At 71.6% G+C, this 57,671-nt stretch carries 45 protein-coding genes and 1 riboswitch (2 of these 46 cut by a window edge); of the genes, 31 read left to right on the forward strand and 14 right to left on the reverse strand.

Annotation, left to right across the window (positions count from 1 at the left end):
- A protein-coding gene (locus ACWC0C_RS03425) for a ribonuclease HII (protein WP_450861251.1) crosses the window boundary here: on the forward strand, nucleotides 1-512 show its 3' portion. The gene continues 190 nt to the left of window position 1, outside the view; the window shows 512 of its 702 coding nt (coding positions 191-702); its start codon lies off the left edge, out of view; its stop codon occupies nucleotides 510-512.
- A 68-nt stretch (nucleotides 513-580) separates the two neighbouring features.
- On the forward strand, nucleotides 581-1,213 hold the full coding sequence (locus ACWC0C_RS03430; protein ID WP_450861252.1) for a hypothetical protein: 633 nt from the start codon (nucleotides 581-583) through the stop codon (nucleotides 1,211-1,213).
- Nucleotides 1,214-1,660: 447 nt separating this feature from the next.
- On the opposite strand, the gene ACWC0C_RS03435 is transcribed toward ACWC0C_RS03430, so the two are convergent.
- Both ACWC0C_RS03435 and ACWC0C_RS03440 read right to left on the reverse strand, forming a co-directional pair.
- Entirely contained in the window at nucleotides 1,661-2,281 is a 621-nt protein-coding gene (locus ACWC0C_RS03435) for a hypothetical protein (RefSeq protein ID WP_450861253.1), read from the reverse strand.
- A gap of 265 nt (nucleotides 2,282-2,546) precedes the next feature.
- Nucleotides 2,547-4,712, reverse strand: a complete 2,166-nt coding sequence (locus ACWC0C_RS03440) for a RecQ family ATP-dependent DNA helicase (protein ID WP_450861254.1) — start codon at nucleotides 4,710-4,712, stop codon at nucleotides 2,547-2,549.
- A 142-nt stretch (nucleotides 4,713-4,854) separates the two neighbouring features.
- On the opposite strand from ACWC0C_RS03440, the gene ACWC0C_RS03445 reads away from it, so the two are divergent.
- The 7 genes from ACWC0C_RS03445 to ACWC0C_RS03475 all read left to right on the forward strand — a co-directional run bounded on the left by ACWC0C_RS03445 (nucleotide 4,855) and on the right by ACWC0C_RS03475 (nucleotide 16,809).
- On the forward strand, nucleotides 4,855-6,453 hold the full coding sequence (locus ACWC0C_RS03445; RefSeq protein ID WP_450861255.1) for a DUF4192 family protein: 1,599 nt from the start codon (nucleotides 4,855-4,857) through the stop codon (nucleotides 6,451-6,453).
- Nucleotides 6,454-7,235: 782 nt separating this feature from the next.
- Nucleotides 7,236-9,149, forward strand: a complete 1,914-nt coding sequence (locus ACWC0C_RS03450; protein ID WP_450861711.1) for a glycogen debranching N-terminal domain-containing protein — start codon at nucleotides 7,236-7,238, stop codon at nucleotides 9,147-9,149.
- A gap of 131 nt (nucleotides 9,150-9,280) precedes the next feature.
- Nucleotides 9,281-10,039: an NUDIX hydrolase gene (locus ACWC0C_RS03455; protein ID WP_449200424.1), complete on the forward strand. Its 759-nt coding sequence runs from the start codon at nucleotides 9,281-9,283 to the stop codon at nucleotides 10,037-10,039.
- 165 nt (nucleotides 10,040-10,204) lie between these two features.
- A complete protein-coding gene (locus ACWC0C_RS03460; protein ID WP_450861256.1) occupies nucleotides 10,205-12,775 on the forward strand; it encodes an ATP-binding cassette domain-containing protein in 2,571 nt (856 codons plus the stop codon).
- A 162-nt stretch (nucleotides 12,776-12,937) separates the two neighbouring features.
- A complete protein-coding gene (locus tag ACWC0C_RS03465) occupies nucleotides 12,938-13,825 on the forward strand; it encodes a FadR/GntR family transcriptional regulator (protein ID WP_450861258.1) in 888 nt (295 codons plus the stop codon).
- A gap of 436 nt (nucleotides 13,826-14,261) precedes the next feature.
- On the forward strand, nucleotides 14,262-15,809 hold the full coding sequence (locus tag ACWC0C_RS03470) for an RNA polymerase sigma factor (protein ID WP_450861259.1): 1,548 nt from the start codon (nucleotides 14,262-14,264) through the stop codon (nucleotides 15,807-15,809).
- A 121-nt stretch (nucleotides 15,810-15,930) separates the two neighbouring features.
- On the forward strand, nucleotides 15,931-16,809 hold the full coding sequence (locus tag ACWC0C_RS03475; RefSeq protein WP_450861260.1) for a serine protease: 879 nt from the start codon (nucleotides 15,931-15,933) through the stop codon (nucleotides 16,807-16,809).
- Nucleotides 16,810-16,889: 80 nt separating this feature from the next.
- Here ACWC0C_RS03475 and ACWC0C_RS03480 read toward each other — a convergent pair whose 3' ends face one another.
- Complete coding sequence (locus tag ACWC0C_RS03480; RefSeq protein WP_449200429.1) at nucleotides 16,890-17,120, reverse strand: DUF7455 domain-containing protein; 231 nt, start codon at nucleotides 17,118-17,120, stop codon at nucleotides 16,890-16,892.
- Between the two features lie 440 nt (nucleotides 17,121-17,560).
- Between ACWC0C_RS03480 and ACWC0C_RS03485 the strand changes: the two genes are divergently transcribed.
- The 6 genes from ACWC0C_RS03485 to ACWC0C_RS03510 all read left to right on the forward strand — a co-directional run bounded on the left by ACWC0C_RS03485 (nucleotide 17,561) and on the right by ACWC0C_RS03510 (nucleotide 24,991).
- Entirely contained in the window at nucleotides 17,561-19,684 is a 2,124-nt protein-coding gene (locus ACWC0C_RS03485) for a DNA gyrase/topoisomerase IV subunit B (protein WP_450861262.1), read from the forward strand.
- A 744-nt stretch (nucleotides 19,685-20,428) separates the two neighbouring features.
- Nucleotides 20,429-20,950 carry a DUF1453 domain-containing protein gene (locus ACWC0C_RS03490; RefSeq protein ID WP_450861264.1) on the forward strand — a complete coding sequence of 174 codons (522 nt, stop codon included), beginning with the start codon at nucleotides 20,429-20,431 and terminating at the stop codon, nucleotides 20,948-20,950.
- Nucleotides 20,947-22,098, forward strand: coding sequence for a sensor histidine kinase (locus ACWC0C_RS03495; RefSeq protein WP_449200432.1), 1,152 nt, complete (start codon nucleotides 20,947-20,949; stop codon nucleotides 22,096-22,098). Before ACWC0C_RS03490 ends, ACWC0C_RS03495 begins: the two co-directional genes overlap by 4 nt.
- Nucleotides 22,095-22,784, forward strand: a complete 690-nt coding sequence (locus ACWC0C_RS03500; RefSeq protein WP_450861266.1) for a response regulator transcription factor — start codon at nucleotides 22,095-22,097, stop codon at nucleotides 22,782-22,784. Before ACWC0C_RS03495 ends, ACWC0C_RS03500 begins: the two co-directional genes overlap by 4 nt.
- A 162-nt stretch (nucleotides 22,785-22,946) precedes the next feature.
- The gene (locus ACWC0C_RS03505) at nucleotides 22,947-23,402 is read left to right on the forward strand and encodes a DUF485 domain-containing protein (protein ID WP_450861268.1); all 456 of its coding nucleotides are present in this window, start codon (nucleotides 22,947-22,949) and stop codon (nucleotides 23,400-23,402) included.
- Nucleotides 23,399-24,991, forward strand: a complete 1,593-nt coding sequence (locus ACWC0C_RS03510; protein ID WP_450861270.1) for a solute symporter family protein — start codon at nucleotides 23,399-23,401, stop codon at nucleotides 24,989-24,991. The genes ACWC0C_RS03505 and ACWC0C_RS03510 overlap by 4 nt, the downstream gene beginning before the upstream one ends.
- Before the next feature lie 16 nt (nucleotides 24,992-25,007).
- Here ACWC0C_RS03510 and ACWC0C_RS03515 read toward each other — a convergent pair whose 3' ends face one another.
- Nucleotides 25,008-25,700, reverse strand: a complete 693-nt coding sequence (locus ACWC0C_RS03515) for a response regulator (protein ID WP_450861272.1) — start codon at nucleotides 25,698-25,700, stop codon at nucleotides 25,008-25,010.
- Nucleotides 25,701-25,858: 158 nt separating this feature from the next.
- Between ACWC0C_RS03515 and ACWC0C_RS03520 the strand changes: the two genes are divergently transcribed.
- The 3 genes from ACWC0C_RS03520 to ACWC0C_RS03530 all read left to right on the forward strand — a co-directional run bounded on the left by ACWC0C_RS03520 (nucleotide 25,859) and on the right by ACWC0C_RS03530 (nucleotide 28,673).
- A complete protein-coding gene (locus ACWC0C_RS03520; RefSeq protein ID WP_450861273.1) occupies nucleotides 25,859-26,674 on the forward strand; it encodes an ABC transporter ATP-binding protein in 816 nt (271 codons plus the stop codon).
- A complete protein-coding gene (locus ACWC0C_RS03525) occupies nucleotides 26,664-27,542 on the forward strand; it encodes an ABC transporter permease (protein ID WP_450861274.1) in 879 nt (292 codons plus the stop codon). Before ACWC0C_RS03520 ends, ACWC0C_RS03525 begins: the two co-directional genes overlap by 11 nt.
- 72 nt (nucleotides 27,543-27,614) lie before the next feature.
- The gene (locus ACWC0C_RS03530; protein WP_450861276.1) at nucleotides 27,615-28,673 is read left to right on the forward strand and encodes an ABC transporter substrate-binding protein; all 1,059 of its coding nucleotides are present in this window, start codon (nucleotides 27,615-27,617) and stop codon (nucleotides 28,671-28,673) included.
- A gap of 13 nt (nucleotides 28,674-28,686) precedes the next feature.
- On the opposite strand, the gene ACWC0C_RS03535 is transcribed toward ACWC0C_RS03530, so the two are convergent.
- The 4 genes from ACWC0C_RS03535 to ACWC0C_RS03550 all read right to left on the reverse strand — a co-directional run bounded on the left by ACWC0C_RS03535 (nucleotide 28,687) and on the right by ACWC0C_RS03550 (nucleotide 33,460).
- The gene (locus tag ACWC0C_RS03535) at nucleotides 28,687-29,367 is read right to left on the reverse strand and encodes a response regulator (RefSeq protein WP_449200440.1); all 681 of its coding nucleotides are present in this window, start codon (nucleotides 29,365-29,367) and stop codon (nucleotides 28,687-28,689) included.
- On the reverse strand, nucleotides 29,364-31,043 hold the full coding sequence (locus tag ACWC0C_RS03540; protein WP_450861278.1) for an ATP-binding protein: 1,680 nt from the start codon (nucleotides 31,041-31,043) through the stop codon (nucleotides 29,364-29,366). The genes ACWC0C_RS03535 and ACWC0C_RS03540 overlap by 4 nt, the downstream gene beginning before the upstream one ends.
- Nucleotides 31,044-31,128: 85 nt before the next feature.
- Nucleotides 31,129-32,070: a sucrase ferredoxin gene (locus ACWC0C_RS03545; RefSeq protein ID WP_449200442.1), complete on the reverse strand. Its 942-nt coding sequence runs from the start codon at nucleotides 32,068-32,070 to the stop codon at nucleotides 31,129-31,131.
- A gap of 133 nt (nucleotides 32,071-32,203) precedes the next feature.
- A complete protein-coding gene (locus tag ACWC0C_RS03550; RefSeq protein WP_450861280.1) occupies nucleotides 32,204-33,460 on the reverse strand; it encodes a citrate synthase in 1,257 nt (418 codons plus the stop codon).
- A 113-nt stretch (nucleotides 33,461-33,573) separates the two neighbouring features.
- On the opposite strand from ACWC0C_RS03550, the gene ACWC0C_RS03555 reads away from it, so the two are divergent.
- Entirely contained in the window at nucleotides 33,574-34,740 is a 1,167-nt protein-coding gene (locus ACWC0C_RS03555; RefSeq protein ID WP_450861282.1) for a citrate synthase, read from the forward strand.
- 97 nt (nucleotides 34,741-34,837) lie between these two features.
- Entirely contained in the window at nucleotides 34,838-35,905 is a 1,068-nt protein-coding gene (locus ACWC0C_RS03560) for a CobW family GTP-binding protein (protein ID WP_450861283.1), read from the forward strand.
- On the opposite strand, the gene ACWC0C_RS03565 is transcribed toward ACWC0C_RS03560, so the two are convergent.
- Nucleotides 35,902-38,361, reverse strand: a complete 2,460-nt coding sequence (locus ACWC0C_RS03565) for a DNA gyrase/topoisomerase IV subunit A (RefSeq protein ID WP_449200446.1) — start codon at nucleotides 38,359-38,361, stop codon at nucleotides 35,902-35,904. The two genes, ACWC0C_RS03560 and ACWC0C_RS03565, sit on opposite strands and share 4 nt — an antisense overlap.
- A 255-nt stretch (nucleotides 38,362-38,616) precedes the next feature.
- Here ACWC0C_RS03565 and ACWC0C_RS03570 point away from each other — a divergent pair, with 255 nt between their 5' ends.
- From ACWC0C_RS03570 to ACWC0C_RS03585, 4 genes are all read left to right on the forward strand, one after another.
- Nucleotides 38,617-40,011, forward strand: coding sequence for a M16 family metallopeptidase (locus ACWC0C_RS03570; protein ID WP_450861285.1), 1,395 nt, complete (start codon nucleotides 38,617-38,619; stop codon nucleotides 40,009-40,011).
- Complete coding sequence (locus ACWC0C_RS03575; protein ID WP_449200448.1) at nucleotides 40,008-41,396, forward strand: M16 family metallopeptidase; 1,389 nt, start codon at nucleotides 40,008-40,010, stop codon at nucleotides 41,394-41,396. Before ACWC0C_RS03570 ends, ACWC0C_RS03575 begins: the two co-directional genes overlap by 4 nt.
- 250 nt (nucleotides 41,397-41,646) lie before the next feature.
- Nucleotides 41,647-41,807: riboswitch (cyclic di-AMP (ydaO/yuaA leader) on the forward strand.
- Between the two features lie 12 nt (nucleotides 41,808-41,819).
- Nucleotides 41,820-42,575, forward strand: a complete 756-nt coding sequence (locus ACWC0C_RS03580) for a M23 family metallopeptidase (RefSeq protein WP_450861287.1) — start codon at nucleotides 41,820-41,822, stop codon at nucleotides 42,573-42,575.
- Between the two features lie 199 nt (nucleotides 42,576-42,774).
- The gene (locus ACWC0C_RS03585; protein WP_450861289.1) at nucleotides 42,775-43,461 is read left to right on the forward strand and encodes a GntR family transcriptional regulator; all 687 of its coding nucleotides are present in this window, start codon (nucleotides 42,775-42,777) and stop codon (nucleotides 43,459-43,461) included.
- Nucleotides 43,462-43,611: 150 nt separating this feature from the next.
- Here ACWC0C_RS03585 and ACWC0C_RS03590 read toward each other — a convergent pair whose 3' ends face one another.
- A complete protein-coding gene (locus ACWC0C_RS03590) occupies nucleotides 43,612-43,893 on the reverse strand; it encodes an HPr family phosphocarrier protein (protein WP_450861290.1) in 282 nt (93 codons plus the stop codon).
- A gap of 176 nt (nucleotides 43,894-44,069) precedes the next feature.
- On the opposite strand from ACWC0C_RS03590, the gene ACWC0C_RS03595 reads away from it, so the two are divergent.
- The 4 genes from ACWC0C_RS03595 (at nucleotide 44,070) to ACWC0C_RS03610 (ending at nucleotide 49,530) form a co-directional block, all read left to right on the forward strand.
- Nucleotides 44,070-46,886 (forward strand): bifunctional acetate--CoA ligase family protein/GNAT family N-acetyltransferase, encoded by a 2,817-nt coding sequence (locus tag ACWC0C_RS03595; RefSeq protein ID WP_450861292.1) that lies wholly within the window; start codon nucleotides 44,070-44,072, stop codon nucleotides 46,884-46,886.
- Between the two features lie 157 nt (nucleotides 46,887-47,043).
- Entirely contained in the window at nucleotides 47,044-47,640 is a 597-nt protein-coding gene (locus ACWC0C_RS03600) for a DUF5998 family protein (RefSeq protein WP_449200453.1), read from the forward strand.
- Complete coding sequence (locus tag ACWC0C_RS03605; protein WP_449200454.1) at nucleotides 47,640-48,836, forward strand: alkaline phosphatase family protein; 1,197 nt, start codon at nucleotides 47,640-47,642, stop codon at nucleotides 48,834-48,836. The genes ACWC0C_RS03600 and ACWC0C_RS03605 overlap by 1 nt, the downstream gene beginning before the upstream one ends.
- Before the next feature lie 43 nt (nucleotides 48,837-48,879).
- Nucleotides 48,880-49,530 carry a thymidine kinase gene (locus ACWC0C_RS03610; RefSeq protein WP_449200455.1) on the forward strand — a complete coding sequence of 217 codons (651 nt, stop codon included), beginning with the start codon at nucleotides 48,880-48,882 and terminating at the stop codon, nucleotides 49,528-49,530.
- Between the two features lie 140 nt (nucleotides 49,531-49,670).
- Here the strand turns inward: ACWC0C_RS03610 and ACWC0C_RS03615 are convergent, their stop codons facing one another.
- Nucleotides 49,671-50,462, reverse strand: a complete 792-nt coding sequence (locus tag ACWC0C_RS03615; protein WP_449200456.1) for a VOC family protein — start codon at nucleotides 50,460-50,462, stop codon at nucleotides 49,671-49,673.
- Between the two features lie 321 nt (nucleotides 50,463-50,783).
- Between ACWC0C_RS03615 and ACWC0C_RS03620 the strand changes: the two genes are divergently transcribed.
- Nucleotides 50,784-51,635, forward strand: a complete 852-nt coding sequence (locus ACWC0C_RS03620) for a sulfurtransferase (RefSeq protein ID WP_450861295.1) — start codon at nucleotides 50,784-50,786, stop codon at nucleotides 51,633-51,635.
- Nucleotides 51,636-51,750: 115 nt separating this feature from the next.
- On the opposite strand, the gene sepH is transcribed toward ACWC0C_RS03620, so the two are convergent.
- Nucleotides 51,751-52,791, reverse strand: coding sequence for a septation protein SepH (gene sepH, locus ACWC0C_RS03625; protein WP_449200458.1), 1,041 nt, complete (start codon nucleotides 52,789-52,791; stop codon nucleotides 51,751-51,753).
- A gap of 481 nt (nucleotides 52,792-53,272) precedes the next feature.
- Between sepH and ACWC0C_RS03630 the strand changes: the two genes are divergently transcribed.
- On the forward strand, nucleotides 53,273-54,007 hold the full coding sequence (locus ACWC0C_RS03630; protein ID WP_450861297.1) for a hypothetical protein: 735 nt from the start codon (nucleotides 53,273-53,275) through the stop codon (nucleotides 54,005-54,007).
- Here ACWC0C_RS03630 and ACWC0C_RS03635 read toward each other — a convergent pair.
- Together ACWC0C_RS03635 and ACWC0C_RS03640 are read right to left on the reverse strand one after the other, a co-directional pair.
- Complete coding sequence (locus ACWC0C_RS03635; protein WP_450861298.1) at nucleotides 53,931-55,250, reverse strand: D-arabinono-1,4-lactone oxidase; 1,320 nt, start codon at nucleotides 55,248-55,250, stop codon at nucleotides 53,931-53,933. The genes ACWC0C_RS03630 and ACWC0C_RS03635 overlap by 77 nt on opposite strands.
- On the reverse strand, nucleotides 55,210-56,448 hold the full coding sequence (locus ACWC0C_RS03640) for an MFS transporter (protein WP_449200461.1): 1,239 nt from the start codon (nucleotides 56,446-56,448) through the stop codon (nucleotides 55,210-55,212). Before ACWC0C_RS03640 ends, ACWC0C_RS03635 begins: the two co-directional genes overlap by 41 nt.
- Nucleotides 56,449-56,619: 171 nt before the next feature.
- Here ACWC0C_RS03640 and ACWC0C_RS03645 point away from each other — a divergent pair, with 171 nt between their 5' ends.
- On the forward strand, nucleotides 56,620-57,671 hold the 5' portion of the coding sequence (locus ACWC0C_RS03645) for a ferrochelatase (protein WP_450861300.1). Its footprint extends 76 nt past the window's final position; only the first 1,052 of its 1,128 coding nucleotides appear in the window; its start codon is at nucleotides 56,620-56,622; the stop codon falls past the right edge of the window.

Raw genomic sequence — 57,671 nt, forward strand, 5'->3', positions numbered from 1 at the left:
GGCGCACGGAGCTGGCCGAGATCCTTCAGGTGTGGGTGACGGCCTATGCGCTGGGGCATTCCTCCCCCGAGGAGATCGACGGCCTGGGGATGACGGCCGCCCTGCGGCTGGCGGCGGTCCGCGCCCTGGACGCCCTGCCGGTCCGCCCCGACGCCGTCATTCTCGACGGGAAGCACGACTACCTCGGCGCTCCCTGGAAGGTGCGCACGGTGATCAAGGGCGACCGGTCGTGTGTGGCCGTCGCGGCGGCGTCGGTGATAGCCAAGGTTCAGCGCGACAAAATGATGGCCGAACTGGGTGTCGACCATGCAGACTTCGGATTCGCGGACAACGCCGGGTATCCGTCGCCCGTGCACAAGGCCGCACTGGTGGAGTGGGGGCCCACCCCGCACCACCGCCTGTCGTGGGCGTATCTTGATGCGTTGCCTCAGTGGCGGCACCTCAAGAAGGTCCGCAGCTGGGCGGACGGAAGCGTTCCGGAAATCGAAGGTCAGCTCGGCTTCGATTTCTGACGGTTCCGCTCGCACTGATGTGCCACCCGGTCACCCGCGCCGCACCAATGTTTGATAAATATCAGCTCATGCCTCTCATTCCCGAGGAGCCTCAGATTCACGAGAGTGCCCAGGGTCCCCGCGCCACTCCGGCCAGCGGCCGTACCGCGCCGACCCCCCGCCCCGTACCCGGCCCCCGCCCCGCGGCTCCGTCCCGCCCCGGTCGTCCCGGCCCTCTGCGGCCCGCGCCGCCGGTGCAGCGCACGCCGCGTGACGTGGCTCCGGCCACCCCGGGCCCCTCGGGCCCGGCCGCTCCCGCCGCCACGGCGGCCACCCCGCAGATCCAGCTGATCCCGGCCTCGGCCGAGGGCGCGCTCGACGCCGCCGAGGAGGCGGTGGACCTGCTCCTGGACTCAGGTCGTGCCCCTGGCGACGTCCTCGTGATCACCACCGGGTCCCAGCACCCGTGGGCGGAACACGAGCTGTCCTTCGGTGAAGCTTCCTACTGGGCGCAGCACGACGCCGGTGACGACGTCTTCTACACGGACGCCGCCATCGCCTCCCGCGCCGCGTCCCGCCCTGTGGTCGTCGTGGCCGTCAACGGTGGACCCGCTTCCGCTGCGGCCTCCGCCCTCCCGCTGGCCCACGCCCGGGCCGGTGCCCTGCTGATCGTCTGCGGCGACCCGCAGCAGATCAACTCGGTGCTGGGCGCCGGCGTCTGAGCCGCGTCCGGCACTCCGGGGCACCTGGGTGACGAAGGAGCCGCTCCGGCGGTATCCGCACGGTGTGGTCTTCGGCATGCCCGGATGACCGGCGGCCGTTCCGCTCGTGGGGCGGCTCCCCGGCGACGCGCCTGGACGGCGAGGTGTGGCGGGCGGTTGTCGGGCGGAGGTCGGACGGACCCCGGATCACGCTGCTGTGCCAGCTGAGGCCGGTCCGTGAGCGACGGCCTGCCTGGCCGCGCCGGGAGCGGACCTCGTACGGCCGCAGGCGCGGCTCAGGTGCCGTTCTGTTCCTGGGCGCGGCACGACCCCCGCGTTCCTCGGCACGGCAGGGGCCACGCGCGGCGTCCTTGCGGCATAGCGGCGGGCGGTTCGGCCTCCGAACCGCCCAAGTCGGTCGGTGGCGTGGAGAAGGCGGGCGTGAAGCCTGATCCGCTGTCGTGTCCTTCAGCGAGCCGCCGCGCGGCGCAGGACCTCGGAGACCGGGCCGCCGGTGCGCGGTGCGAGCGGCGGGGCCTCGGACAGGGCGAAGGGCTCCGGTGCGGAATCGGCGTTCGGGTGGCGCCCGCTACGACCCTCGCCGAGCACATGCCAGCCGTCATGGGTCAGCGTGATGTACGCCCCGCATCGCAGCCCGTGCAGTGTGCAGGCGTCACGCAGGCCCCACATCCAGGCGCCGTCCTCCTCCGTCCAACGCGCGTCGCCCTCACGGCAGTACATGAGTATCGCCGTGCGCACCGGGGTCCGGCGCCGCAGGTCGTGCGGAATGACCCGGCGCAACTGCGCGAGCAGCGCGTTGCGGAACATCCAGCCGTCGGCCGGCGCCGGACGACGTATGAACGACGCGCTGGCGCACAGCCGCTCGTCCGGATCGAGCACGGCCACGATCGCCATGGAGGGCTCCGGCCGATGGCGGGCGTGCAGCCCGCTGACCACCTCACGAGGGTTGCGCAGCAGAGGGATTCCGGCGGCGGCCCATTCGGCCGGCTCGAGCAGGCGACTGGCGGAAGCGGCGGACGCGGACGTCGACAACGAAGCTGCCGAGGACGAGGCGAATCCGAAGGTCACGTTCCTCCCTTCGGCTACGCGCCCACACTGCGGGCGAGGTCGGATTCGAGGGACCGCGCGCCGCAGCAGAGCCCAACCGGAACGGACGAGCCGTGCGGGGAGCGGACCTCAATTCTTCCTGCCGAACTTGGATGCGGCAACGAGCAATTGGGGCCACCGACAGTTATCTGGTGGTGCGTGGCTTATATTCCTACCCAAAGGTTGGTCCGCTGACGCCTGAGGCGTCGGTGTGTGCTCCGTACGGCCGCCGCGGCCGGGTACGCGGTCAGCCCTGGACGGCCAGGACCAGCGGCAGCACCGCCCGCGCGCCGGACTTTCTGAGCAGACGTGCCGCGACCGCAAGCGTCCAGCCGGTCTCCATGAAGTCGTCGACCAGCAGCACCGGGCCGCCTGCCGCGGCAAGTGCCGATGCGAGTGCAGGCTGCACGGTCAGCGCGCCGTCGAGGGCCTTCAGCCGCTGCGCGCTGTTGCTGCGCGGCACCCGTGGCACGTCCTCGGCATACTCCACGGAGCCGAGGAGCGGCAGCCGTCCGATCTCGGCGATCCGGGAGCCCAGGGAATGGATCAGCAGGGGACGGGTCCGCGAGGCGACCGTGACGACACCCACCGGCCGGGCCTGGACATCGGATGCTCCGGAAGCCCAGCCGCCAGGACCCTTGGACCAGTCGGCCAGGACCCCCACCACGGCCCGTGCCACGTCGTCCGGCACAGCGGTGTCCGGCGCTTGGGGCGCGAGGAGCGGACGCAGCCGGTTGCCCCAGCCGATGTCCGACAGTCGACCCAGAGCCCGTCCCGGCGAGGCCTGTTCACCGGCCGGAATGCGTCCCTTGAGATCGATGCCGATGGCCGGCAGACCCGTCGGCCACATACGGCGGGGCTCCACCTCGACGCCCGCACGGCCCAGGTCGCTCCGGGCGGCGTCCACCGCCGCCGTGGAGGTGTCGGCGGTGAAGCGCGGGGCGGCGCAGTTGTCGCAGCGGCCGCAGGGCTTGGCACCCTCGTCGTCCAGCTGACGCTGCAGGAACTCCATCCGGCACTCGGTGGTGGACGCGTAGGCGCGCATCGCGTCCTGCTCGGCCGCGCGCTGCCGGGCGACCCAGTCGTAGCGCTCGGTGTCGTACGACCAGGGCTGTCCGGTGGCGATCCAGCCGCCCTTGACGCGGCGGACCGCCCCGTCCACGTCGAGGACCTTCAGCATGGTCTCCAGCCGGGAGCGGCGCAGCTCGACCAGGGGTTCCAGCGCGGGCAGCGACAGGGGGCCGTCGGCCCGGGCGAGGACATCCAGGGTGCGCCGGACCAACTCCTCGGACGGGAAGGCGAGCGACGCGAAGTACTCCCAGATCGCCTCGTCCTCCTTGCCCGGCAGCAGGAGCACCTCGGCGTGTTCGACACCGCGGCCTGCTCGGCCGACCTGCTGGTAGTAGGCGATGGGGGAGGAGGGGGAGCCGAGGTGGACCACGAAACCGAGATCCGGCTTGTCGAAACCCATGCCGAGTGCCGAGGTCGCGATCAGCGCCTTGACCCGGTTGCCGAGCAGATCGTCCTCGGCCTGCTGGCGCTCGGCGTTCTCCGTCTTGCCCGTGTACGAGGCGACGCTGTGCCCGCGCTGCCGCAGGAACGCGGTGACCTCCTCGGCGGCGGCGACGGTGAGCGTGTAGACGATGCCGGAGCCCGGCAGATCGTCGAGGTGGTCGGCGAGCCAGGCCATCCGGTGCGCGGCATCCGGCAGCCGCAGCACACCGAGGCTGAGGCTCTCCCGGTCCAGCGGCCCGCGCAGCACCAGGGCGTCCGAGGTGCCTCCGGTGCCCAGCTGCTCGGCGACGTCCGCGGTCACCCGGGCATTGGCCGTGGCCGTGGTGGCCAGCACGGGCACGCCGGGCGGGAGATCACCGAGCATGGTGCGCAGCCGCCGGTAGTCGGGACGGAAGTCATGACCCCAGTCGGAGATGCAGTGGGCCTCGTCCACGACCAGCAGACCGGTCGCCGCGGACAGCTTGGGCAGGACCTGGTCGCGGAAGTCCGGATTGTTCAGGCGCTCCGGGCTGACAAGTAGGACATCCACCTCGCCGGCCGCGATCTCGGCCTGGACGGCGTCCCACTCCTCGGTGTTGGCGGAGTTGATGGTCCGGGCGTGGATACCGGCCCGGGCCGCTGCCTCCACCTGATTGCGCATGAGCGCGAGCAGGGGCGAGACGATCACCGTGGGTCCGCTTCCTCTGGCCCGCAGCAACGAGGTCGCCACGAAGTACACCGCGGACTTGCCCCATCCCGTGCGCTGCACGACCAGGGCCCGGCGCCGCTCGGCGACCAGTGCCTCGATCGCCCGCCACTGGTCCTCGCGCAGCCGGGCCGCGCCCGTGGCATCCCCGACGAGCCGGGCGAGGACGGCGTCCGCCTGTGCCCGGAGATCCGCGTTGCTCGTGTGCTCCATGCGTTCCATACAACAGGACGGGACTGACAAGCGGGCCGGTCCCGGCCGGGTCTGTGGACAACCGGGACCAGCTTGTCGTGTCCCTGATTCGACTTATCCACAGGTCCAAGCGGAATCTCAAGATCCGCGAGATCGTCTGCGCATGACGAATCACAGCGAAACCACTGGACCGTTCGAAAACAGCGACATCTCAGGGCAGGAGCCGGTCACCGGCCCATCCATGCACGAAACGCAGGTCACGCTGCGCACCCCCGCCGAGCTGGCCGACGCCCTCCCCTATCTCCTCGGCTATCGCCCGGAGGACAGCATGGTGCTGGTCGCCCTGCACGACCGCGAAGGCCAGGGAAGGTTCGGCGGCCGGGCCCGGCTCGGCATCCCCAGGAACGAGGAGGACTGGGAAGCGGCAGCACACCAGCTGGCCCGCGGACTGGTGACCGGCAGCGAACGGCGCGGCGCCCGGCCCGAACAGATGGTGGCCTACGTCTGCCAGGAACCGGCTCCGGGAGAGTCCGGCCGCGACGTCAAACGACGGCTCGAGCGGCTGGCCCACCTGCTGCGCACCCAGTGCGGCGACCTCGACGTGCCGGTCATCGAGGCACTGTGCATCTCCGACGGCCGCTTCTGGTCGTACTGCTGCCCGGTCGAGAGCTGCTGCCCCGAGGACGGCTCGCCGATGGGCCTTCCCGGCACATCCGTACTGGCCGCGGCTGCCACCTACGCCGGCATCCAAGTGCGCGGCACGCTCAGGGAGTTGCGAGCCAGGCTGCAGCCGTGGGAGACGACCGCGGCCCTGGAGCAGGAGATCGCGCTCGACGCGGCCGGAATGGCCCTGGTGCCCCGCATTCTCGACGAGGCGTCCCGAGACGAAGTCGCGGAGGAGACCCTGCGCCTCGCCGAGCGGATCATCCACCGCTTCGCCGCCACGGCACCGGTGTCCGGCACCCATCCGGCCGACCTGCGCGACGACGGCCTGCTCAAGCATGACGAGGCGGCGACGCTGATCCTCGGACTCCAGGACCGCACGACCCGCGACCGGGCGGCCGCCTGGATGGAGGGCGCCGAGGCGTGCCCGGCCCTCCGGCTCTGGCGCGCCCTGGCCCGCCGCTGCGTCGGACCTTACGGCGAACATGCCGCGGCGCCGCTGACTCTCGCCGGCTGGGTCGCCTGGTCGACAGGCGACGAGTTGGAGGCCCGTGAGGCGCTGGCCATGGCACTGGGCGCGGATCCCGACTATCTCTTCGCCAGGCTGCTCCACCAGGCCTGCAACGAAGGCCTCGACCCGGAAGCGATCCGCCGCTGCCTGCGCGGGGACCGCGAGGGCCGCGCGCAGGCAGCGGCGGATGGCACCGACCGGGCAGGGCGTACGGAGGCGGAGATCGGCGCACAGGCGCACGCAGAGACGGAAACGGCGCAGGCCGCGCTCCCGGCGACCGAAACCCTGACGCCCGGCACGATTTCGCGGGCGGACGACGTGGGCACCGAAGCGGACTGCGGGACGGGCACGCGCCGACGGCGCCGTGCGCGCGCGGCGGAGGGCAGCGACGCCCCTCGCGCGGCTCGGTCCAGCTGTGGACGGCGGAGGCCGGCCGGCTCGCACCCCGGCCCGTCGGCAGCCGACCCCTCACGCCGGGGCAGCCGCGGCCTCGGCGGCACACGCACGCGTGCGGCGGATCCGGAGGGCCCCACGACCGGCGCCGCCTCCGCGGGAGGCGAGCACCGCAAGTCCGAGGGGGAGGGGTGAGCGCCGTGCGGGGCAGTGCGGGCACACACCTGGTCAAGCAGGTCTGCGCAAGGAAGACGCGTGGCACCTCAGCGGAAACCGTGAACTGCGGCGCCCGCCCCTGGCGGCTGCTCCGGCTCCGGTCTCGTGCGGGTCGGTGCGGCTGCCACGGCGGTGGCACCCTTCTGAGTCGCCTGGCAGGCAGGGGGCATCGGGCATGCCCCTCCGCTCGGGGGCCATGCGGGGGCCGGTCAGGTGACCGTTGGTGGCACCGGCTCGCGGCCGGCCCGAGCGGCACCACTGCCCTGTCGATCCGCCACCATCCGGCCGGCCTCCCCGAGGCGTCCCGACACCGATCGGTCGGCTTTCCCCAGGCGAGCCGTGACCCGGACGAGTCCCGCACCGTTCACCTGAGTGGCGGAACGCCTGGACCGGCCCTGCCGCCGTACGACCCTTGTCCTCCGGGGCGCCCCACCGGTCGCCCGGCACGTCCGAGGCGCCGCGAGCGCAGAGGAGGCCACCCCATGCACCAGCAGTCGGCTCCGCCCTCCGTCGCCGACGACGAACGCCCTCCCTGGGACCGGCAGGGGCGGTTCCTTCCGGACGGCGCCGTCGCCACACGGCAGATCATCGGTGTCGTGCCATCCCCCAGGGACTTCGGCTCGGGCCCCTCCACAGGTCGCGGCAGGCCACCGGCACAGGGTCCGGCAGCCGCCCTAGGCCGCCGCCCCGTAGATCCGTCTGCACGCACACCCCAGGGCAGCCGCCCGGCGCCCGAGTTGCCGCCCACACACACCGCCTTGATCTGTGTCGCCCTGCCCGGCCTCGCCATCTCCGATGAGGGACAGCTGGCCGGCCGTGGACTGGACGGGTTCTACCGTGGCGGCAGGCGCCTCCTCTCCCGGTGTCAGGTCCGTGTGTCCGGCCGCGAACCCCTGCCCGTGCAGGCCAGGATGACCGGCGCCGACAGCGCCCGCTTCGTGGGAACACTGCGCGTTTCGCCGTTGGCGGGTCCCGATCCGGACGTCGTGGTCGAACGCACCCGTCGCGCCGACGGAACCGAACGGATCACGCTCCGCAACGCCGCCGCGCGACCGCTGAGGCTGCCCCTCGAGGTCGCCCTCGGCACAGATCTCGCCGAACTCGGTGCCATCGCCTCCGACGGGGCGGGCCCTGAACTCCCGGCCACCGTCCATGACTCGGGCCTGCGCTGGGCCACGGCCGGTGCCGCCGCCTCCGTCACCGCCGACCCGCCGCCCTCCGACGCCCTTGCGTCCGCCGGACTGCTGCGCTGGGAACTGGAACTGCCGCCGAACGGCACGGCCGCCGTGGAACTGAGGGTGCGGCTCGACGGCGCCGGTCCGCTGCGGCCGGCGGGACACGCCAGTACCAGCCCGTTCGCCCCCGCCCGGGCCAAGGGCGACGACCCCCGGGTGGCCCCGCTGCTGCACGCCGCGGTCGCCGACCTTCACGCCCTGCTCCTGCGCGACCCCGCCCACCCGTCGGACACCCACCTCGCGGCGGGCGCGCCCTGGCGCTGCGGAATGGCCCCCGCCGAGGCTCTGACCGCGGCGCGCATGGCCCTGCCGCTCGGGACCCGGCTCGCCGCGGGCACCCTGAGCACCCTGGCCCGCACCCAGCTCCTCGACCGGAGCCCACGGGCCGGCATGATCCCCGGGCCGCGACGTGACGCCGGTCCCTTCCTCCCGTCCAGCTGCACGGGCACGGAGGCCACACTGCTCTTCCCCGTCCTGCTCGCCGAGGCCCGCCGCTGGGGGCTTCCCGAGCAGGAGACAAGGGAACTGCTCCCCACGGCGGAGCGCTGCCTCACCTGGCTGCGGACCACAGCAGGCGACGGCCCCTACCTCCACGACCCCCAGCCCGGCGGCCCGGCCCGTTGCGAGACGCAGGCCCACGCGTATCGGGCGGCCCTGCTCGGCGCCGATCTCCTCGACGCCTTCGAGCGGCCCGGCACCACCGAGTTACGCCAGTGGGCCGAAGCCCTGCAGTCGGCCTTCCGGGCCGACTTCTGGGTCGAGGACCGCAGCGGCGGACGTCCGGCCGCGGCCCTGGCACCGGACGGCCGGCCCGTGCCCCACCTGGGCTCCACCGCGGTGCACCTCCTCGACACCGGCCTCCTCGGTTCCGGCCGGCTCGCCCCGGGCCTGCTCGACGCCGTACAGACCGAACACCTCGCCCGGCGGCTCGGTGCCCCTGCCATGGACGCGGGCTGGGGACTGCGCGGCCTCGGTACCAAGGAGCCGGGACACAACCCCTTCGGTCACCGGACCGGAGCCGTCCGGGTCCACGAGACCGCACTCGCCGTCGCTGGACTGGCCGCCGCCGGCTATGAGAAGGAGTCCGCCGGTCTGCTGAGAGGGCTGCTGGAAGCGGCGGAACACTTCGGGTACCGACTGCCGGAGATGTTCGCCGGCGAACAGCGCTTCACCGGGAGCGCTCCCCTCCCGCACCCCGCCGCCTGTCGGCCGGCGGCCACCGCGGCTGCATCTGTGATCATGGTGCTCACCTCGCTCGCGGGTATCCGACCCGACACCCCCGCCAGAACGGTCACCCTGCGCCCCGTGCGGAGTGCGCCGCTCGGCGAACTGGGCCTGACAGGGCTGCGCGTCGCCGGCGCCCCGTTCGCCGTGCGCATCAGCCGGCTGGGGCTCGCCATGGTCGAGGAGGCGGCGGACGGCCTGCAACTGGGAGCGTGACCTCGTACGACGCCACGGGGACGAAGAAACGGGAGCCGGTCCTGCGCCCCATACCCGAAAGAAGCGGAACCACCATCGGTGCGGCCGAGGAAGGGAGTGTTTATCGTCAGGCAGACGACTATGATCGCGGCATGCCCTACGACCCGTCAGCCTTTCCGCCCTTCGCCGTGACCGTGGACCTGGTCGTGCTGACCGTGCGCCGCCATGCCCTGTGTGCGCTGGCGGTCCGCAGGGGCGAGCCCCCGTTCCAAGGGCGCTGGGCACTGCCCGGCGGTTTCGTACGGGCCGACGAGGATCTCTCCCAGGCGGCGGCGCGCGAGCTCGCCGAGGAGACGGGACTGTGCGCGCACGACCCCTCGGCCCCGGCCCAGGACAACGGAGCCCACCTCGAACAGCTCGCCACCTACGGTGACCCCAAGCGGGACCCGCGCATGCGTGTGGTGAGCGTCGCGCACCTTGCGCTGGCGCCCGACCTGCCCGCCCCGCGCGCGGGGGGCGACGCCAGCAATGCGCGCTGGGCACCGGTCGAGGAGCTGCTCCAACAGGGCGGTTACGGCCGCGACGGCGAACCCGCGGCACCGCTCGCCTTCGACCACGCCCAGATCCTCTCCGACGGCGTGGAGCGGGCCCGGTCCAAGATCGAGTACTCGTCGCTGGCCACCGCGTTCTGCCCGAGCGAGTTCACCGTCGGCGAGCTGCGCCGGGTGTACGAGGCCGTGTGGGGTGTGGCCCTCGACCCGCGCAACTTCCACCGCAAGGTCACCGGAACGCCCGGATTCCTCGTTCCCACCGGGGGAACGACCACCCGCCAGGGCGGCCGGCCGGCCCAGCTCTTCCGGGCTGGCGGCGCCACCCTGCTCAACCCCCCGATGCTGCGCCCCGAGGTCTGAGACGTCCGGGCGGCCGGATGCCCGGACCGCCAGGTGGGCCGACCGTCCGTGCCGGGTGTCGGCTCGCTCGAACGGCGTACGTGAACCGGGTCTGCAAGCAGTACATGTGTTAGTAGATCGTGCGATACACGAAAAAATCGGACATGACGCGCTATCTTGCTGCAGGTGATCGAGGCCTTCGGACTGACCAGCAATCCCCGCAAGGCGCACCCGCCCGCCGTCGACGACGTCTCCTTCGAAGCGCGCGCGGGGCATGTCACCGTGCTCCTCGGAGGCGCCGGTGCGGGTAAGACGACGACGCTCAGACTGATGCTCGAGCTGCAACAGGGGCGCGGCATCACCTACTTCAGAGGGCGGCCCCTGCACCGGACCGCCCATCCCTCGCATGAGGTCGGCGTGCTGCTCGGCGACGTACCAGGGCATCCGGCCCGCTCGGTGCGCGGTCATCTGCGCATGCTGTGCGCGGCCGCGGGAGTTCCCGCGCGACGGGCCGACGAGGTCCTCGAAGCCGTGGGCCTCGTCAGCCTGCGTGAGGAGCGCCTCGGCACGCTCTCGCGCGGAATGGACCGCAGACTCGGCCTGGCCTGCGCCCTGCTGCCCGACCCCCACACCCTCGTCCTGGACGAGCCTGCCAAGAGCCTGTCCGCCCGTGAGGCGCAATGGCTGCACGGCATGCTGCGAGCCCACGCCGACCGGGGTGGCGCGGTGTTCTTCACCAGCGCCGACCCCAAGGAGGCCGCGCGCACGGCCGACCGGGTCGTCACCCTCGACGGCGGCAGACTCGTGGCCGACCAGGACGCCAGGGAGTTCGCCCGTACCCGGCTGCGCCCGCGCGTGGCCGTCCGCAGCCCCTACGCGTCCCGTCTCGCGGCCCTGCTCACCAAGGAGGCCCGCACCGCGCGCCGTTCCGTCGAGGTCGTACGGGAGGGCGGCAATCGTCTTTCGGTGTACGGCTCCACGACCGCCGACGTCGGCGAGATGGCGTTCCGGCACGGCATCCTCGTCCACCAACTCGCGGACGAGGTCGGTGACATGGGGCCGGGGGCCGATGCCGGACCCGGCGGAGCCTCGTCGGGCGAAGCGAGCGCCGTGGCGGCGAACGAGCCGCCGGTGAACCGGGAACATGCTGTGTCCGGTTCGTCGCCCGCGGAGCGGGAGACGGCGGTGCGGGGACTGTCGACGGTGGAGCCGGATGGCTCGGTGCTCGGCTTGGCGGCGTCGGTGTCGGGCGTCTCGGTGCTCGGCTTGTCGGCGGCGGAGCCCGGCGTGTCGGCGTTCGCCCCGTCCGGCGCGGAGCAGGCCGCTGCGGCGTCCGGACTCCCGGCAGGAGAGCCGGGTGTCACCGGGGCGGATCCCCCGGCGAGAGGGCGAGGAGGCACGCCGTTCGGCTTCTCGGCGCAGAAGCGGCGGGACACCGCACCGGCCGCTTCGGTGCCGCAGCCGACTGTGCCCAGTGGCTCGTCGAAGATTGAGCCGTCGGCGGGGGAGCGGGCCCAGGACTTCGACGGTGGGCAGTCGCCGCCCGGCGAGGCCTCCCCTGCCCGGTCCGGGACGGAGCACGCGGAAACCGCCTCACGCGGACCGGCCGAGGGCACGCCGCCGGCCGACACGGCCCCGGGAACCAGCGGGACGGCACGCGACAGGGGCGGCTCCGGCGGCGAGGACACGCCCCGCGGGGATGCCGAAGCGGCTCCCGCGAAGGCGGCCACGGAAGCCGACCGCCGCCCGACCGCCGAAGCGGCGGCCACGTCCATCGCGGAGCGCGATGTGGCCAAGGCGGCCCGGGAACCGCAGACCGCCGGCACGAGAACCCCCGCAGCGGTCATCTCCGCCCTGCGCACCCGCCTTCCCGGCGCCAGGAGACCTGGCAGCCGTCCGGCACCGGGCGCCCCCGCCGCCCGTCGCGACGGCGCCCGCACCTTTGATGTCCGCTCCCCCCTTCCACCCCCCATCACCGTCCGCCCCGCTCCCAGCCCCCTCCGCCCTTTGCGCTACGAGATCCGGCGCGGCGCCGGGGTCGGCATCGGCTTCCTCACCTGCGGTGCCGTCCTGGTGGTGTCCGCGCTCACCGCCGTACTGCTGGCCAGGATCGGCCACACCCCGCAGGCGCGGCTGTTCGCCGCGTGGCCGCGGGAGCTGCCGCTGCCGCCTGCGGCGCTCGCGGCGGGGCTGCTCGGCGCTGTGGCCTTCGGGGACGAGTTCCGTTACCCCGCCCTCGCGGCGGACCGCGGCACCGTGCCCCGCCGACTGGGGCTGCTCACTGCGAAACTCCTCGTCTCCGGAGCCACCGCGGCGCTGCTGGCCTTCCTCACCGTGGGCTGCGACGCCGAGGCGCTCTACATCGTCTACGGACGGGAGCTGACACAAGTTCCCGCGGACTGGCTTGCGCTGAGCGCGAGTTGGTTCGGCCTGGTCGTCGGCTGTGCCTGGGCCGGTGTGCTCGCGGCCGGTGTGTTCCGGTCCACCGCGGGCGGCCTGGCCACCGTACTCGCCGTACCCGTCGTCGTCGTCCCCCTCGTGCACAAGGCGATGCAGGGACCGGCCGTGCACATGGCCGCCGGGTTCCCGGCGCGGATGCGAGAGGTTCTGCTGTTGCAGTGGCCCTTCGGAGGCGAGCGCTACCTGCTCGGGATGGCACGGGTGCTCGCCCAACCCGTCGGCGGCGCACTGACGTTGTCGCTGTCGGCGCTGCTGTGCGCGTATCTGTTCACGACGCTGCGCACCCGATTCCGGTGACGAGCATGCGTGCACTTCCGATCCCGCCGTGCGCACAACTCCCCGTGGAAAGCCCATTTCTTTCCGATAAGGCGTCAATTGCGACGGGGTGAGCGATCACCCTTTCGTGTGCTTTTCACCAAAGACCTCAAGGGAGTTGGAGGCGGCGCCGACAAAGGATCCGTGAGTACCCTTGCGCACACCATGATGACCGCCGCCCGCTCCACCGACTCCGGTCTGGCCGGCCCGGGCGAACTCGACCGCTACCCCTACGCGGAGCCCCAGGTGGGCGACCGTGTAGGCGCACCCTCCTGGGAAGGCGCGGACCCGGAGCTGGGCCGCGTCGGCCGACGTGCCGCGGGCAGCCGCGGGCGTGGACTGCACGGCCAACTCGTCCAGCAGCTGGGACAGATGATCGTCTCCGGCGACCTGGGCGCGGACCGCCCGCTGGTGCCCGAGGAGATCGGCCAGCGCTTCGAGGTCTCGCGTACCGTCGTACGCGAGTCCCTCCGCGTCCTCGAGGCCAAGGGCCTGGTCAGTGCCCGCCCGAACGTCGGCACGCGCGTACGTCCCGTCAGTGACTGGAACCTGCTCGACCCGGACATCATCGAGTGGCGGGCCTTCGGCCCCCAGCGCGACGACCAGCGCCGCGAGCTGAGCGAGCTGCGCTGGACGATCGAGCCGCTCGCCGCCCGCCTCGCCGCCGGACACGGGCGGGAGGAGGTGCAGCAGCGCCTCTGCGACATGGTCGAGATCATGAGTCATGCCATGGCGCAGGGCGACGCGCTGACGTACTCGCGTGCCGACAGCGAGTTCCACGCGCTGCTCATCCAGACCGCCGGCAACCGCATGCTGGAGCACCTCTCCGGGATCGTCTCGGCGGCCCTCCAGGTCTCCGGCGGCCCGGTCACGGGTTGTGACCGGCCGAACGAGGCGTCGCTCGCGCAGCACGCGCGCATCGTCGACGCGCTCGGCACGGGCGACGGTACGGCGGCCGAGTCGGCCATGCGTCAACTGCTCACGGTCCACCCCGAGGTCGAGCGGGTGGTGCCCGCCCCACGCGAGCACTGACGCCCGCGGCCGGGGCGGTGCGGTCGTCGGTGCGCGGCGTCCTCGTGGTGCTCGTGGCGGCGCCGGGCTCGGATGCCGGCCGTCGCCGGACCCCGCCGGACCTGTGTGGTCCGGCGGGGTCCAGCGGTGCGACGGGCCGCCGGAGCCGGATGCGCAACCGGGCATGATGACAACGGTGATCTGCTCTGTCCGTGTCTGATTGCTTTTGACCGCTTACGGGATGTGACTCGGGCCACGCAGATTGGGCGTAACGCTCGTGGGAACAGCGCGATGACCTAAGAGGTGACAGCCGCGGAGGGAATACGGACGCCATGACAGGCGCTGTGCATCTTCCCGGCCCCGCCCGCGCCGTCGGCCCATCCCCAGGCCGGTGGTCGGCTCCTGTCCGCAGTGGACGGTGCCGGAAGCCGTTTTCCAACGTTCCGAGAGGTTGTTCGTGTCGGCCAGCACATCCCGTACGCTCCCGCCGGAGATCGCCGAGTCCGTCTCTGTCATGGCGCTCATTGAGCGGGGAAAGGCTGAGGGGCAGATCGCCGGCGACGATGTGCGTCGGGCCTTCGAAGCTGACCAGATTCCGGCCACTCAGTGGAAGAACGTACTGCGCAGCCTCAACCAGATTCTTGAGGAAGAGGGTGTGACGCTGATGGTCAGTGCCGCAGAGCCCAAGCGCACCCGCAAGAGCGTCGCAGCGAAGAGTCCGGCGAAGCGCACCGCCACCAAGACGGTGGCGGCGAAGACGGTGACGACCACGAGGAAGGCCACCGCCACCACGGCCGCTCCCTCGGTACCCGCAGCTCCGGACGTCGCAGCCGATTCCGCCGAGGAAGCCGGTACGGCCAAGAAGGTCGCCGCCAAGAAGACGACCGCCAAGAAGGCGGCTGCCAAGAAGACCGTCGCGAAGAAGGCGGTCGCCAAGAAGACCACGGCCAAGAAGGACGACGTCGAGCTTCTCGAGGACGAGGTTCTCGAGGACACCAAGGTCGCCGACGAGCCCGAGGGCGCCGAGAACGCGGGCTTCGTCCTGTCCGACGAGGACGAGGACGACGCGCCCGCCCAGCAGGTCGCCGCGGCCGGCGCCACCGCCGACCCGGTCAAGGACTACCTGAAGCAGATCGGCAAGGTCCCCCTGCTCAACGCCGAGCAGGAGGTCGAGCTGGCCAAGCGCATCGAGGCGGGTCTGTTCGCCGAGGACAAGCTGGCCAACGCCGACAAGCTGGCGCCGAAGCTGAAGCGCGAGCTGGAGATCATCGCCGAGGACGGCCGCCGCGCCAAGAACCACCTCCTGGAGGCCAACCTCCGTCTGGTGGTCTCGCTGGCCAAGCGCTACACCGGCCGCGGCATGCTCTTCCTGGACCTCATCCAGGAGGGCAACCTCGGTCTGATCCGCGCGGTTGAGAAGTTCGACTACACCAAGGGCTACAAGTTCTCCACGTACGCCACCTGGTGGATCCGTCAGGCCATCACCCGCGCCATGGCCGACCAGGCCCGCACCATCCGTATCCCGGTGCACATGGTCGAGGTCATCAACAAGCTCGCGCGCGTGCAGCGCCAGATGCTCCAGGACCTGGGCCGCGAGCCCACCCCGGAGGAGCTGGCCAAGGAGCTCGACATGACCCCGGAGAAGGTCATCGAGGTCCAGAAGTACGGCCGCGAGCCCATCTCGCTGCACACCCCGCTGGGTGAGGACGGCGACAGCGAGTTCGGTGACCTCATCGAGGACTCCGAGGCCGTCGTCCCGGCCGACGCCGTCAGCTTCACGCTTCTGCAGGAGCAGTTGCACTCCGTCCTGGACACCCTGTCCGAGCGCGAGGCCGGCGTCGTCTCCATGCGTTTCGGTCTCACCGACGGTCAGCCGAAGACCCTCGACGAGATCGGCAAGGTGTACGGCGTGACGCGTGAGCGCATCCGCCAGATCGAGTCCAAGACCATGTCGAAGCTGCGCCACCCGTCGCGTTCCCAGGTGCTGCGCGACTACCTCGACTAGGTCGAGTTCGTACGACGGCGAAGGCCCGGTTCCCGCGCGGGAGCCGGGCCTTCGTGCTGCGCACTGCCGTGCGGTGGATCACTCTGGGTGTTCCGGTACAACCCGAGAGTGAGGATCCTGCATGCGTCGTTCCGTTGCCCGGTCACTGATCCGGCCGCTGGCCCTGGCGGCCACCATGACCGTCATACCCCTGGTGAACGCGGCCCCCGTGGCCGCCGACAGCGTAGTGGTCGGGGGCTTTCCGATAGACGTCTCGCAAGCCCCGTGGACGGTCGCGCTGTCCAGCCGTGACCGGTTCGGGGGTACGCGGGCGGGCCAGTTCTGCGGCGGGGTGGCGGTCGCACCGACGCAGGTGCTCACCGCGGCACACTGCCTGGCCGAGGACGTCCTGGGGGCGCCCGCCAATCGCCTCCCTGACCTCCGGGTCATCGCCGGCCGCACCGACCTGCTGTCGAGCGAGGGCCAGGAGATCGCCGTACGCGACGCCCGGATCAACCCTGGATACGACAGCGTGACCAACGCCGGCGACTTCGCCGTGCTCACCCTCGCCAAGCCGCTGCCGCAGAGCGCGGTCATAGCGATGGCGGGCGCGGGCGACCCCGCCTACGCGCCGGACACGCAGGCCCTGGTCTCCGGATGGGGGGACACGACCGGCGGGGGTGCCTACGCGCGCAGGCTGTACGCCGCACACGTGCGCGTGCTGTCCGACGACCTCTGCGCCCGCGCCTACCCGGGCGGTCCCGACGGCACCTACCGGGCGGGCAGCATGCTCTGCGCCGGAGAGGCCACCGGTGGCCCGGACAGTTGCCAAGGAGACAGTGGCGGCCCGCTGGTGGCGGCAGGGCGGCTGATCGGGCTCGTGTCATGGGGGAGCGGCTGTGGCAGGGCCGGCCGCCCGGGCGTGTACACGCGCGTCTCCGAAGTCGTACGAAGCCTGGGGGTGGCCTCGGGAGCCAGTAGCGGCCCCACAGGCGCTCCTGAAGCGTCCCCGCGGGCATGAGCACGGGCGGCCGCTCCTGAAGAGGAGCGGCCGCCCGTTCACCGGCCTGTGCCGGGGCTGGCTCGTCGTGTGTGCGAGATTCAGCGCTCTTCGTCGGAAGCGATGTTCGGAACGGACGTCAGCCGCTCCGTCTCGTCCTGTATCTCAGCGGCGATCTTCTTGAGTTCCGGCTCGAACTTGCGACCGTGGTGGGCGCAGAAGAGCAGTTCTCCGCCGCTCAGCAGGACGACGCGCAGGTATGCCTGGGCGCCGCAGCGGTCGCAGCGATCGGCGGCCGTCAGCGGGCTCGCGGGGGTCAGAACAGTAGTCACGTCGCCTCTTCTCTAGCTCGACGAGCTGTCGTACCAGGGTCAACATCCAACCAGCCCGAAAACGTTCCCGCTCGTGGCTTTTCCTCGAAAAAAATCTTCCGGGGCGGCTGTTTGCTGCCGGTTGGCGGCGAATGTGCCGTAGTGCGTCTCTTGTGTGCTTACGGTTTCGCGCAGTGTTGTGTCTCGGTCCTCCAGGCCGGGTTGCCTGTTGTTCATGAGGACGTGCCCGGAGCCTAAATGGTTCATGCCTCCAAGGGAACGTGATATGTACTTCACTCCATCGAGGGATCGAACATGTATGCGAGCCTGGACTAGTCTGAGTTCACGACGAGGGTGGCGTTACACCGGCTCTACCAGGCCTCGGTACCCTCTGAGCGGCGACCGAAGCCGTCCCCTTACCCAGTAGGGGGCCAACTGAAATTCAGCGAGGAGCGAACCGCGTGACCGCCGATACGTCCGTGCCGTCCACAGCGCTGCTGGCAGGAGCAGACCGCGACGGTTCCAACTACACCGCGCGGCACCTGCTCGTCCTCGAGGGCCTCGAGGCCGTGCGCAAGCGCCCGGGCATGTACATCGGTTCGACCGACAGCCGCGGTCTGATGCACTGCCTGTGGGAGATCATCGACAACTCCGTGGACGAGGCCCTCGCGGGCGTCTGCGACCGCATCGAGGTGATCCTCCACGACGACGGTTCCGTGGAGGTGCGCGACAACGGCCGCGGCATCCCCGTGGACGTCGAGCCCAGAACTGGCCTGTCCGGCGTCGAGGTCGTCATGACCAAGCTCCACGCGGGCGGCAAGTTCGGCGGCGGCTCGTACGCCGCCTCCGGCGGTCTGCACGGCGTGGGTGCCTCCGTGGTCAACGCCCTCTCCGCCCGTCTCGACGTCGAGGTGGACCGCGGCGGTCACACGCACGCCATCAGCTTCCGGCGCGGCGTGCCGGGGGCCTTCGCGGCCGGCGGTGCCGAGGCGAAGTTCGAGGCCAAGAGCGGCCTGCGCAAGACCAAGAAGATCCCCAAGACCCGCACCGGTACACGCGTGCGGTACTGGGCCGACCGCCAGATCTTCCTCAAGGACGCCAAGCTCTCCCTGGAGAACCTGCACCAGCGCGCCCGGCAGACCGCCTTCCTGGTGCCGGGCCTGACGATCGTCGTCCGCGACGAGTTCGGCCTCGGTGAGGGCGGCAGCAAGGGCGAGGAGTCCTTCCGCTTCGACGGCGGCATCAGCGAGTTCTGCGAGTACCTGGCGGGCGACAGGCCCGTCTGCGATGTCGTGCGCTTCTCGGGCAAGGGCACCTTCAAGGAGACGGTCCCGGTCCTGGACGAGCACGGGCAGATGACCCCCACCGAGGTCACCCGCGAACTGGGCGTCGACATCGCGATGCGCTGGGGCACGGGGTACGACACCACCATCCGGTCCTTCGTCAACATCATCGCCACCCCCAAGGGCGGCACCCATGTCTCGGGCTTCGAACAGTCCCTGACCGGGGTGTTCAACGATGTGCTGCGCGCCAAGAAGCTGCTGCGGGTCGCCGAGGACAACATCGTCAAGGACGACGCCCTCGAGGGCCTCACCGCCGTCGTGACCGTGCGTCTGGCCGAGCCGCAGTTCGAGGGCCAGACCAAGGAGGTCCTGGGCACCTCGGCGGCTCGCCGCATCGTGAACAACGTGGTCACCAAAGAACTGAAGGCGTTCCTGACCAGCACGAAGCGGGATGCCGCCGCCCAGGCCCGGGTCGTCATGGAGAAGGTGGTGGCCGCCGCCCGTACGCGCGTCGCGGCCCGCCAGCACAAGGACGCCCAGCGTCGCAAGACCGCCCTGGAGTCCTCGTCCCTGCCGGCGAAGCTCGCCGACTGCCGCAGCGACGACGTCGACCGCAGCGAACTGTTCATCGTCGAGGGCGACTCGGCGCTCGGCACGGCCAAGCTGGCGCGGAACTCCGAGTTCCAGGCACTGCTGCCGATCCGCGGCAAGATCCTCAACGTGCAGCGGTCGTCGGTGACCGACATGCTCAAGAACGCCGAGTGCGGCGCGATCATCCAGGTCATAGGGGCGGGCTCGGGCCGCACGTTCGACATCGACCAGGCCCGCTACGGCAAGATCATCATGATGACCGACGCCGATGTGGACGGCTCCCACATCCGCTGCCTGCTGCTCACGCTGTTCCAGCGCTACATGCGGCCGATGGTCGAGGCCGGCCGGGTCTTCGCCGCGGTGCCGCCGCTGCACCGCATCGAACTGGTCCAGCCGAAGAAGGGCCAGGACAAGTACGTCTACACGTACTCGGACCGCGAGTTGCGCGACAAGCTCATGGAGTTCCAGAGCAAGGGCATCCGGCACAAGGACTCCATCCAGCGCTACAAGGGTCTGGGTGAGATGGACGCCGACCAGCTGGCCGAGACCACGATGGACCCGCGTCACCGCACGCTGCGCAGGATCAACCTGTCCGACCTGGAGGCCGCCGAGCAGGTCTTCGACCTGCTCATGGGCAACGACGTGGCCCCGCGCAAGGAGTTCATCTCCAGCTCGGCGGCGACGCTGGACCGGTCGCGCATCGACGCGTAGCCGCTGCGCCGGGCTTCGGCCGACTGGGCTTGCCCGAGGAGGGCTGACCCGGTCGGCCGGGGCGGGCGACGGGGATCGCCGCCGACGGAGGGGGACGGTGGCTCGCCTCCGCGCGTCAAGTGGTCCTTCTCGGGGCAGCAGGGCGCCTCCGCCTTCGGCTGGATGGGCCTACGGCGTCGGCCGGTTGGGCATGCGCGGTCGGGTGGTTTTCCCTCACCGGTCGGGGTGCGGCGGCCGGTGGGTCGTGGCCTGGACACGGCAGACCACGTCTTCGACCGCGACGACCGGCCGCTGGTCGCCGGCCCCGCACCTGCGACGCCGGCTTCACAAGGCTTGGTCCGGCACGGGTACGGTCGCGGCTCGCGGGTGTTCGCGGGTGCTTGCGTCAGGTCCCCCCATTCCAGGCCGCGCCGTCGTGAGCTGTGGGTGGCCCCGGCGTTTCCGACGGATACGCATAGAAGGTGGTCCCGGACTCCGCGCCTACCCCGCCGTCGGCACTGTCGGCCCGGACTCCGCGCCGCTTGCGGTCGGCCGGACCCTACCCCGACCGACCTCCGCCTCCGCCTCCGCCCCGGCTCGGTATGCGCACCCACGGGGTCTACACCCGTGGGTGGAGACGGGCCACTGCAGGTTTCCACCCGTGATCCACCCCGGCTCCGATCTCCCGACCTGCGCTTTTCCGTAGCTTCGTAGGTGTCGGCGGCACCCGCTCCCGGCACCACCTTCTCGCTCACGGAGGCTCTGATGTCCGGGCTTGTCAACGCGCTGGTGATCGTGGCCGTCGCCGCCGTAGTGATCGCGCGGCAGTTCCGCGCCCGCGCGATCAACACCGACCGGCGCTGGTGGCTGCTGCCCGTGATCCTCGCTGTCGTCGCGCTGCGCGAGCCGGGCATCCTCGATGCTCACCACCGTGCGGGATCCGCCGTACTGCTCGCCGTGGAGATGGTGCTCGGAGTGGTCACCGGCGCCGGCTGGGCCTGGACGACCCGCATCTGGACGGAGTCGGACGGCGTCGTGTGGACCAAGAGCACCAAGGCGAGCGTTGCGGTATGGATCGTGGGCATAGCCCTGCGCATCGGGGTCTACGCCGTCGGCGCCGCGCTCGGCCTGCACCAGGACAGCTCCGCGCTGATGATCGGCCTCGCCGCCACCCTGCTGGTCCGCAGCGGGATCCTGGTCTGGCGGGCCCAGTCCTCCGCCACCGCGACCGGTCCTGCCCCGGCGTACGGTGACGACATGTGGTCGGCCCGGAAGGAGCGCGTGTGACGGAGAACGTCTGGATCCGCTGGCCGTCCCGAGAGGCACTCGGCCGTACGGGAATCTCTCGTCCCCGGCGCATGCTCGCCTGGGCCGTGCGGGTGCTCGTGCTGGCACTGCTCCTGTGGAGCGCGTTCAGCAAGCGGCACGTCGGCATCGGCGGGGCCCTCGCGGCAGCCGCCGGCGTCCTCCTCGCCGCTCTTGTCTCCTGGGCCTTCTTCAAGACCACCTATCAGCATCGGCTGGTGCCCTCCCTCGCGCTCATGGCCGTTCTCCTGGCCCTCGCGGTCGCCGCCGAGGCCACGGGGTTCAGAGGACCGGCCCTGCTGCTCTGGTGCGGATGCGGAATCAGCGCCCTGGAGCGGCTTCCGCTCGCCGCGGCCGTGCCCGTGGCGTGTGTGGCGCTGGCCGCGTACTCCGCGTTCAACAACGACGTCTGGCTGACCACGGCCGCCACGGTGGTGGGCATGGCCCTCGCTGGATACGTCCTGCGGCTGGACGCGGAGGCCCGTGGCCACGCGCAGCGGCTCCTCGCCCAGGAGCGCGCCGCCCGGGCCGCCGAGGCCGAGTCCGCGGCACTGGCCGAGCGAGCGCGCATCGCACGGGAGATCCACGACGTGCTGGCCCACAGCCTGTCGGCACAGCTGGTGCACCTGGAGGCGGCCCGGCTGCTGATCGAGAACGGCGCGGACCGCGAACGCATCCTGGAGCGTGTGGTGGCCGCCCGGGGCATGGCGCGCGACGGACTCGCCGAGACCCGGCAGGCCCTGTCCGCGCTGCGCGGCGAGCTGACTCCGCTGGAGGACTTCCTGAGCGAACTCGTCAGCGCGGCCGAGGGCGCCGAGGTCACCGTGACGGGTGAGCGCAGGCCCCTGCCGGCCGAGGCTTCCCAGACCGTGCGCAGAGTCGCCCAGGAGGCGCTGACGAACGTCCGCAAGCACGCCCACGGCGCCAAGGTGCACCTGCGACTCGACTACAGCGAGCACGAAGTGAGGCTGGACGTACGGGACTCGGGCGGCCGGCCGGGCGAACTCACGGGGTCCGGAGCCGGGTACGGTCTGCTGGGTATGCGCGAGCGGGCTGAGCTGCTGGGCGGCTCACTGGACGCGCGGCCGGACGAGGAGGGGTTCGTGGTGACGCTGAAGGTGCCCGTATGACGGAGGCGGAGGGGGAGAAGAAGCCCGCACGGGTGGTGGTCGCCGACGACCAGACCGTGGTCCGGGAGGGCATCGTGATGCTGCTCGGGCTACTGCCCGGAGTGGAGGTCGTGGGCGCCGCGGGAGACGGTGAGGAAGCGGTGCGACTGGTGGGGGAACTGGCCCCGGACGTCGTCCTGATGGATCTCAGGATGCCCCGCTGCGACGGCGTGGAGGCCACCCGGCGGATCCGGGCGGAGTATCCGGGGACCCAGGTCGTGGTGCTCACCACGTACGCGGACGACGAGTCGTTGTTCCCCGCGCTGCGCGCCGGCGCCCGGGGCTACCTGACCAAGGACGCGGGCGGGGACGAGATCGTTCGTGCCGTGGAGAGTGTGCTGTCGGGGGACGCGGGCCTGTCGCCAAGTGTCCAGCGCAGGTTGCTGGAGCGGCTGTCGCAGCCCGAGGCCGGCCCGCCGACGACCACCGAGGCGCCGCCCGACGGACTGACCGCGCGGGAGACCGAGGTCCTGCTGCTGATCGCCGAAGGACTCAGCAATCAGGAGATCGCCCGCAAGCTGCATGTGTCGACCGCGACCGTGAAGACACACATCAACAACCTCTTCGCCAAGACAGGCCTCAAGGACCGGGCGCAGGCGGTGCGTTACGCCTACAGCAAGGGGCTGGTGCGGCCGCCTACGCAGTGAATCACCTGATGGGGTGAAGAGCCGGGGGAAGAAGAGTCGGGGATCTTCCCGATCTGTCCATCCTTGGGCATGAAGTCAAGTAATGGTCGTTCCCGGGGAGCCGGGGACGATCCCGAGAGTTCGGCCCAGAACCAGCAAGACCACAGCGCGCCCATCCGCGACGTGACGTACGAGGACCCCTGGTACGACGCACTGGCCTCCGGCTGGGGCGAGGCGACCGGCGCCGGTGTGCCGGTGCCAGCGGTGCCGTCCGCTCGCGCGGAGCGGAGCGGAACGGCGGCGCGGGCCCGCGATGTGTACGTCCAGGTGCAGCGCAGCGTGGCCTTCCAGGAGGTGCGCACCAGGTACCGGCGGTTCGTCGTGCCGGGAGTCGCCGCCTTCCTCGCCTGGTACGTGGGCTATGTCGTCACCGCCACGGCGGCGCCCGGACTGATGGCCCGGCCCGTGGCGGGAGCGGTGAACGTGGCCATGCTGGCCGGGCTCGGGCAGTTCCTCACCACGTTCCTGCTCACCTGGGCCTATGCCCGGCATGCGCGGCTGCGCCGGGACCGGGCGGCGCTGGAACTGCGCTGGGACACCCAGGAACTGACCCGCGAAGTGCGTGGAGACGACTCGTGACGGGCGGCCATCAGACCCTGGCGCTGCTGCTGTTCAGCGGTTTTGTGGCCGTCACCCTCGGGATCACGACGTGGGTGAGCCGTCACCGGCACGGTTCGGCCGAGGAGTTCTACGCGGGAGGTCGGCTGTTCTCTCCGATGGAGAATGGTTTTGCCATCGCGGGTGACTACATGTCGGCCGCCTCCTTCCTCGGGGTCACCGGGCTCATCGCGCTGTACGGGTACGACGGGATGCTCTATGTCGTCGGCTTCCTCGTGGCCTGGCTGGTCGTGCTGTTCCTGGTGGCCGAACTGGTGCGCAACTGCGGGCGGTTCACGCTGGCCGACGTGGTGGCCGCGCGGATGATCGAGCGGCCGGTGCGGATCGCCGCGGGAACTTCCTCGGTCACGGTGTCCGTTCTCTATCTGGTGGCGCAGATGGTCGGTGCGGGCAGTCTGGTGGCGCTGCTGCTGGGGCGGACGAGCGGGGCCACGCAGGCTTGGGCGGTCATCGGGGTCGGCGCGCTCATGGTGATCTATGTGTCGTTGGGAGGGATGCGGGCCACCACCTGGATCCAGATCGTCAAGGCGGTGCTGCTGCTGAGCGGCACGATCGCGCTGACCGTGCTCGTCCTGCTGCGCTTCCACGGAGACCTCGACCGGCTGCTGATCACTGCCGCGGACCGCAGCGGCCACGGAAGGGCGTTCCTGGCGCCGGGTCTGAAGTACGGCGGCACGTGGACGGCCCGGCTGGACTTCATCAGTCTGGGGCTCGCCCTGGTGCTGGGCACGGCGGGGCTGCCGCACATCCTGTCCCGCTTCTACACCGTGCCCACCGCGCGGGCCGCCCGCCGGTCCGCGGTGTGGTCCATCGGGCTGATCGGCGGCTTCTATCTGATGACGCTCGTCCTCGGCTTCGGGGCGGCCGCGCTGGTGGGGCCCGATGCGGTGCGTGGTTCGAACGCGGCCGGGAACACGGCGGTGCCGCTGCTCGCCCTCGACCTGGGCGGCGGCGCGGGCTCCACCGGCGGCACGGTCCTGTTCGCGGTCGTCGCCGCCGTCGCCTTCGCCACGATCCTCGCCGTGGTCGCCGGGATCACGCTCGCCTCGTCGGCGTCGGTGGCCCACGACCTGTACGCGTCGCTGCGGCGGCCGGGCGGCAAGGCGCGCAGCGAGGTGGTGGTGGCGCGGTGGGCGGCGGTCGGCATCGGTGTCGTGGCGATCGCGCTCGGTCTGCTCGCCCGCGACCTCAATGTCGCCTTCCTGGTCGGCCTCGCCTTCGCCGTCGCCGCGTCGGCGAACCTTCCGGTGCTGCTGTACTCGCTGTTCTGGCGCGATTTCACCACCCGCGGTGCGGTGTGGGCCGTGTACGGCGGGCTGATCCCGGCGCTCGGGCTGGTCCTGCTCTCCCCGGTGGTGTCCGGCAGCCCGGCCTCGCTCTTCCCGGCCGTCGATTTCCAGTACTTCCCGCTGCAGAACCCGGGCATCGTGTCCATCCCGCTCGGCTTCCTCGCCGGCTGGCTCGGCACGGTCACGTCCGACGAGGTTGCGGACGAGGCCAAGTACGCCGAGACGGAGGTGCGGTCACTGACCGGCGCCGGGGCGGTGTAGCGCCCCGCACGGCCCGCTACGGCGCCACCCAGGCGTACTGGTGCTCCGGTCGGCCGGTGTCGCCGTACTTCAGGGAGAGCCGGAGGCGGCCCACCTGTTCCAGATGGCGGAGATAGCGCTGAGCGGTGGAGCGGCTCAGGCCGGTCCTGGCGGCCACCTCGTGGGCCGACAACGGCTGGCCGGCACGGTGCAGGACGCCGCAGATCAGATCGGTCGTGGGCTCCGAGTGGCCGCTCGGCAGGCCGGGCGCGGACGGGGCGGCAGGCGTCCGCAGCGCACCGAAGATGCGGTCCACCTGCTCCTGTCCCGTCACGCCGCGGCCCCCGACCCGGTCCACCGTGCGACGCAGGGCGGCGTAGGAGTCGAGGCGGGTGCGCAGGGCGGCGAAGGTGAAGGGTTTGACCAGATAGTGCAGGGCGCCCAGGCGCATCGCCTGCTGGACGGTCGTCACATCGCTGGCCGCGGTGATCATGATGACGTCGGTGCCGTGGCCCTGCTCCCGCATCCGGTGGACGAGGTCGAGACCGGTCTGGTCCGGCAGATAGTGGTCGAGCAGGACCAGGTCGATGGGGCCGCGTTCGACGGCGGCCAGGGCCTGGGCGGCGCTGTGCGCGCGGGCGCTCACCCGGAAGCCGGGAACCTTTCCCACGTACTTGGCGTTTATCTCAGCGACGCGGAAGTCGTCGTCCACGACCAGGACGTCAATCATCGGGCCTCTCCTTCAAGGCCGACGGGCGTTAAGCCCGTGTTTCGGCTCCGCAGTTGTAGCGCGAGCAAAAAGAGCACAACAGGCTCTTGCGAGCAAAAGAACGGCTTGTGCCCACAAGACTCCTGCTGTGGCCGGGGCCACACCTACCGTCCCGGGCCATGAGCGCACACACCAGCCCCGCCATCGAGTTGCGGGGCGCGAGCAAGACCTTCAGAACCCCGTCCGGGGGACTGCACACGGCCGTGCGCGGTCTGGACCTCGGCGTCGAGCGCGGCGAGTTCGTGGCCGTCGTAGGCCCGACGGGCTGTGGCAAGTCCACCACGCTGACGCTGGTCAGCGGCCTGGAGGAGCCCACCGAGGGCGAGGTGCTGGTGGCCGGCGAGCCGGTCGAGGGCGTCGGCGACAAGGTCGGCTTCGTCTTCCAGCAGGACGCCACGTTCCCCTGGCGCACGGTCCTGTCCAACGTCATGGCCGGCCCGCGTTTTCGCGGCGTACCGAAGGCCGAGGCCAGGGAGAAGGCACGGGAGTGGTTGGCCCGGGTCGGACTGGCCGCCTTCGAGGACCGTTATCCGCACCAGCTCTCCGGCGGACAGCGCAAGCGGGTCGCCCTTGCCGCCACGTTCGTCAACGACCCCGAGATCCTGCTGATGGACGAGCCGTTCTCGGCGCTGGACGTACAGACCCGGGCGCTGATGTCGGACGAGCTGCTGGAGCTGTGGGAGGGCACGGGCGCCTCGGTCGTCTTCGTCACCCACGACCTGGAGGAGTCCATCGCGCTCGCCGACAAGGTCGTCGTGATGACCGCCGGACCCGCGACCGTGAAGCAGGTCTTCGAGATCGACCTGCCGCGGCCGCGCAAGGTCGAGTCGGTGCGCCTGGAGCCGCGGTTCATCGAGATCTACCGCGAGATCTGGGAGTCCCTCGGCGAAGAGGTCCGCATCACCCGCGAAAGAGGTGCCGCCCATGTCGCCTGACGTCATGCCCGAGGCCCAGGTCGCACCGACCATGACCGAGCCCGCCAACAAGACGAACCGCGCGCAGACCCGCGCCCAGGCCGCCCGCCGTCGCAAGGCCTTCGTCATCGCCGCGCGCGTGTTGCTGCTGGTGGCCGTCCTCGGGCTGTGGGAGGGACTGTCCCGGGCGAAGATCATCGACCCCTTCAACTTCTCGATGCCGTCGAAGATCTGGGACCAGATCTGGACCTGGGTGATGCACGGAACCGCGCTCGGCTCGCTGGGCGAACAGATCTGGTACACGCTGTACGAGGCACTGCTCGGCTGGGTCATCGGCGTCGTCGCCGGTGTGCTCCTGGGTATCGCCCTCGGGCGGGTCAGATTGCTCGCCGAGGTCCTTGGTCCATACATCAAGGTGCTCAACTCGATCCCCAGGATCGTACTTGCGCCGATCTTCCTCATCTGGTTCGGGCTCGGGCCGTCCTCCAAGGTCGCCTCCGCCGTCGTGCTGGTCTTCTTCCCCGTGTTCTTCAACGCCTTCCAGGGCGCCCGGGAGGTGGACCGCAACCTGGTGGCCAACGCCCGCATCCTGGGCGCCAGCGATCGCCGGGTGACGCTCCAGGTGGTCATCCCGTCGGCCACCTCGTGGATCTTCACCAGCCTCCACGTCAGCTTCGGCTTCGCCCTCATCGGCGCCATCGTCGGCGAGTACATCGGCGCGACCAAGGGCATCGGCCTGCTCGTCGCGCAGTCGCAGAACACTTTCAACGCGGCCGGCGTCTACGCCGCGATGGTCATCCTCGCGGTCGTCGCCCTCGCCGCCGAGGGGCTGCTGACCTTCGCCGAGCGCCGCATCTTCCGCTGGAAGCCCGCCGGCCCCGACAGCTGACCGGCTCTCTCCCCCTCGGACCAGCCCCCCACGCCTCTCCCCGCACCGCCCTCTCACAAGGACGTGAACCGCATGCGCAACACCGCCAGATACGCCTCCCTGGCCGCCGCCGGCCTGCTCGCGCTCTCCTCGCTCACCGCCTGCGCCAACGACGCGGCCGGCTCCACCGCCGACGCCGGAAGCGGCGGCGGGGGCGGCAAGGGCGAGAGCGTCAAGATCATGGTCGGTGGTCTGGACAAGGTCATCTACCTGCCCGCGATGCTCACCCAGCGCCTCGGCTACTTCCAGGCGGAGGGCTTGAATGTCCAACTCCTCAGTGAGCCCGCCGGTGTCCAGGCCGAGACCGCGCTCGTCTCCGGCCAGGTGCAGGGCGCGGTCGGCTTCTACGACCACACCCTCGACCTCCAGGTGAAGGACAAGTCGGTGGAGTCCGTCGTGCAGTTCTCGCACGCGCCCGGCGAGGTCGAGGTGGTCTCCGAAAGGGCCGCCGGCGACCTCACTTCGCCCAAGGACTTCAAGGGCCGCAAGCTGGGGGTGACCGGGCTCGGTTCGTCCACCGACTTCCTCACCAAGTACCTCGCGGTCAAGAACGGCGTGAAGATCAGCGAGTTCACGCCCGTCGCCGTAGGGGCCGGACCGACGTTCGTCGCGGCCCTGCAGAAGGGGGCGATCGACGGCGGTATGACCACCGACCCGACCGTCGCGACGATCCTGGACAAGAAGGCGGGCAAGGTCCTCATCGACATGCGCACCCCCGAGGGCTCGCAGAAGGCGCTGGGCGGGCCGTACCCGTCGTCAAGTCTGTACATGCAGACGGACTGGGTGAACGGACACAAGGACACCGTCCAGAAGTTGGTCAACGCATTCGTCAAGACGCTCAAGTGGATGTCCACCCACAGCGCCGACGAGATCGCCGCCAAGATGCCCGCCGACTACTCCCAGGGCAACAAGACGCTCTACGCGCAGGCCATCAAGAGCACCCTGCCCATGTTCACCGACGACGGCGTGATGCCCCAAGGCGGCCCGGAGACGGTGGAGAAGGTCCTCAAGTCGTTCAACCCCCTCATCAAGAACGCCAAGGTCGACTTGAGCAAGACGTACACCACCGAGTTCGTCAAGGCCGCCAAGTAGGACACGGGTCCGCTCAGCCGCGGGTCGCCCACACGTAACGGTGTTCCGGGCGGCCCGCGTCGCCGTACTTGAGGGTCAGTCGCGCCCGTCCCGTGCGCTCCAGGAGCTTCAGATACCGCTGGGCCGTCTGCCGGCTCACCCCCGTCCGTTCGGCGATCTCCTGGGCGGACAGCGGTCCTTCGGCGTTCATCAGCGCCCGGCGCACCAGCTCGGCCGTCGTGGGGGAGTGCCCCTTGGGCAGCCCCGGCTCCGACGGCGCGGACAGGGCGCCGAAGATGCGGTCCACCTCGGCCTGTTCGGCCTCGCCGCCGCCGTCCAGAGTGCGCCGCAGCTGCGCGTACGCCTCCAGCTTGGCGCGCAGACCGGCGAAGGCGAACGGTTTCACCAGGTACTGCAGCGCCCCCTGCCGCATCGCGGCCTGGACCGTCGACACGTCCCGCGCCGCCGTCACCATGATCACGTCGGTCTGGTGGCCGCGTCGGCGCATCTCCCGGACGACCGCGAGGCCGGTGTCGTCGGGCAGGTAGTGGTCCATGAGGACCAGGTCGAGACGCGGCAGAGTCTCCACCTGCCGCAGCGCCTCGGCGGCGTTGTGCGCCTCACCGGCCACATGGAATCCCGGCACCTTGTCCACGTACGCGGCGTTGACCCGGGCGACGCGGGTGTCGTCGTCCACGACCAGGACCTCGATCATCGCGCCTCCTCCTCGGCGACGGGAGCGGGCTCGGGCGACGTCCCGAACACCGCGGGTTCCGGTTCCGGCTCGGTGAGCGCCTCCGGCAGGACCACGGTGAACTCCGCACCGCCGCCCTCCGCCGCGCCCACCGTCGCGCTCCCGCCCTGCCGTTCGGCGAGCCGGCGCACCAGCGAGAGCCCGATGCCCCGCTTGCCGTGCGCGGGCGGCTTCTTGGTGGACCAGCCCTCCGTGAAGATCAACTCTCGCTGGTCGGCGGGGATTCCGGGTCCCGTGTCGCGTACTGCCAGGACGACCGTACGGCCCTCGGTGCGCAACTCGACCTCCACGCGCGCGTGCAGGGTGCCGGCGACCGCGTCGAGAGCGTTGTCCACCAGGTTGCCCACCACGGTGACCAGGCCCCGCGGATCGATCAGCCGGTCCGGCAGCCGGGTGTGCTCCGACACCCACAGGGCGACTCCGCGCTCGGCCGCGACCGTCGCCTTGCCGACCAGCAACGCGGCCAGCAGGGGGTCCTGGATCTTCTCGGTGACCTGTTCGGCGGTGGCCCGGTGGTCGCCGACCACCTCGCCGACGAACTCCACGGCGTCGTCGTACATATCCAGTTCCAGCAGTCCGAGCAGGGTGTGCATACGGTTGGCGTGCTCGTGGTCCTGGGCGCGCAGGGCGTCGATCAGCCCGCGCGTGGAGTCGAGTTCACGCCCCAGCTGCTCCAGTTCGGTGCGGTCGCGCAGGGTGGCCACGGCGCCGCCGTCGTCGGTGGGCATGCGGTTGGCCACCAGCACGCGCTGGCCGCGCACGGTCAGCAGATCGGTGCCGGTCACCCGGCCGGCCAGGACGTCGGTCGTACGGCCCGCGCCGAGCGCCTCGTCGGGGGTCTGCCCGACGGCCTCGTCGCCGATGCCGAGCAGCCGTCGCGCCTCGTCGTTGAGTAGGCGGATACGGCCGCCCCGGTCGAGGGCGACCACGCCCTCCCGGATGCCGTGCAGCATCGCCTCGCGCTCCGCGAGCAGCGCCGAGATATCGGAGAAGGCCAGGTCACGGGTCTGCCGCTGGACGCGGCGGGAGATCAGCCAGGCGGCCAGCGCGCCCACCGCGAGAGCGCCGCCGGCGTACGCGAACAGGCCCGGGATGGCGCTGATCAGCCGCGCCCGCACGCTGTCGTAGGCGATACCGACGGAGACCGCCCCGATGATGCGGTGGTCCGCGTCGTACAGCGGCACCTTGCCGCGGGCCGAGCGGCCCAGGGTGCCGTTGTCGATCTCCATGACCTCGTTGCCGGCGAGGGCGTCCCATGGACTGGTGGAGACGTGGTGACCGATCTCCCCGGGGGTCGGGTGCGACCAGCGAACTCCGCGGTGGTCCATCACCACGATGTACTCGGCGTGCGTGGCCTTCCGGATCCGCTCGGCCTCCTTCTGCACCGGGCCGCCGCTGGTCGGCGGGGTGGTCAGGATGCCCTCGGCGATCTGCGGGTCCTGGGCAGTCGTCTGCGCGATGGCCAGCGCGCGGCGCTCCGCCTCCTGGTCCAGCTGCTTGCTCAGCGGCGCCAGGAACAGCCCGGTCGCGAGCACCGCGACCCCCGCGGCGATCGCCACCTGCATCAGCAGCACCTGCGAGAACACCCGGCGTGGCAGACCGAGGCGCAGACGCCGGGCGGGGGGAGTGGGGCTCATGGGCACGACGGTACGTGGGGTGGCCCGACGCGCCCCAGGGGATGTGGTGGGGATCTCTTGACCAGTTCTTGAACGAGGTGGTCGCTCAGCTCGCCAGCGCCGTCGGCCTCAGCTCGCGCACGGCCACCACGTCCATCCGCGCGGGCGTGCCCAGGACCGCGGCACCACAGCTCTCCGGGCGGGGCGGCAGCGACGCGCCCCGCACCACGGTCACCCGCCAGCGGCGGCCGTCGGCGTGCCCGACGGTGACCTCCCAGCGCGGGTCCCCGCCATCCGTCCGTACGACGCTCAGCACCCCCGCCCGGTACTCGCCCGCGGCCGACCGCACGGCCAGCTCGGCCGCCTGGCCGGGCCGTTCCCAGGCCGAGCAGCCGCGGCACCCCTCGACCACCACGCGCCCCTCCTGCGCGCCGTGCAGCGCCTCCTTGATGGTGTGCGCCTCGGCGCGGCCGTAGGCGTAGCCGTACGGCAGGACGAGCACCGTCGGCGAGAAGCGATGTCCACCCAGATGGGTGACCTCCCAGACGCCGCGCACGCCGGAGGCGGACAGTTCGGTGGCGAGGGGGCGGCCCAGGAGGGCGCAGCAGCGGTCGCGCTTGCCGTTGGTGCACACGAGCGCGAGCGGGTCGCCGCGGTACGGTCGCCCGCCGAGCGCGGCGCCGAAGGAGCGATGGTCCCCCGCTCCGAGGGCGGCGAAGTCGAGGCCGAGCAGCCGCCCGGGATCGCGGGTCGTGGCACTGTGCAGCCACACGCGGCCCGGCACGGTGTGGGCGGCGTACAGCTGCCGGATGGCGGGCCCGCCGGGGTCGGCGTGGCGCCCGGGTCGCCGGATGAGCGCGATGCGTACGCCGGTTCCCTCGGCGGCCGCCTCCAGCGCCCGGCCCAGCGCGGGGTCCAGGTGGCTCGAAGTGAGTGCCTTGGCACCCCATGGGCCGGGCTGTTCCAGCAGCAGCCACGTCGTCGCCGTGGCCGCCGTACCGGAAACGGGCTCGTCGAGGCTCCGGGAGACGGTCGCGCACCTACTCACAGAGGTGAGCCTAACCTGACTCTCCCTGGGGCGACTTCCGGCGGCGGTTGTGCCCTGCTCCGGGCGGGTTCGGGAGCCACGGATCGGCACCCGGCCACGGATCGGTGCTCTACTCCGGGAGCGGATCGGTGCTCTACTCCGGGAGCGGCTGTGGAGGTCGCGGTCCGACGTAGTGGCCGACGGGGCGCATGCGCAACGGGCGTTCGCCGTACTCCTCCAGGGCGTGTGCGATCCAGCCCGCCGTCCGCGCCACGGCGAAGATCGTCTCGCCGGCCGTGGCGGGCATGCCGCTGGACGCGGTGAACACCGCCAGGGCCAGGTCGACGTTGGCGTGCAGCGGGGTGTGCCGGGCGGTCGTGGCCACGATGTCCCGGGCGGCGAGCAGGGCGGACTCCGCGCGCGGGACCTGCTCCAGGAGGGCGAACAGCACGCTCGCTCGGGGATCCTCGTCGGCGTACAGGCGGTGGCCGAGCCCGGGGATGCGGCGGCCCGCGCGCAGTTCGTCGGCGATCACCGGGACCGCCGTGCCCTGGTCGAGCACGTCGAGCAGCATGCGGTGGGCCAGGCCGCTCGCGGCGCCGTGCAGCGGGCCCTCCAGGACGCCGAGCCCGGCCGAGACGGCCGCGTAGGCGTGCGCGCGGGCCGAGGCGGCGACGCGGACGGCGAGTGTGGAGGCGGCCAGGTCGTGGTCGGCGAGCAGGGCGAGGGCGGTGTCCAGGACGCGCAGGGACGCCTCGTCGGCGGGGCGGCCGGTCAGCCGGCCCCAGAGCCGCTGGGCGAGCGGGCCGTCGCCCTTGTGGGCGTGCCGGACCGGCGGCAGCGCGGCGACCAGCGTGGGGATGAGGATCCGCGCGGTGTTCAGCACGGCGTCCTCGGAGAGGTCGAAGCGCAGCGGGTCCTCGGCCGCCGCTGCGATCGCCGCCACGCGCAGCCGGTCGGTGGGGGAGGCGTGCTCGGACAGGGCGTTCACCGCGCGGCGGGCGACCTCCACGGTGGTGCCGGGCGCGCGGAAGGTGATGCCCGGGGTCAGGCGGCCCGTCCACAGCCACTCCGCGACCTCCTCGTAGGAGTGCCGGGTGGCCAGTTCGACGGCGTCCACGCCCCGGAAGAAGTACCGGTCCCGCTCGATCAGCGTGATGCGGGTCCGGACGGACAGGTCCCCGCCGGTGCCCGGGGTCCCGGCCGCCTCGCGCCGGTTGCGCCGGGCGAGCGCCTCGACGTCCTTCGCGTCGAAGGTGCTGGCACGGCCGCCGGGCTCGCGTCTGCTGCTGAGCAGGCCGCGGCTCACGTACGCGTACACGGTCTCCGGCTTCACGCCGAGCAGTTCGGCGGTCTCCTTGGTGGTCAGCCTTCGTCCGGGACGGCCGGGAGCGGGTTCGTGATCGCGCATGGGGGTCACCGTAGCCGCCTCCGCACATCTTGATTGGTATACATTGATTGGATCAATATTGACAAGAAATTAGTCAAGCATGGACAGTCGGATCAAGTCCAGGGAGGAGAACCATGGCCATCAACAGGACCGCGACCCCGCTCATCGACGCACCGCGCGGACTCGCCGGCGTCGTCGTCACCGAGACCGAGATCGGTGACGTCCGGGGGCGTGAGGGCTTCTACCACTACCGCCAGTACTCGGCCGTCGAACTCGCGCAGACCCGCGGTTTCGAGGACGTCTGGCATCTCCTGGTCCACGGCACGCTCCCGGACGCGTCGCGGCGCGCCGCCTTCACCGCCGAGACCGCGGCGTTGCGGCGGCTGCCCGAGGAGGTCCGCACGGCGCTGCCCGCGATCGCCGCGGCGAGCCGCGTCTCCGGCCCGCTGTCCGGGCTGCGCACGGCCCTGTCCCTGCTGGGGTCGGCGCGGGGGCTGCGACCGGTCTACGACATCGAAGGGGACCGGCGCCGCGCCGACACCGTGGCCGTCTGCGCTGCCGTGCCCACGCTGCTCACCGCCCTCTACCGGCTCGGGCAGGGCCTGGACCCGGTCGAGCCGCGCGAGGACCTCCCGTACGCGGCCAACTACCTGTACATGCTCACGGGTGAGGAACCCGAGCCGCGGCGGGCCCGTGCGGTCGAGCAATACCTGATCTCAACCATTGATCACGGCTTCAATGCGTCAACGTTCACTGCCCGGGTCATCGCCTCCACCGGCGCCGACGTGGCGGCCTGTCTGACCGGCGCCGTGGGCGCCCTGTCGGGGCCGCTGCACGGAGGTGCGCCCAGCCGGGCCCTGGACACCCTGGACGCCATCGGCACGCCGGACCGGATCGATCCCTGGATCCGGGAGCGGGTGCTCGCCGGCGACCGGATCATGGGCTTCGGACACGCCATCTACCGCACGGAGGACCCCCGTTCGCGGATGCTGCGGGAGATCGCCCTCGGCTTCGGCGGCCCGCGCGTGGACTTCGCGGTGGAGGTCGAGCGCCGGGTCGAGGCGATCCTCGCCGAACTCAAACCGGGCCGCGAACTGCACACCAACGTCGAGTTCTACGCCGGCGTGGTCATGGAACTCTGCGGGCTGCCCCGTGAGATGTTCACCCCCACCTTCGCGGCGGCACGGGTCGTGGGCTGGAGCGCCAACATCCTGGAACAGGCGGCCGACTCGAAGATCATCCGGCCGGTGGCACGGTATGTGGGACCGCGGCCGCCGGTCGCGGTACCGGCCGCGCTCTGACTGCCGGAAGCCGACGGTAACGCCCTCTTATGCTGGTCCGGCATTCGGTCCACCTGGTCAACCCGGTCAACCCGGTCCACATGAGAGAGGTCACCCGTTGGGGAACAGCAACGGTCCGCAGATCCCGGTCGTCGTGCTCGCCGGATTCCTGGGCTCCGGGAAGACCACACTCCTCAACCACCTCCTGCACCGCAGCGGAGGCAGCCGTATCGGGGCGATCGTCAACGACTTCGGCGCCATCGAGATCGACGCGATGGCCGTCGCGGGCGCCCTCGGGGACTCGACCGTCTCGCTCGGCAACGGCTGCCTGTGCTGCGCGGTCGACGCGAGCGAACTCGACCTCTATCTGGACCGGCTCGCCGCCCCGGACACCGGCATCGACGTGATCGTCATCGAGGCCAGCGGGCTCGCCGAGCCGCAGGAACTCGTGCGGATGGTGCTGGCCAGCGAGCACCCGAGGGTCGTCTACGGCGGCCTGGTCGAGGTCGTGGACGCCGCCGAGTTCGACGACACCCGTGCCCGGCACCCCGAGATCGACCGGCACCTGGCCCTCGCCGACCTGGTCGTGGTCAACAAGCTCGACCGGGCCGCGCACGGCGAGCGGGTGCTCGCCGTGGTGCGCTCCCTCGCGGACCGCGCCGCCGTCGTCCCCGCCACCTACGGCCGGATCGACCCGGAGTTCCTCTTCGACTGCCGGCCGAGCCAGGAGCGCATCGGGCAGCTGTCCTTCGACGACCTGCACGAGCACACAGGCGGCGACGAGCACGCAGGACACCTGCACACGGGTTACGACAGCGTGTCCTTCACCTCCGAGACGCCCCTGGAACCCCGCCGCCTCATGCGGTTCCTGGACAGCCGTCCCGACGGGCTGTACCGGATCAAGGGGTACGTCGACTTCGGGCCGTACGACACCCTCAACCGGTACGCCGTGCACGCCGTCGGCCGGTTCCTGCGCTTCTACCCGGAGCCCCGGGCCGCCGCCGACGCCCCTCTCACCCAGCTCGTGCTGATCGGCTCCGGCATCGACACCGAGGCCCTCGGCCAGGAGCTCAAGGGGTGCGAGAACGGCGACGCCCCACACGCCGACGAACACGGCATGTGGGGCGTCCTGCGCTATGTCCAGGGCTCCGAGGAAGATCCCGAAGCCGAGGCCTACGACAGCTAGAACACCGGCCCCGCGACCACCGACACCGTCTTCGGCAGCGACGTACCCGAACCGTCCCGGCGCGGGTCCAGCTCCGGCAGGTCCGCCGGGGTGCCGTTCTTCTGCGCCGCACGCGCCGGAGTCGGGCCCGCCCAGGCCAGCGCCAGGCAGTCCTCGCCCTTCAGGAACCGCTGGCAGCGCACGCCACCCGTGGCCCGCCCCTTGCGCGGGTACTGGTCGAACGGGGTCAGCTTGGCCGTCGTCTGCACCGAGTCGTCCAGCGTGCCGCGCGAGCCGGCCACCGTGAACACCACCGCTTCGGCCGCCGGGTCGACCGCCGTGAACGAGATGACCCTCGCGCCCTCGGCGAGCTTGATACCCGCCATACCGCCCGCCGGGCGGCCCTGCGGGCGCACGATGGACGCCTGGAAGCGCAGCAGCTGCGCGTCGTCGGTGATGAAGACCAGGTCCTCCTCGCCGGTGCGCAGCTCCACCGCGCCGACGATCCGGTCGCCCTCCTTGAGCGTGATGACCTCCAGCTCGTCCTTGTTGGACGGGTAGTCGGGCACCACGCGCTTGACGACACCCTGCTCGGTGCCGAGCGCGAGGCCCGGGGAGGACTCGTCCAGCGTGGTCAGGCAGACCACCGTCTCGTCGTCCTCCAAGGAGACGAACTCCGCCAGCGGCGCGCCTCCGGAGAGGTTCGGCGCCGCCGCCGTCTCCGGCAGCTGGGGCAGGTCGACCACGTTGATCCGCAGCAGGCGGCCCGCCGACGTCACCGCACCGACCTCGCCGCGCGCGGTCGCCGGGACCGCCGAGACGATCACGTCGTGCTTGACCCGCTTGGCGCCGGCCTGCTCCGGGAATGGCTCGGCGGTCGCCGTACGGGCCAGCAGACCCGTCGAGGACAGCAGCACCCGGCACGGGTCGTCGGCCACCTGCAGCGGCACGGCGGCGACCGGGGCGCCCGCGGACTCCAGCAGGACCGTACGCCGGTCGGTGCCGAACTTCTTGGCCACGGCGGCCAGTTCGGCCGAGACCAGCTTGCGCAGCTCCGCGTCGGACTCCAGGATCCGGGTCAGCTCCTCGATCTCCGCGGTGAGCCGGTCCTTCTCCGCCTCCAGCTCGATGCGGTCGTACTTGGTGAGGCGGCGCAGCGGCGTGTCGAGGATGTACTGCGTCTGCACCTCGCTCAGCGAGAAGCGCTCCATCAGGCGCTCCTTGGCCTGCGCGGAGTTCTCACTGGACCGGATCAGCCGGATGACCTCGTCGATGTCGACCAGCGCGGTCAGCAGACCCTCGACCAGGTGCAGCCGGTCGCGCCTCTTGCCGCGGCGGAACTCGCTGCGGCGGCGGACCACCTCGAAGCGGTGGTCCAGATAGACCTCCAGCAGCTCCTTCAGGCCCAGCGTGAGCGGCTGACCGTCCACCAGCGCCACGTTGTTGATGCCGAAGGACTCCTCCATCGGGGTCAGCTTGTACAGCTGCTCCAGGATCGCCTCCGGCACGAAGCCGTTCTTGACCTCGATGACCAGGCGCAGTCCGTGCTCGCGGTCGGTGAGGTCCTTGACGTCGGCGATGCCCTGGACCTTCTTCGAGTTCACCAGGTCCTTGATCTTCGCGATCACCTTCTCGGGGCCGACCGTGAAGGGCAGTTCGGTGATGACCAGGCCCTGTCGGCGGGCCGTCACCGTCTCCACCGACACAGTGGCACGGATCTTGAACGTGCCGCGGCCCGTCGCGTACGCGTCCCGGATGCCGTCCAGGCCGACGATCCGGCCGCCGGTCGGCAGGTCAGGGCCGGGGACGTGCTTCATCAGCGCGTCCAGGTCCGCGTTCGGGCTCTTGATCAGGTGGCGGGCGGCCGCGATGACCTCGCGCAGGTTGTGCGGCGGCATGTTCGTCGCCATGCCGACCGCGATGCCCGAAGAGCCGTTGACCAGCAGGTTCGGGAAGGCGGCCGGCAGTGCCACCGGCTCCCGCTCCTGGCCGTCGTAGTTCGGCGCGAAATCGACCGTGTCCTCGTCGATCGACTCGGTCATCAGGCTCGTCGCCTCGGCCTGCCGGCACTCGGTGTACCGCATGGCGGCCGGCGGGTCGTCATTGCCCAGCGAGCCGAAGTTGCCGTGGCCGTCGACGAGCGGCACACGCATGGAGAACGGCTGGGCCATGCGCACCAGGGCGTCGTAGATCGACGCGTCGCCGTGCGGGTGCAGCTTGCCCATGACCTCGCCGACGACACGCGCGCACTTCACGTAGCCGCGGTCGGGGCGCAGGCCCATCTCGTTCATCTGGTACACGATCCGCCGGTGCACCGGCTTGAGGCCGTCGCGGGCGTCCGGCAGGGCGCGCGAATAGATGACCGAGTACGCGTACTCGAGGTAGGAGCCACGCATCTCGTCCACGACGTCGATGTCGAGGATCTTCTCCTCGTACGAGTCGTCTGGCGGCGGGGTCTTCGTGCTGCGGCGGGCCATCGCTGCCGGCTCCTTGCTGAAGCGATTGACGGATCTGACGCCGACCATTGTGGACCGCGGCACTGACAACCCGTACCGCGACCCGGTCCCGGCGGACTTCCGGGAGCCACGGGCCGGTCCGGGGCAGGCTAAGGGATCCGCTGTGGGCGTACGGCCCGCGGGAACTTCGCCGACGCCCCGCACGGTTTGCATACAGTGGCAGGAACGGCAGGAAACCGCGGTTTCGACAACCGCTCCGCTCGCGAAGGGACGTACATGCCCATGGGTCACACGACCACAGCCGAGGCAGGCTCCGGGGGCCTGACAGCGACCGAGCATCGCCTGGCCAACGGTCTGCGCGTGGTGCTCTCCGAGGACCACCTGACCCCGGTGGCGGCGGTCTGCCTCTGGTACGACGTCGGCTCCCGCCACGAAGTCAAGGGACGTACCGGCCTGGCTCACCTTTTCGAGCACTTGATGTTCCAGGGCTCGGGGCAGGTCAAGGGCAACGGTCACTTCGAGCTCGTCCAGGGCGCCGGCGGCTCGCTCAACGGCACCACCAGCTTCGAGCGCACCAACTACTTCGAGACCATGCCCGCCCACCAGCTGGAGCTCGCCCTCTGGCTGGAGGCAGACCGGATGGGCTCGCTGCTGGCCGCCCTGGACGACGAGTCCATGGAGAACCAGCGGGACGTCGTCAAGAACGAGCGCCGCCAGCGCTACGACAACGTGCCCTACGGCACCGCCTTCGAGAAGCTGACCGGCCTGTCGTACCCGCAGGGCCACCCCTACCACCACACGCCGATCGGCTCGATGGCGGACCTGGACGCGGCCACCCTGGAGGACGCCCGCCAGTTCTTCCGCACCTACTACGCGCCGAACAACGCGGTACTCTCCGTGGTCGGCGACATCGACCCCCGGCAGACGCTCGCCTGGATCGAGAAGTACTTCGGGTCGATCCCGTCCCACGACGGCAAGCCCGCGCCCCGCGACGGCACCCTGCCGGACGTCATCGGCGAGCAGAAGCGCGAGGTCGTCGTCGAGGAGGTCCCGGCGCGCGCCCTGATGGCCGCCTACCGGCTGCCGCACGACGGCACGCGCGCGTGCGACGCCGCCGACCTGGCCCTGACCATCCTCGGCGGCGGCGAGTCCTCCCGCCTGTACAACCGGCTGGTGCGCCGCGACCGTACGGCCGTCGCGGCCGGCTTCGGACTGCTGCGCCTGGCCGGCGCGCCCTCGATGGGCTGGCTGGACGTGAAGACCTCCGGTGACGTCGAGGTGCCGGTCATCGAGACCGCCATCGACGAGGAGCTGGCCCGGTTCGCCGAGGGGGGCCCCACGCCCGAGGAAATGGAGCGCGCCCAGGCCCAGTTGGAGCGCGAGTGGCTGGACCGGCTGGGCACGGTCGCCGGCCGCGCCGACGAACTGTGCCGGTACGCCGTCCTGTTCGGCGACCCGCAGCTGGCCCTCACCGCCGTGAAGCGCGTCCTGGAGGTGACCCCGGAGGAGGTCCGGGAGGTCGCCCAGGCCCGCCTGCGCCCCGACAACCGCGCGGTGCTGGTCTACGAACCGAAGTCCCCGGAGAAGGCCCCGGACGCCGACGTGCCCGAGGACCCGGAGCAGGAAGCGACCGTAGAGGCCGGCAACGAGAACGAGGAGACGGCCAAGTGACCGAGCTCGCCACCATGGACTTCCACCCCCAGCCGCAGCCCGGCGAGGCCAAGCCGTGGGCGTTCCCGGCCCCCGAGCGGGGCACACTCGACAACGGCCTGACCGTGCTGCGCTGCCACCGCCCCGGCCAGCAGGTCGTCGCCGTCGAGGTGCTGCTGGACGCCCCCCTGGACGCCGAGCCGGCCGGCCTGGACGGCGTCGCCACGATCATGGCGCGGGCCTTCTCCGAGGGCACCGACAAGCACTCCGCCGAGGAGTTCGCCGCCGAGCTGGAGCGCGCGGGCGCCACGCTGGACGCGCACGCCGACCACCCGGGCGTCCGGATCAGCCTGGAGGTCCCGGCCTCCCGCCTGGCCAAGGGCCTCGGCCTGCTCGCCGACGCGCTGCGCGCGCCCGCGTTCGCCGAGAGCGAGGTCGAGCGGCTGGTCCGCAACCGCCTGGACGAGATCCCGCACGAGTTGGCCAACCCCTCCCGCCGGGCCGCCAAGGAGCTCTCCAAGGAGCTGTTCCCCGCGGCCTCGCGCATGTCGCGCCCGCGCCAGGGCACCGAGGAGACGGTCGAGAAGATCGACGCCGCCGCCGTACGCGCCTTCTACGACCGCCACGTCCGGCCCGCGACGGGCACCGCGGTCGTGGTCGGCGACCTCACCGGGATCGACCTGGACGCGCTGCTCGGCGACACCCTGGGCGCCTGGACCGGCACCCCGGGCCAGCCGCGGCCCGTGCCGCCGGTGACCGCCGACGACAGCGGCCGCGTGGTCATCGTGGACCGGCCCGGCGCCGTCCAGACGCAGCTGCTCATCGGCCGCGTCGGCCCCGACCGGCACGACCGCGTGTGGCCCGCGCAGGTGCTCGGCACCTACTGCCTCGGCGGCACCCTCACCTCGCGCCTGGACCGCGTCCTGCGCGAGGAGAAGGGCTACACCTACGGTGTGCGCTCCTTCGGCCAGGTCCTCAGGTCCGCCCCGGACGGCACGGGCGCGTCGATGCTCGCCATCAGCGGCTCCGTGGACACCCCCAACACCGGCCCCGCGCTGGACGACCTGTGGAAGGTGCTGCGCACCCTCGCGGCGGAGGGTCTGACCGACGCCGAGCGGGACGTGGCCGTGCAGAACCTCGTCGGGGTGGCGCCGCTGAAGTACGAGACCGCGGCGGCCGTCGCGAGCACGCTGGCCGACCAGGTCGAACAGCACCTGCCCGACGACTTCCAGGCGACGCTCTATCAGCAGCTGGCCGCGACGGGCACGGTGGAGGCCACGGCGGCCGTCGTGAACGCCTTCCCGGTGGACCGCCTGGTGACCGTCCTGGTCGGTGACGCCTCCCAGATCAAGGCGCCGGTCGAGGCGCTCGGCATCGGCGAAGTCACCGTCGTGGCGGCCGAGTAGCGGGAGCCGTCGTAGCGGCCGGGTGCGCCCGGGCGGCCGCACACGCGCGTGGGGCCCTGACGACCTACAGGCCGTCAGGGCCCCACGCTGTTCCACTCCCTTCCTCAGATGCCCGATTTGAGGGGGAGGTTGCCTGTCTGCCCTGTGGGATGCACTACAAAAGCCCGGATCCGTTTGGGATTCGAAAGCCGGCTTCCGTAGCGTCGTCCGGGCTGTTCGTCAGTAGGCAGTGCGCCGCACCCGCGGCACCGGACAGCCATCGCCGAGTCCCCGTACGGCGCGAGCCAGGGGAGCCGGGGACCCACCGTCCCTGGGGTGAATCGGACGCCCGCGCGCGAGCGAGGGGGTCCGTAGGAGACCTTCCTGCTCCGAACCCGTCAGCTAACCCGGTAGGCGAGAGGGAAGGAAAGGACCAGCCACTTCATGGCGTTCATGTGCGCCACCGGGAAGCACCGCAAGCCCGGCCGGGTCAAGCGCACCACCGCTCAGGCGGCCGGCGTCGCGGCTCTCGCCACCACCGGTGTCATCGGCACCCTCGCGGCGTCCCCCGCGTCCGCCGCCCAGAACTCCGTCGAGCAGACCGGCCTCACCCCGGTGATCACCGTCGGCGACGACATCGGCGAGCAGATCGACGCGCAGGCCGCCGAGCAGAAGCAGGCCGCGGAGCGGAAGGCGGCCGAGGAGGCCGCGGCCAAGGCGGCGGTGGAGAAGGCCAAGCAGGAGCGCGAGGCCAAGGCCCGCGCCGCCCGTGCGGCCGAGCGTGAGCGCCTGAACGCGTTCGTCGCCCCGATAGCCGACTCCTACGTGTCCACGGGCTACAAGGCCAGCAGTTCCCTGTGGTCCTCCGGCTCGCACACCGGCATCGACTTCCATGCGGCCAGCGGCACGTCCGTCCACACGGTCGGCTCCGGCACCGTCGTCTCCACCGGCTGGGGCGGCGCGTACGGCAACCAGATCGTGATCCGGATGGCCGACGGCATGTACACCCAGTACGGCCACCTGTCGTCCATCGGCGTCTCGGTCGGCCAGCAGGTCATCCCGGGCCAGCAGATCGGCCTGTCCGGCGCGACCGGCAACGTCACCGGCCCGCACCTGCACTTCGAGGCCCGTACGACCCCCGACTACGGCTCGGACGTCGACCCCGTCGCCTATCTCCGCAAGCACGGTGTGAACGTCTGACCGGACGCCCGTTCGGCATCCATGGCCCCGGCTCACCGAGCCGGGGCTTTCGTCGTTTTCCGCGCCGTCCACCGGACCCGCTGACCAAAAAATATCCATGGATTCCGACCCGCCGTCGGAAATTCCGGCTCATTGGAATAGAGTCACGGAACACGCGTCCATCGTCGACGTTTCACGGGGATTAAGGCGGAGGTCGGTCATGCGTATTCCGGCGCATTCGGTGTGTACGGCGATCCGGGACGACATCGTCGCCGGTGTCTACGAGCGCGGCGGCCGCCTCACCGAGGAAGTCCTGGCCCGCCGCTACGGCGTCTCGCGTGTCCCCGTCCGCGAGGCCCTGCGCACCCTGGAGGCCGAGGGCTTCGTGGTGACCCGCCGGCACGCGGGCGCGTGCGTGGCCGAACCGAGCGAGCAGGAGGCCGCCGACCTGCTGGAGATGCGCATGCTCCTGGAGCCGCTCGGGGCCGCCCGGGCCGCCCAGCGGCGCACGGAGGCGCACCTGAAGGTGCTGCGCGGTCTGGTGAGGCTGGGCCAGGAGCGGGCCAAGCGGGGTAACAGCGAGGATCTGCGCTCGCTGGGCAGCTGGTTCCACGAGACGCTCGCCCAGGCCTCCGGCAGCCCCTCGCTGACCGCGATGCTCACCCAGCTGCGGCACAAGATCGCCTGGATGTACGCGGTGGAGACGCTGCCGAGCCCGGTGGAGTACTGGGCGGAGCACGGCGCCATCGTGGACGCGGTGGCGCGTGGCGACGGCGAGCGCGCGCGGGCGGTCACGGCGCTGCACACCGAGCGTGCGACGGCCGCCCACCGGCTGCGTTTTTCCGGGGCCACCGAGCGTGTGAGAACTTCGCAACACGCCGTAAACATGTCGGGCCTCCGGCATTAACAACGGCGCCGTATACAAAGAAGAGAGGTATTCGGCTGCGGTGTATTTCCGCTGCCCTAATTCCCGTGTGTGCGCAAATGGGCCGGGAAAGAGCGGAGCCGCGCCGCCCGAAAAGGGCGACGCGGCTCCGGTGTATCAGCGCGCCGGCGGTCAGACCGTCTCGGGCAGTTCCTCGAGGCCCTCGGAGACCAGCTTGGCCAGACGGTCCAGGGCGGCGTCCGCGCCCTCGGCGTCGCAGGCCAGAACGATTTCCTCGCCACCCTGGGCGCCCAAGCCCAGGACGGCCAGCATGGAGGCCGCGTTGACGGGGGTGCCGTCAGCCTTGGCGATCGTCACCGGGACGCCTGTGGCCGTGGCGGCTCGGACGAAGATGGAGGCGGGGCGGGCGTGGAGGCCCTCGGCCCAGCCGACGTTGACGCGGCGCTCAGCCATGTGTTGCTGCCCTTCAGTCTTCAGGGTTGTCTAGACCAGTTTCCCATATCGTGAGGCATGCCCGGATCGGACCTTAGTCCTGGTCCGGAGTGGCGTCGGATCGCGGCCTCGATCCGACTTCGTCCTCCACAGACTGCCCCGCGCCGTTGTCCGACGCGAGCCGTACTCTGGGGCCCATGCAGACCTCGGCGGACCGGCAGGACCGGCACGAGTACCCCGCTCACTGGGAGGCGGACGTAGTGCTGCGCGACGGGGGTACCGCGCGCATCCGGCCCATCACCATTGATGACGCCGACCGCCTCGTCAGCTTCTACGAGCAGGTCTCGGACGAGTCGAAGTACTACCGCTTCTTCGCGCCGTACCCACGGCTCTCCGCCAAGGACGTCCACCGCTTCACGCACCACGACTTCGTGGACCGGGTGGGACTCGCGGCCACGATCGGCGGCGAGTTCATCGCAACCGTACGCTATGACCGCATCGGTGCCGACGGCCTGCCCGCCTCCGCGCCCGCCGACGAGGCAGAGGTCGCCTTCCTGGTGCAGGACGCCCATCAGGGCCGCGGGGTCGCCTCCGCCCTGCTGGAGCACATCGCGGCCGTCGCCCGCGAGCGCGGCATCCGCCGCTTCGCCGCCGAGGTGCTGCCCGCCAACAGCAAGATGATCAAGGTGTTCACGGACGCCGGTTACACCCAGGAGCGCAGCTTCGAGGACGGCGTCGTCCGCCTGGAGTTCGATCTCGAACCCACCGACCGCTCCGTCGCCGTGCAGCGCGCGCGGGAACAGCGCGCCGAGGCCCGCTCGGTACGGCGGCTGCTGATGCCCGGCTCCGTGGCGGTCGTCGGCGTCGGCCGGGCCCCCGGAGGCGTCGGCCGCAGCGTCCTCGGCAACATCCGGGACGCCGGCTACGGCGGCCGGCTGCACGCCGTGAACAAGGCCTTCCCGGAGGACCTCAAGGAGGTCGACGGGGTGCCGGCGTACCGGTCCGTGCGGGACATCGACGCTCCGGTGGACCTCGCCGTCGTCGCCGTACCGGCCGAGTACGTGCCCGGTGTGGTCGCCGAGTGCGGGGCGCACGGTGTGCAGGGGCTCGTCGTGCTGTCCGCCGGATACGCCGAGAGCGGACCCGAGGGGCGCGAGCGGCAGCGGGCGCTGGTCCAGCACGCGCGCGCGTACGGCATGCGGATCATCGGCCCGAACGCCTTCGGGATCATCAACACCGCGGCGGACGTCCGGCTGAACGCCTCCCTGGCCCCGGAGATGCCCCGCCCCGGCCGCATCGGGATGTTCGCCCAGTCCGGCGCCATCGGCATCGCCCTGCTGTCCCGGCTGCACCGGCGCGGGGGAGGGGTCACCGGGGTCACGGGCGTGTCCACCTTCGTGTCCGCCGGCAACCGCGCGGACGTCTCCGGCAACGACGTCCTCCAGTACTGGTACGACGACCCCGAGACCGACGTCGTCCTCATGTACCTGGAGTCCATAGGCAACCCGCGCAAGTTCACCCGCCTCGCGCGGCGGACGGCGGCCGCGAAGCCGCTGGTCGTGGTGGAGGGGGTCGGTTCCGCGCCGCAGGGACACGCGGTACGGGCCACCCGGCTGCCGCACGCCACCGTCTCCGCGCTGCTGCGCCAGGCCGGGGTGCTCCGGGTCGACACGATCACCGAGCTGGTCGACGCGGGGCTGCTGCTCGCGCGTCAGCCGCTGCCTGCGGGGCCGAGGGTGGCGATCCTCGGGAACTCCGAGTCGCTGGGGGCGCTGACGTACGACCGGTGTCTGGCGGAGGGGCTGCGGCCCTCGCGTCCGCTGGACCTGACGACCGGGGCGACGGCGCGGGACTTCCACGGGGCGCTGGCGCGGGCCTTGGCCGACGACACGTGCGACTCCGTCGTGGTGACGGCGATCCCCGCGATCGGGGAAGCGTCGCCGGGGGATGCGGAGCTGGCGGAGGCGTTGCGGTCGGCGGCGGCCGCGGTTCCGGGGAAGCCGGTGCTTGTCGTGCATGTGGAGCTCGGGGGGCTGGCTGAGGCGTTGTCGGCTGCGGCGAGTACCGCACCTGGGGCCGTTGACCCTGCGGAACGACTGCCCACCGCGGGAGCGGACCGGCCGCCCATCGCAGCCACCCCTCCGGAAGGCACCCGGCTCATCCCCGCCTACCCCGCCGCCGAGCGTGCCGTCCGGGCGCTGGCCGAAGCCGTGAAATACGGGCAGTGGCGACGGGAGGCCATGGACCCCGGGAAGGTGCCCGAGTACGACGACATCGACGAGAAGGGGGCCGCGCGGCTGATCGGTGAACTGCTCGCGCGTGGGCAGGGGCTCACGATCTCCGACGCGGAGACCTGCGAGCTGCTCGGCAAGTACGGCATACCCGTGCGGCGCGCGCTGCCCGCGCCCACCCCGGACGCCGCCGCCGAGGCCGCCCGTGCGCTCGGGTACCCGGTCGCCCTCAAGGCCACCGCCCCGCACCTCAGGCACCGCGCGGACCTCGGCGGCGTACGCCTCGACCTCGCGGACGAGGAACAACTGCGCCGGGCGTACGCCGAGTTGACCGAGCTGTTCGGGAAGCCGGAGGAGCTGCGTCCGGTGGTGCAGGGCATGGCGCCGCGCGGGGTCGACACCGTCGTACGGGCCGTGATCGATCCGGCGGCCGGGGCCGTGCTGTCCTTCGGGCTCGCCGGGGCCGCCTCCCAGCTCCTCGGCGACATGGCGCACCGGCTCGTCCCGGTCACCGACCGGGAGGCGACCTCGCTGGTGCGCTCGATTCGTACGGCACCGCTGCTGTTCGGCTGGCGCGGCTCCACGCCCGTCGACACCCCGGCGCTGGAGGAGCTGCTGCTGCGTGTGTCCCGGCTGGTCGACGATCACCCGGAGGTGGTCGCCGTCACCCTGGAGCCGGTCGTCGTCGCCCCGCACGGCGTGAGCGTCCTCGGCGCCACGGTACGGCTCGCGCCCCCGCCCGCCCGCGACGACCTCGGCCCGCGCACGATGCCGGCCTACTGAGGCGGGGGAGGGGGGACCGCACGGAGATCGCCGGCCGGCGCGTGCCCGAGGGCAGCCACGCCCCATGACCCGTGGCCAAGCCCCGCGCCCCTCGGGCCGGCTGCCCCCGCGTCGGCTTCCGGCGACCGGCCCGGACCCCCCTTGCCCACGGATTAGGATGGACGCCATGGCCAAGACCAGTACGACGACCCAGGGGCTGCGCTCGGCGATCGAGCGCAGCGGCTACTACCCGGCCCTCGTGGCCGAGGCGGTTGAGGCCGCCGTGGGCGGCGAGCCCATCCGGTCGTACCTGGTCCACCAGGAGACCACCTTCGATCAGAACGAGGTGCGGCGGCATGTGACCGTGCTCGTTCTCACCGGCAACCGGTTCATCGTCAGCCACACCGACGAGCAGGCCGCCGACAGCACGTCCCCGACGCCGTACGCCACCACCTCCACCGAGTCCGTGAAGCTCGGCCGGATCTCCTCGGTCGTGGTCAGCCGGGTGGTCGCGAATCCGGAGCAGTACAAGCCGGGCACGCTGCCCCGCGAGGTCGTGCTGACCATCGGCTGGGGCGCGGTCAGCCGCATCGACCTGGAGCCCGCCGCCTGCGGCGACCCCAACTGCGACGCCGACCACGGCTACACGGGCAACTCCACGGCGGACGACCTCAGCCTGCGCGTCAGCGAGGCCGGGGACGGCCCGGAGACGGTGCGCCAGGCGCTCGCCTTCGCGCAGTCCATCTCGGAGGCGACCGCGGACGTCACCCGCTGATGTCCCAGCTCTCCGCCTGGGACCACCCGGAACCGCTCGCCCTGGACACCGCGCCGCTGCCCGAGTACGGCACCGGCTCCCTCGCCGACCTGCTGCCCACGCTGGCCGCCGGCATGGGCGTCCCCGGACTGAGCGCCACGATCGGGGAACTGACCGCGGCCGACCGGGCCTGTGTCCTGTTGATCGACGGGCTCGGCTGGGAGCAGCTGCTGGCCCACCGGGACGAGGCCCCCTTCCTGACCTCGCTGCTCGGCACCTCGCGCGGTGGCACCGGCCGCCCGCTCACCGCCGGCTACCCGGCGACCACCGCGGTCTCCCTCGCCTCCGTCGGCACCGGCCTGCCGCCCGGCGTCCACGGCCTGCCCGGCTACACCGTGCGCAACCCGGACACCGGCGAGCTGATGAACCAGCTCCGCTGGCAGCCGTACACCGATCCGCGCGCCTGGCAGCCGCACCCCACCGTCTTCCAGCTGGCCCAGGCAGCCGGGGTGCACGCCGCCCAGGTGACCTCGCCCATCTTCGAGCACACCCCGCTCACCAAGATCGCGCTCAGCGGCGGCAGCTTCCACGGCCGGCTGAGCGGCGAGGAGCGCATGGACCTCGCGGCCGAGCAACTGGCCGCCGGGGACCGCTCGCTGGTCTACACGTACTACTCCGAACTGGACGGCGCCGGGCACCGCTACGGCGTCGCCTCCGACACCTGGCGCGGCCAGCTGATGTACGTCGACCGGCTCGCCCAGCGCCTCGCCGAGCAACTGCCGCCGCGCAGCGCGCTCTACGTCACCGCCGACCACGGCATGGTCGACATCCCCTTCGACGACGAGCACCGCATCGACTTCGACACGGACTGGGAGCTGCGCGCAGGGGTCGCCCTGCTGGGCGGCGAGGGCCGGGCGCGGCATGTGTACGCGGTGCCGGGCGCCGAGAACGACGTACTGGCCGTCTGGCGCGAGGTGCTGGGCGAGCAGTTCTGGGTGGCCTCGCGGGACGAGGCGATCGCGGCGGGCTGGTTCGGGCGGCCCGGCGAGTGCGCCGAGCGGGTGTACCCGCGGCTCGGGGACGTGGTCGCGGCCGCGCACGACGACGTCCTGATCATCGCGTCCGAGCGGGAGCCCAAGGAGTCGGCGCTGGTCGGCAACCACGGTTCGATGACGCCCGCCGAGCAGCTGGTCCCGCTGCTCGAAGTACGCTCCTGAAGCCCCCTGTCCTGACTGTTTGCCGAAAGGTGCTCAACTCCTCATGCCCGAGCTGGTGTTCTTCTCCGGAACGATGGACTGCGGGAAGTCCACGCTGGCTCTGCAGATAGAGCACAACCGCTCGGCACGGGGCCTCGTCGGCATGATCTTCACCCGGGACGACCGGGCGGGCGAGGGCAAGCTGTCCTCCCGGCTGGGCCTCGTCACCGACGCGGTGGAGGTCGCGGACGGCCAGGACCTGTACGCCTATCTCGTGGAGCACCTCTCCCAGGGCCGCCGGGCGGACTACGTGATCGCGGACGAGGCGCAGTTCCTCGGGCCCGAGCAGATCGACCAGCTCGCGCGGGTGGTGGACGACCTCGGCCTGGACGTGTACGCCTTCGGGATCACCACCGACTTCCGCTCCAAGCTCTTCCCCGGCTCGCAGCGGCTGGTGGAGCTGGCCGACCGCATCGAGGTACTCCAGGTGGAGGCACTGTGCTGGTGCGGCGCCCGCGCCACGCACAACGCCCGCACGATAGGCGGCGAGATGGTCGTCGAGGGCGAGCAGGTCGTGGTGGGCGATGTGGGTGGGGCTTCGGAGACCGTCGGGTACGAGGTTCTGTGCCGCCGTCACCATCGCCGGCGGATGACGAGCGCGACGGCACGAGCGGCGGCACTGTCGCCTGACGTGTTGCCGGTCACGTCGGGTTGACCACGTGTTCGGGGAGCCGGCGCGGTCCACGCGAGTGTCACGCGCCGATGCCCCGACCTGATACGGGGCCGGGGCCCCGGGTCCGTCACCCACCCTGAGTGGTCGGCTGATCGTGGCCCGCCGATTCCGTCCCCGAATGCTCAGTGCGGGTTCTGGATCACCGCGAACTCCGCGCCCTCGGGGTCCGCCACCGTCGCCACCCGGCCGTGCGGGCTGTCGTGCGGCTGTCTGATGACGTTGCCGCCGAGGTCCGCGACCTGCCGCACCGTCGCTTCGGCGTCGGCGACCTCGAAGTACGTCTGCCAGTGCGGTCCGCGATCGCGGGGCAGGCCATGGCCCATGCCGTGCAGCCCGGCCACCGGCCGGCCGGCGAGGTGCAGGGTGACGTAGTCGAAGTCGGCGGACACCACCGGCTCCCGTTCGTAACCGAACACGGTCGCGTAGAACTTGGAGACGCTCTCGGTCTCGAAGGTCACCAGCTCGTTCCAGGCGGGCGTCCCGGGCACACCGGTGATCGCGGTGCTGAGGTGCCCGGCGCCCTGCCAGATGCCGAACACCGCCCCGGAGGGGTCCGCGGCGATGGCCAGCCGCCCGGCCTCGGCGGCGTCCAGCGGGCCGACCGCCACCGTGCCGCCGCATTCCCGTACCGTGTCGGCCGTTTGGTCCACGTCGTCCGAGGCGAGGTAGGGCGTCCAGGCGATCGGCAGCCGGCGGTCCGGCGGCAGCTGGCCCATGCCCGCCACCTCGCGCCCGTCCAGCAGCGCCCGCACATACGGGCCCAGCTGCTGCGGGCCCGGCTGGAACTCCCAGCCGAACAGCTCGCCGTAGAACTCCTCGGTGGCGGCCAGCCCGTGCGCCATCAGGCTCACCCAGCAGGGCGTGCCGGGTGCGCGCCGCGCGTGCGGACCGGCCGGCTCCCGTGCCTCGGTCATCGATCACTCTCTCCCCGGCCCCTCGCGGTGGCCGTGTCGCTTCCGCTCCCCGGAAGGGGTGTCCACGCCGGCGCCGGGTACGCCCGTGCCGGTGCCCGCATCCTCCACGCCGCAGCGGGCCATAGCGCGCCGCCGCTCGGCGACACCTCCGGGAGGATGCCCGATCTGCCGTCTTTCGCCGCTTCCTGACGATGGCCGGCGGGTGTCCGTCGGCTGTACAGCCCGTGCCCGATCCCATACGCCTCGTGATCGAGCCTGTCCGGCCGAGCAGAGTATCCGGACCTGGACGCCGCGGCCACCCCTGGCGTATGGATGGACACCATGACAGCCATCATCACCGCAACCGATCTCGCACACGAGCTGACCGGCGACCGCCCGCCGGTGCTGCTGGACGTGCGCTGGCAGCTGAGCCTGGCGAAGGCGGCGGGCGCGCCGGCCTTCGACGGGCCGGCCGAGTACGCGGCCGGACACCTCCCCGGAGCGGTCTTCGTCGACCTGGACCGGGAGCTGGCCGGCGCGCCCGGGGAACGGGGCCGGCATCCGCTGCCCGACCTCCCGGAGTTCGGCGCCGCGATGCGCCGTGCGGGTGTGTCGGTAGGCCGCCCGGTCGTCGTGTACGACGGCGGTCAGGGCTGGGCGGCCGCGCGCGCCTGGTGGCTGCTGCGCTGGACGGGTCACCCGGATGTGCGGGTGCTCGACGGCGGATTGCCGTCCTGGGAGGGCGAGCTGTCCACCGAGGTGCCGGAGCCGGCCGAGGGCGACTTCCGTCCGGCGCCGGCCGCCACCGGACTGCTGGACGCGGACGCGGCGGCGGACCTGGCCCGTACGGGCCTGCTGCTGGACGCGCGCGCGGGGGAGCGGTACCGCGGTGAGGTGGAGCCGATCGACCGGGTCGGCGGGCACATCCCGGGCGCGGTGTCGGCGCCGACGACGGAGAACGTGGGCCCGGACGGGCGCTTCCTGCCCGCGGCGGAGCTGCGGGACCGCTTCAAGGCCCTGGGCGTCTCCGGGGACACGGAGGTGGGCGTGTACTGCGGTTCGGGCGTCTCCGGCGCCCACGAGGTCCTCGCGCTCGCCGTGGCGGGCATCCCGGCGGCGCTGTACGCCGGTTCGTGGTCCGAGTGGTCCTCGGACCCGTCCCGGCCGGTGGCCGTCGGGGCGGATCCGCAGTAGCGGCAGCCGAAAAGAGGGGCACGCACGCGTACGGCCGAAAAGCGGGCACGCGCGCGTGCGGCCGGAAGTGGGGGCACGCGCGCGTGCCCCCACTTTTCCGTTCCCGTACGGCCGGTTACTCCTGCTTCTTGCGGCGCGTGCCGAACACGATCTCGTCCCAGCTCGGCACGGCGGCGCGGCGGCCGGGGCGGACGCCGTCGGCCTCGGCCTGGCGGTCGGTCGCGCCGATGAGCCGGTCGCGGTGGCTGCCCACGGACCGGGGCATGAGGACGTCCGCGTAGGCCGAACCGGCCGAGGCGGCGGGAGCGGGCGGTTCCTCGGCGGCCGGTTCGTCGGCGGGCTCCTCCGGGGTCTCCTCCCGGCGCTCCGGAACCACCAGGTCGCCCCGGAAGCTCGGTACGGCCTCCAGCAGGCTGGTCAGCGAGTCGCGTTCACCGGTGCTCTCCTCGGCGGGCTCGGACGGCTGCGCGGGCAGGCTCGGCCGCTCCCGCTCGCCCCGGTCGAGCGCGCGGTCCATCGAACGCTCGCGCGGGAGGCGGGCGATGCGCGGCACGAACGGGAAGCTCGGCTCGGGTACGGCGAGGTCGTCGGACTCGCCGATGAGCGAGCGTGCCTCGTCGTCCACGGCCTGCACGAGCCGCCGGGGCGGGTCGTACGTCCAGCTCGCCGAGTGCGGTTCGCCCGCGACCTGGTAGACGAGGAGCACCTCCCAGGTGCCGTCGTCGCGGCGCCAGGAGTCCCACTGCACGGTGTCCTTCTCGGCGCCGCGCAGCAGCAGCCGCTCCTGGACGGCCTCGCCGAGCAGCGGGCCGGAGTTCTCGCCGGGACGGCGGACCGGGGTCTTGCGGGCGCGCTCGGCCATGAAGGCGCGCTCGGCCAGCACCGGACCCTCGAAGCGCCGTACCCGGTCGACGGGGATGCCGGCGAGCTGTGCGACCTCTTCCGCGGTGGCCCCGGCGCGTATACGCGCCTGGATGTCACGGGGGCGCAGATGGCTCTCGACCTCGATCTCGATCTGGCCGAGGCGCGGCCGGTCGCCGCGCACGGCGGCGCGCAGCCGTTCGTCGATCGGAAGCGTGTACTCCGTTGCGTCGGCAGCCTTCAGCACCAGCCGTGTGCCGTCATTCGAGACGGCCACGACACGCAGTTCGGGCATGGGGACCTCCCGGGTGGTGCCTGCCGACGTCACGTGCGTCGCTGCTTCCGCTAGTCGAGTGTGGCCTGCCCGGGTGCAGCCTGCCACAACCTTGCCGAGTTGCCCGGCGTGTCGGGCACGGACCCTGGATCGCCGTTATGGCACGGTTACCTGTTCGCAACGCTAAGTGACCAACTCTGTCACCCTGTGCAACGAGCCCCCCTCCCGGCGGTCCTGCAAGGCCGCGGACACCCTGGTGGGAGACCGGACCCAGGGCTCGCAACAGTACTCCATTTGGACCATGTGCGTGGATGGGCGCGCCGCCCAACTTCTGGCAAGGGTGGCGACTTTGCCGTCGGCAACCGGTTTTACCGATCATGAACGTGGCGAACTTCACGCAATCCCCAGAAATGGAACTAATGGCTTCTGTTGTACGTCCCTATCTCGTGCGGTCGGTTGGCCAATGTCGATCAAGTGCGGGAAAGGCAGGCAAGTTCCGGGTATGCGTGAAACGCCCGATGCGGGTCGCAAGCGGATCGACCTGAGCGTCCCCCAGGTCGCCGGCAGTGCCCTTGCGGCCGTCGTGGCGGCCAAACTGGCGTCGTACTTCGGGGTGTACGGCACGATCCTCGGCGCGGGAGTCGTCAGTGTCGTCGCCACCTGCGGGGGCACGCTGTTCCAGCACTTCATCAAGCGGACCGGGGAGCAGCTGAAGGAGGCGAAGGTCGCGGCCCGTCCCCGGGAGCAAGCGCCACCGGCTCCGGGCGAGTTCACCGAAGGCACCGTCTACCGCGCGCGGGTGAAGAGCTGGCGACGGCCGGTGGCCGCGGCCGCCGTCGTGTTCGCGGTGACCATGGCCGGCATCACGACGTACGAACTGGTGTCGGGCAACAGCTTCAGCGGCGGCGCCGGTACGACGGTCAGCGACGCCGTGACCGGACGGGGCCCGTCCTCCACGGAGCCCCGGAAGTCCGATTCCCCCGCCAAGTCCGGGGAGGCACCGGCCCCTTCGGACACGCCGTCCCGCGAACACGCGCCCGATGCCGGCGGCGGTACGGCCCCCAGCGCCTCCCCGACGCCCGGCGACTCGCCGAGCGGACAGCCGAGCGAGGGCCCGGGCTCGTCCCCGGCCGCCACGCCCAGCGGGTCCGCCACGACGCCTACGCCCCCAGAACCCTCCGCAAGTAGTCGTTCTGGAACAGCCGTTCCGGGTCGAGGCGGTCCCTCAGCGCAGTGAACTCGCCGAAGCGCGGATAGACGCGCCCGAAGTACTCGGCGTCCCGCGTGTGCACCTTGCCCCAGTGCGGGCGGCCCTCGTGCGCGGTGAAGATCCGCTCGGCGGCGGTGAAGTAGGACTGGTACGGCGTGCCGCGGAACATGTGGACGGCGATGTAGGCGCTGTCCCGGCCGGAGGCGGTGGACAGGGTGATGTCGTCGGCCGGGGCGGTGCGCACCTCGACGGGGAAGCCGACCCGCAGCCCCGAGCGGTCGACCATGGACTTCAGCTCGCGCAGCGTCTCCACCAGGGCCGCGCGCGGGACGGCGTACTCCATCTCCACGAAGCGCACCCGGCGCGGCGAGGTGAACACCTTGTAGGGGATGTCCGTGTACGTCCGCGCGGACAGGGCCTTGCTGGAGATCCGGGCGATGGCGGGAACGGTGGCGGGGACGGCGCGGCCGACCCACTGGGCCACCTGGAAGACGCCGTTGGAGAGGAACTCGTCCTCGAACCAGCCGGCCAGCTGCCCCACGGGCTGCTCGGGGCCGGCGCTGCGGTTGTTCCGCTTGGTGTTGGTGCTGCCGGTGTGCGGGAACCAGTAGAACTCGAAGTGCTCGTTCTCCGCCCACAGTTGATCGAACTCGGCAAGGACCCGCTCGAAGGGCATCGGCTCCTCGCGCGCGGTGAGCAGGAAGATCGGCTCCACGGCGAAGGTGATCGCGGTGACGATACCGAGGGCGCCGAGGCCTATTCGGGCGGCGGCGAAGAACTCGGGGTTCTCCTTCTCGGAGCAGGTCAGCACCGAGCCGTCCGCGGTGACGAGTTCGAGCCCTGTGATCTGGGCGGCGATCGAGGCCGACTCGCGGCCCGTGCCGTGCGTGCCGGTGCTGGTGGCCCCGGAGACGGTCTGCTCCATGATGTCGCCCATATTGGTGAGCGACAGACCCTCGCGCGCCAGCGCCGCATTGAGCCTCTTGAGCGGAGTGCCGGCTTCGACCGTGACCGTCATGGCTGCACGGTCAATGTTGCGGATTCCGGTCAACAGTTGAGGGCGGATCAACACACCGTCGGTGGCCGCGATCGACGTGAAGGAGTGCCCGGTCCCGACCGCCTTCACCTTCAGGCCGTCCTCGGCGGCCCGGCGCACCGCCGCCGCCAGCTCCTCCACCGACGCCGGCGTGACCTGCCGGGCGGGCCGGGCGGAGACGTTGCCGCCCCAGTTACGCCAGGTGCCGTTCTTCCCGCTCGCTGTGCTGCTCAACGGTGCCTCCCCGACCCGCGGCCGGCCTGCGCAGCCGGCGGTACCCCAGGAAACCGACCGCCACCGCGACGGCCCCGGACACGGCCGGAACCCCGTACCCGGCCCGCGCCCCGGCTGTGTCGATCACCCAGCCGGCCATGGAGGAGCCGAGCGCGACTCCGACCGCGAGGCCGGTGCTCACCCAGGTCATGCCCTCGGTGAGCTGCGCGCGAGGTACGTGCTCTTCGATGAGGGACATCGTCGTGATCATCGTCGGCGCGATGGACAGCCCCGCAACGAACAGCGCCACGGCCAGAAGCGGCAAGTTTCCGACCAGTAGGAGGGGGATCATACTCACGGCCATCGCTGCCACGCCCAGCAGCCAGCGGCGTTCCGGCGCCCCGGCGAACCGCAGCAGCCCGAAGACCACCCCGGCCACGCAGGAACCGGCCGCGTACAGCGCCAGGACCACGCTCGCGGCACCCTTGTGGCCGCGCTCGTCGGCGAAAGCGACGGTGACCACGTCCACCGACCCGAAGATCGTGCCGGTCGCCACGAAAGTGGCCACCAGCACCTGCAGCCCGCCCGAGCGCAGCGCCGTACCACCGCCGTGGCGCTCGCGCGGGTGCGGCTCCGGCTCGGTGGCGCGCTGGGCGGTGAGCCAGAAGACGCCGGCCGCCAGGAAGCAGGCGGCGAGCAGCGGCCCGGCCTCCGGGAACCAGACGGTGGACAGCCCGATGGAGATGATCGGGCCGAAGATGAAGCAGATCTCGTCGACGACCGACTCGAACGAGTACGCGGTGTGCAGCCTGTCCGTGCCCCGGTACAGCGCCGCCCAGCGGGCCCGGATCATCGCGCCCAGGCTCGGCACCGAACCGATCCCGGCCGCGCACCCGAACAGCACCCAGTCCGGCCACTTGAAGTGCGCGGCGAGCAGCAGCCCGGCCGCCGCCGTGAGGGCCACCAGGGTCGCCGGGCGCAGCACCCGGCGCTGCCCGTGCCGGTCGACCAGCCGGGAGATCTGCGGCCCGATCGCCGCGGCGGACAGCGCGATGGTGGCCGACAGCGCGCCCGCGAGCCCGTACCGCCCGGTCAGCTGGGAGATCATCGTGACCACGCCGATGCCCATCATCGACAGCGGCAACCGGCCGAGGAATCCCGCGGCGGAGAACGCCTTGGTGCCGGGTTCGGCGAACAGGGCTCTGTAGGGGCTGGGCACGTGGTCTCCGAGGCGGCTCGTAAGGCGCGAATGCGGCTGGTACAGCTTACGAGTTAGGTGATCCTAAATGCACCCCGTTTGGTCGTGGGAAAAACCGGCATAAACCAACTGGAACCCGACTCGTCACCCTGCTGTTTCCCGGCTGTCAGTACCGGGTGGCAGGATCGAGGCATGCCAGACGCGCTCGATGCCACCCCGTACGACGCCCTGCTCCTGCTCTCCTTCGGCGGCCCCGAAGGCCCGGACGACGTGGTCCCGTTCCTGGAGAACGTCACGCGCGGGCGCGGCATCCCGAAGGAACGCCTGAAGGAAGTCGGGCAGCACTACTTCCTGTTCGGCGGGGTCAGCCCCATCAACGACCAGAACCGCGCCCTGCTGGACGCCCTGCGCAAGGACTTCGCCGAGCACGGCCTGGACCTGCCCATCTACTGGGGCAACCGCAACTGGGCGCCGTATCTGACGGACACCCTGCGCGAGATGGCCGCCGACGGCCGCCGCCGCATCCTGGTCCTGGCCACCAGCGCCTACGCCTCCTACTCGGGCTGCCGTCAGTACCGCGAGAACCTCGCCGACGCGCTGGCCACGCTTGAGGCCGAGGGGGTGGAGCCGCCGAGGATCGACAAGCTGCGGCACTACTTCAACCACCCCGGCTTCGTCGAGCCCATGATCGACGGCGTGCTGCGCTCCCTCGCCGACCTCCCCGAGGACGTCCGCGCGGGCGCCCACATCGCCTTCACCACGCACTCCATCCCGACCTCCGCCGCCGACACCTCCGGCCCCGTCGAGACCCACGGCGAGGGCGGCGCCTACGTCGAGCAGCATCTGGACGTGGCCCAGCTGATCGCCGACGCCGTCCGCGAGCGCACCGGCATCGACCACCCCTGGCGGCTGGTCTACCAGTCCCGCTCCGGCGCCCCGCACATCCCGTGGCTCGAGCCGGACATCTGCGACCACCTGGAGGAGCGGCACGCGGCAGGCGCCCCGGCCGTCGTCATGGCCCCCATCGGCTTCGTCTCCGACCACATGGAGGTCCTCTACGACCTCGACACCGAAGCCAAGGCCAAGGCCGAGGAGCTGGGCCTGCCCGTGCGCCGTTCGGCCACGGTGGGCGCCGACCCGCGGTTCGCCGCCGCCGTCCGCGAGCTGATCACCGAGCGCGCCGCCGTGGAACGCGGCCAGGTGGTCACCCCCTGCGCCCTGGGCGCCCTCGGCCCGAGCCACCA

It is taken from the genome of Streptomyces sp. NPDC001709 (assembly GCF_053596375.1).

Coding starts and splice junctions, on each gene's coding strand:
- ACWC0C_RS03540 (WP_450861278.1), bottom strand. CDS start 31,043: ATGAGCCCCACTCCCCCCGCCCGGCGTCTGCGCCTCGGTCTGCCACGC.
- ACWC0C_RS03605 (WP_449200454.1), top strand. CDS start 47,640: ATGTCCCAGCTCTCCGCCTGGGACCACCCGGAACCGCTCGCCCTGGAC.
- ACWC0C_RS03430 (WP_450861252.1), top strand. CDS start 581: ATGCCTCTCATTCCCGAGGAGCCTCAGATTCACGAGAGTGCCCAGGGT.
- ACWC0C_RS03585 (WP_450861289.1), top strand. CDS start 42,775: ATGCGTATTCCGGCGCATTCGGTGTGTACGGCGATCCGGGACGACATC.
- ACWC0C_RS03580 (WP_450861287.1), top strand. CDS start 41,820: ATGGCGTTCATGTGCGCCACCGGGAAGCACCGCAAGCCCGGCCGGGTC.
- ACWC0C_RS03525 (WP_450861274.1), top strand. CDS start 26,664: ATGTCGCCTGACGTCATGCCCGAGGCCCAGGTCGCACCGACCATGACC.
- ACWC0C_RS03445 (WP_450861255.1), top strand. CDS start 4,855: ATGACGAATCACAGCGAAACCACTGGACCGTTCGAAAACAGCGACATC.
- ACWC0C_RS03500 (WP_450861266.1), top strand. CDS start 22,095: ATGACGGAGGCGGAGGGGGAGAAGAAGCCCGCACGGGTGGTGGTCGCC.
- ACWC0C_RS03515 (WP_450861272.1), bottom strand. CDS start 25,700: ATGATTGACGTCCTGGTCGTGGACGACGACTTCCGCGTCGCTGAGATA.
- ACWC0C_RS03565 (WP_449200446.1), bottom strand. CDS start 38,361: ATGGCCCGCCGCAGCACGAAGACCCCGCCGCCAGACGACTCGTACGAG.
- ACWC0C_RS03550 (WP_450861280.1), bottom strand. CDS start 33,460: ATGCGCGATCACGAACCCGCTCCCGGCCGTCCCGGACGAAGGCTGACC.
- ACWC0C_RS03535 (WP_449200440.1), bottom strand. CDS start 29,367: ATGATCGAGGTCCTGGTCGTGGACGACGACACCCGCGTCGCCCGGGTC.
- ACWC0C_RS03555 (WP_450861282.1), top strand. CDS start 33,574: ATGGCCATCAACAGGACCGCGACCCCGCTCATCGACGCACCGCGCGGA.
- ACWC0C_RS03440 (WP_450861254.1), bottom strand. CDS start 4,712: ATGGAGCACACGAGCAACGCGGATCTCCGGGCACAGGCGGACGCCGTC.
- ACWC0C_RS03610 (WP_449200455.1), top strand. CDS start 48,880: ATGCCCGAGCTGGTGTTCTTCTCCGGAACGATGGACTGCGGGAAGTCC.
- ACWC0C_RS03475 (WP_450861260.1), top strand. CDS start 15,931: ATGCGTCGTTCCGTTGCCCGGTCACTGATCCGGCCGCTGGCCCTGGCG.
- ACWC0C_RS03590 (WP_450861290.1), bottom strand. CDS start 43,893: ATGGCTGAGCGCCGCGTCAACGTCGGCTGGGCCGAGGGCCTCCACGCC.
- ACWC0C_RS03530 (WP_450861276.1), top strand. CDS start 27,615: ATGCGCAACACCGCCAGATACGCCTCCCTGGCCGCCGCCGGCCTGCTC.
- ACWC0C_RS03570 (WP_450861285.1), top strand. CDS start 38,617: ATGCCCATGGGTCACACGACCACAGCCGAGGCAGGCTCCGGGGGCCTG.
- ACWC0C_RS03595 (WP_450861292.1), top strand. CDS start 44,070: ATGCAGACCTCGGCGGACCGGCAGGACCGGCACGAGTACCCCGCTCAC.
- ACWC0C_RS03455 (WP_449200424.1), top strand. CDS start 9,281: ATGCCCTACGACCCGTCAGCCTTTCCGCCCTTCGCCGTGACCGTGGAC.
- ACWC0C_RS03600 (WP_449200453.1), top strand. CDS start 47,044: ATGGACGCCATGGCCAAGACCAGTACGACGACCCAGGGGCTGCGCTCG.
- ACWC0C_RS03620 (WP_450861295.1), top strand. CDS start 50,784: ATGACAGCCATCATCACCGCAACCGATCTCGCACACGAGCTGACCGGC.
- ACWC0C_RS03615 (WP_449200456.1), bottom strand. CDS start 50,462: ATGACCGAGGCACGGGAGCCGGCCGGTCCGCACGCGCGGCGCGCACCC.
- ACWC0C_RS03520 (WP_450861273.1), top strand. CDS start 25,859: ATGAGCGCACACACCAGCCCCGCCATCGAGTTGCGGGGCGCGAGCAAG.
- sepH (WP_449200458.1), bottom strand. CDS start 52,791: ATGCCCGAACTGCGTGTCGTGGCCGTCTCGAATGACGGCACACGGCTG.
- ACWC0C_RS03490 (WP_450861264.1), top strand. CDS start 20,429: ATGTCCGGGCTTGTCAACGCGCTGGTGATCGTGGCCGTCGCCGCCGTA.
- ACWC0C_RS03630 (WP_450861297.1), top strand. CDS start 53,273: ATGCGTGAAACGCCCGATGCGGGTCGCAAGCGGATCGACCTGAGCGTC.